General features: G+C 68.6%; 47 protein-coding genes, 1 tRNA gene and 5 pseudogenes. 31 read left to right on the forward strand and 22 right to left on the reverse strand.

What is annotated here, in order from left to right:
• The 3 genes from BMG07_RS16105 to BMG07_RS16115 all read left to right on the forward strand — a co-directional run.
• A partial coding sequence (locus tag BMG07_RS16105; RefSeq protein ID WP_198085421.1) for a DNA polymerase Y family protein occupies positions 1 to 1,000 on the forward strand: 1,000 nt, incomplete at its 5' end.
• Complete coding sequence (locus BMG07_RS16110) at positions 993 to 4,346, forward strand: error-prone DNA polymerase (protein ID WP_269759041.1); 3,354 nt, start codon at positions 993 to 995, stop codon at positions 4,344 to 4,346. The genes BMG07_RS16105 and BMG07_RS16110, both read left to right, overlap by 8 nt.
• A 71-nt stretch (positions 4,347 to 4,417) precedes the next feature.
• Positions 4,418 to 5,335, forward strand: a complete 918-nt coding sequence (locus tag BMG07_RS16115; protein ID WP_198085422.1) for a hypothetical protein — start codon at positions 4,418 to 4,420, stop codon at positions 5,333 to 5,335.
• A 21-nt stretch (positions 5,336 to 5,356) separates the two neighbouring features.
• Here BMG07_RS16115 and BMG07_RS16120 read toward each other — a convergent pair whose 3' ends face one another.
• The 5 genes from BMG07_RS16120 to BMG07_RS42265 all read right to left on the reverse strand — a co-directional run bounded on the left by BMG07_RS16120 (position 5,357) and on the right by BMG07_RS42265 (position 8,384).
• On the reverse strand, positions 5,357 to 6,370 hold the full coding sequence (locus BMG07_RS16120; protein ID WP_198085423.1) for a phosphotransferase enzyme family protein: 1,014 nt from the start codon (positions 6,368 to 6,370) through the stop codon (positions 5,357 to 5,359).
• Between the two features lie 33 nt (positions 6,371 to 6,403).
• Positions 6,404 to 6,919, reverse strand: coding sequence for an RNA 2',3'-cyclic phosphodiesterase (gene thpR, locus BMG07_RS16125; protein ID WP_198085424.1), 516 nt, complete (start codon positions 6,917 to 6,919; stop codon positions 6,404 to 6,406).
• Between the two features lie 11 nt (positions 6,920 to 6,930).
• Positions 6,931 to 7,152 (reverse strand): hypothetical protein, encoded by a 222-nt coding sequence (locus BMG07_RS16130; protein ID WP_198085425.1) that lies wholly within the window; start codon positions 7,150 to 7,152, stop codon positions 6,931 to 6,933.
• 79 nt (positions 7,153 to 7,231) lie between these two features.
• Positions 7,232 to 7,876 carry an SGNH/GDSL hydrolase family protein gene (locus tag BMG07_RS42260; RefSeq protein WP_307866984.1) on the reverse strand — a complete coding sequence of 215 codons (645 nt, stop codon included), beginning with the start codon at positions 7,874 to 7,876 and terminating at the stop codon, positions 7,232 to 7,234.
• Positions 7,877 to 7,970: 94 nt separating this feature from the next.
• Positions 7,971 to 8,384 carry a hypothetical protein gene (locus BMG07_RS42265; RefSeq protein ID WP_269759043.1) on the reverse strand — a complete coding sequence of 138 codons (414 nt, stop codon included), beginning with the start codon at positions 8,382 to 8,384 and terminating at the stop codon, positions 7,971 to 7,973.
• A gap of 229 nt (positions 8,385 to 8,613) precedes the next feature.
• On the opposite strand from BMG07_RS42265, the gene BMG07_RS16140 reads away from it, so the two are divergent.
• The gene (locus BMG07_RS16140; RefSeq protein ID WP_198085426.1) at positions 8,614 to 9,522 is read left to right on the forward strand and encodes a LysR family transcriptional regulator; all 909 of its coding nucleotides are present in this window, start codon (positions 8,614 to 8,616) and stop codon (positions 9,520 to 9,522) included.
• Here BMG07_RS16140 and BMG07_RS16145 read toward each other — a convergent pair.
• The 4 genes from BMG07_RS16145 to BMG07_RS16160 form a co-directional block, all read right to left on the reverse strand.
• Positions 9,417 to 9,827 carry a hypothetical protein gene (locus BMG07_RS16145; RefSeq protein WP_269759044.1) on the reverse strand — a complete coding sequence of 137 codons (411 nt, stop codon included), beginning with the start codon at positions 9,825 to 9,827 and terminating at the stop codon, positions 9,417 to 9,419. The genes BMG07_RS16140 and BMG07_RS16145 overlap by 106 nt on opposite strands.
• A 47-nt stretch (positions 9,828 to 9,874) precedes the next feature.
• On the reverse strand, positions 9,875 to 10,282 hold the full coding sequence (locus BMG07_RS16150; RefSeq protein ID WP_198085427.1) for a hypothetical protein: 408 nt from the start codon (positions 10,280 to 10,282) through the stop codon (positions 9,875 to 9,877).
• A 358-nt stretch (positions 10,283 to 10,640) separates the two neighbouring features.
• Positions 10,641 to 10,714 (reverse strand) — tRNA-Gly (locus BMG07_RS16155).
• A gap of 256 nt (positions 10,715 to 10,970) precedes the next feature.
• The gene (locus tag BMG07_RS16160) at positions 10,971 to 11,648 is read right to left on the reverse strand and encodes a hypothetical protein (protein WP_198085428.1); all 678 of its coding nucleotides are present in this window, start codon (positions 11,646 to 11,648) and stop codon (positions 10,971 to 10,973) included.
• A 203-nt stretch (positions 11,649 to 11,851) separates the two neighbouring features.
• Here BMG07_RS16160 and chrA point away from each other — a divergent pair, with 203 nt between their 5' ends.
• Entirely contained in the window at positions 11,852 to 13,216 is a 1,365-nt protein-coding gene (gene chrA, locus BMG07_RS16165; RefSeq protein WP_307866985.1) for a chromate efflux transporter, read from the forward strand.
• A gap of 31 nt (positions 13,217 to 13,247) precedes the next feature.
• Here the strand turns inward: chrA and BMG07_RS16170 are convergent, their stop codons facing one another.
• From BMG07_RS16170 to BMG07_RS16190, 5 genes and pseudogenes are all read right to left on the reverse strand, one after another.
• Positions 13,248 to 13,514 carry a hypothetical protein gene (locus tag BMG07_RS16170; RefSeq protein ID WP_198085430.1) on the reverse strand — a complete coding sequence of 89 codons (267 nt, stop codon included), beginning with the start codon at positions 13,512 to 13,514 and terminating at the stop codon, positions 13,248 to 13,250.
• Between the two features lie 287 nt (positions 13,515 to 13,801).
• Complete coding sequence (locus BMG07_RS16175; protein WP_198085431.1) at positions 13,802 to 14,029, reverse strand: polysaccharide deacetylase; 228 nt, start codon at positions 14,027 to 14,029, stop codon at positions 13,802 to 13,804.
• Between the two features lie 84 nt (positions 14,030 to 14,113).
• Positions 14,114 to 15,208, reverse strand: coding sequence for an alpha/beta fold hydrolase (locus BMG07_RS16180; RefSeq protein WP_198085432.1), 1,095 nt, complete (start codon positions 15,206 to 15,208; stop codon positions 14,114 to 14,116).
• Positions 15,209 to 15,704: 496 nt separating this feature from the next.
• On the reverse strand, positions 15,705 to 16,019 hold the full coding sequence (locus BMG07_RS16185; RefSeq protein ID WP_198085433.1) for a hypothetical protein: 315 nt from the start codon (positions 16,017 to 16,019) through the stop codon (positions 15,705 to 15,707).
• Between the two features lie 118 nt (positions 16,020 to 16,137).
• Positions 16,138 to 16,958 (reverse strand): annotated as a pseudogene (locus BMG07_RS16190) (ferritin-like domain-containing protein).
• 248 nt (positions 16,959 to 17,206) lie between these two features.
• On the opposite strand from BMG07_RS16190, the pseudogene alaS reads away from it, so the two are divergent.
• The 22 genes and pseudogenes from alaS to BMG07_RS16300 all read left to right on the forward strand — a co-directional run bounded on the left by alaS (position 17,207) and on the right by BMG07_RS16300 (position 42,829).
• Positions 17,207 to 19,830 (forward strand): annotated as a pseudogene (gene alaS / locus BMG07_RS16195) (alanine--tRNA ligase).
• A gap of 40 nt (positions 19,831 to 19,870) precedes the next feature.
• Entirely contained in the window at positions 19,871 to 20,887 is a 1,017-nt protein-coding gene (locus BMG07_RS16200; protein ID WP_198085434.1) for a 2-dehydropantoate 2-reductase, read from the forward strand.
• 57 nt (positions 20,888 to 20,944) lie between these two features.
• Positions 20,945 to 22,203, forward strand: a pseudogene (locus BMG07_RS16205) (D-amino acid dehydrogenase).
• Between the two features lie 179 nt (positions 22,204 to 22,382).
• Positions 22,383 to 23,369, forward strand: coding sequence for a tripartite tricarboxylate transporter substrate binding protein (locus tag BMG07_RS16210; RefSeq protein WP_198085435.1), 987 nt, complete (start codon positions 22,383 to 22,385; stop codon positions 23,367 to 23,369).
• A 24-nt stretch (positions 23,370 to 23,393) separates the two neighbouring features.
• A pseudogene (locus BMG07_RS16215) lies at positions 23,394 to 24,208 on the forward strand (SDR family oxidoreductase).
• Positions 24,209 to 24,246: 38 nt separating this feature from the next.
• Positions 24,247 to 24,795: a cupin domain-containing protein gene (locus tag BMG07_RS16220; protein WP_198085436.1), complete on the forward strand. Its 549-nt coding sequence runs from the start codon at positions 24,247 to 24,249 to the stop codon at positions 24,793 to 24,795.
• Between the two features lie 10 nt (positions 24,796 to 24,805).
• Positions 24,806 to 25,429: pseudogene (locus tag BMG07_RS16225) on the forward strand (alpha/beta fold hydrolase); the annotation flags it as partial.
• A 276-nt stretch (positions 25,430 to 25,705) separates the two neighbouring features.
• Positions 25,706 to 26,542, forward strand: a complete 837-nt coding sequence (locus BMG07_RS16230; protein WP_198085437.1) for an IclR family transcriptional regulator — start codon at positions 25,706 to 25,708, stop codon at positions 26,540 to 26,542.
• Positions 26,543 to 26,572: 30 nt separating this feature from the next.
• On the forward strand, positions 26,573 to 27,409 hold the full coding sequence (locus BMG07_RS16235) for an SDR family oxidoreductase (protein WP_198085438.1): 837 nt from the start codon (positions 26,573 to 26,575) through the stop codon (positions 27,407 to 27,409).
• Positions 27,402 to 29,120: a thiamine pyrophosphate-binding protein gene (locus BMG07_RS16240; protein ID WP_198085439.1), complete on the forward strand. Its 1,719-nt coding sequence runs from the start codon at positions 27,402 to 27,404 to the stop codon at positions 29,118 to 29,120. The genes BMG07_RS16235 and BMG07_RS16240 overlap by 8 nt, the downstream gene beginning before the upstream one ends.
• A 5-nt stretch (positions 29,121 to 29,125) precedes the next feature.
• Positions 29,126 to 29,920, forward strand: coding sequence for an aspartate dehydrogenase (locus tag BMG07_RS16245; protein ID WP_198085440.1), 795 nt, complete (start codon positions 29,126 to 29,128; stop codon positions 29,918 to 29,920).
• 14 nt (positions 29,921 to 29,934) lie between these two features.
• On the forward strand, positions 29,935 to 31,410 hold the full coding sequence (locus tag BMG07_RS16250) for an aldehyde dehydrogenase (RefSeq protein WP_198085441.1): 1,476 nt from the start codon (positions 29,935 to 29,937) through the stop codon (positions 31,408 to 31,410).
• Positions 31,411 to 31,423: 13 nt separating this feature from the next.
• A complete protein-coding gene (locus BMG07_RS16255; protein WP_198085442.1) occupies positions 31,424 to 32,395 on the forward strand; it encodes a VOC family protein in 972 nt (323 codons plus the stop codon).
• Between the two features lie 14 nt (positions 32,396 to 32,409).
• The gene (locus BMG07_RS16260; RefSeq protein ID WP_198085443.1) at positions 32,410 to 33,405 is read left to right on the forward strand and encodes a tripartite tricarboxylate transporter substrate binding protein; all 996 of its coding nucleotides are present in this window, start codon (positions 32,410 to 32,412) and stop codon (positions 33,403 to 33,405) included.
• A gap of 40 nt (positions 33,406 to 33,445) precedes the next feature.
• The gene (locus BMG07_RS16265) at positions 33,446 to 34,612 is read left to right on the forward strand and encodes an FAD-dependent monooxygenase (RefSeq protein ID WP_198085444.1); all 1,167 of its coding nucleotides are present in this window, start codon (positions 33,446 to 33,448) and stop codon (positions 34,610 to 34,612) included.
• Positions 34,613 to 34,643: 31 nt separating this feature from the next.
• Positions 34,644 to 34,868, forward strand: a complete 225-nt coding sequence (locus tag BMG07_RS16270) for a recombinase-like helix-turn-helix domain-containing protein (protein WP_198085445.1) — start codon at positions 34,644 to 34,646, stop codon at positions 34,866 to 34,868.
• Positions 34,869 to 34,885: 17 nt separating this feature from the next.
• Positions 34,886 to 35,941 carry an aromatic ring-hydroxylating dioxygenase subunit alpha gene (locus BMG07_RS16275; protein WP_198085446.1) on the forward strand — a complete coding sequence of 352 codons (1,056 nt, stop codon included), beginning with the start codon at positions 34,886 to 34,888 and terminating at the stop codon, positions 35,939 to 35,941.
• A gap of 17 nt (positions 35,942 to 35,958) precedes the next feature.
• Positions 35,959 to 36,930, forward strand: coding sequence for a PDR/VanB family oxidoreductase (locus BMG07_RS16280; RefSeq protein ID WP_198085447.1), 972 nt, complete (start codon positions 35,959 to 35,961; stop codon positions 36,928 to 36,930).
• Positions 36,931 to 36,974: 44 nt separating this feature from the next.
• Positions 36,975 to 38,081 (forward strand): porin, encoded by a 1,107-nt coding sequence (locus BMG07_RS16285; RefSeq protein ID WP_198085448.1) that lies wholly within the window; start codon positions 36,975 to 36,977, stop codon positions 38,079 to 38,081.
• Positions 38,082 to 38,127: 46 nt separating this feature from the next.
• Positions 38,128 to 39,450 carry an MFS transporter gene (locus tag BMG07_RS16290; RefSeq protein ID WP_198085449.1) on the forward strand — a complete coding sequence of 441 codons (1,323 nt, stop codon included), beginning with the start codon at positions 38,128 to 38,130 and terminating at the stop codon, positions 39,448 to 39,450.
• A gap of 644 nt (positions 39,451 to 40,094) precedes the next feature.
• On the forward strand, positions 40,095 to 42,350 hold the full coding sequence (locus BMG07_RS16295; protein ID WP_198085450.1) for a M1 family metallopeptidase: 2,256 nt from the start codon (positions 40,095 to 40,097) through the stop codon (positions 42,348 to 42,350).
• A gap of 65 nt (positions 42,351 to 42,415) precedes the next feature.
• Complete coding sequence (locus tag BMG07_RS16300) at positions 42,416 to 42,829, forward strand: hypothetical protein (protein ID WP_198085451.1); 414 nt, start codon at positions 42,416 to 42,418, stop codon at positions 42,827 to 42,829.
• Between the two features lie 18 nt (positions 42,830 to 42,847).
• Here the strand turns inward: BMG07_RS16300 and BMG07_RS16305 are convergent, their stop codons facing one another.
• Complete coding sequence (locus BMG07_RS16305; RefSeq protein WP_198085452.1) at positions 42,848 to 43,600, reverse strand: transporter substrate-binding domain-containing protein; 753 nt, start codon at positions 43,598 to 43,600, stop codon at positions 42,848 to 42,850.
• A 172-nt stretch (positions 43,601 to 43,772) separates the two neighbouring features.
• Here BMG07_RS16305 and BMG07_RS16310 point away from each other — a divergent pair, with 172 nt between their 5' ends.
• Positions 43,773 to 44,189 carry a response regulator gene (locus BMG07_RS16310; RefSeq protein ID WP_198085453.1) on the forward strand — a complete coding sequence of 139 codons (417 nt, stop codon included), beginning with the start codon at positions 43,773 to 43,775 and terminating at the stop codon, positions 44,187 to 44,189.
• A 14-nt stretch (positions 44,190 to 44,203) separates the two neighbouring features.
• On the opposite strand, the gene BMG07_RS16315 is transcribed toward BMG07_RS16310, so the two are convergent.
• Both BMG07_RS16315 and BMG07_RS16320 read right to left on the reverse strand, forming a co-directional pair.
• On the reverse strand, positions 44,204 to 45,694 hold the full coding sequence (locus BMG07_RS16315; RefSeq protein WP_269759045.1) for a HAMP domain-containing sensor histidine kinase: 1,491 nt from the start codon (positions 45,692 to 45,694) through the stop codon (positions 44,204 to 44,206).
• 5 nt (positions 45,695 to 45,699) lie between these two features.
• Positions 45,700 to 46,389, reverse strand: coding sequence for a response regulator transcription factor (locus BMG07_RS16320; RefSeq protein WP_198085454.1), 690 nt, complete (start codon positions 46,387 to 46,389; stop codon positions 45,700 to 45,702).
• 144 nt (positions 46,390 to 46,533) lie between these two features.
• Between BMG07_RS16320 and BMG07_RS16325 the strand changes: the two genes are divergently transcribed.
• Together BMG07_RS16325 and BMG07_RS16330 are read left to right on the forward strand one after the other, a co-directional pair.
• Complete coding sequence (locus tag BMG07_RS16325; protein WP_198085455.1) at positions 46,534 to 46,881, forward strand: hypothetical protein; 348 nt, start codon at positions 46,534 to 46,536, stop codon at positions 46,879 to 46,881.
• 19 nt (positions 46,882 to 46,900) lie between these two features.
• On the forward strand, positions 46,901 to 47,797 hold the full coding sequence (locus tag BMG07_RS16330; RefSeq protein WP_198085456.1) for an alpha/beta fold hydrolase: 897 nt from the start codon (positions 46,901 to 46,903) through the stop codon (positions 47,795 to 47,797).
• Between the two features lie 20 nt (positions 47,798 to 47,817).
• On the opposite strand, the gene BMG07_RS16335 is transcribed toward BMG07_RS16330, so the two are convergent.
• The 3 genes from BMG07_RS16335 to BMG07_RS16345 form a co-directional block, all read right to left on the reverse strand.
• The gene (locus tag BMG07_RS16335) at positions 47,818 to 48,657 is read right to left on the reverse strand and encodes a substrate-binding domain-containing protein (protein WP_198085457.1); all 840 of its coding nucleotides are present in this window, start codon (positions 48,655 to 48,657) and stop codon (positions 47,818 to 47,820) included.
• A 99-nt stretch (positions 48,658 to 48,756) separates the two neighbouring features.
• Complete coding sequence (locus BMG07_RS16340) at positions 48,757 to 48,954, reverse strand: hypothetical protein (RefSeq protein ID WP_198085458.1); 198 nt, start codon at positions 48,952 to 48,954, stop codon at positions 48,757 to 48,759.
• 16 nt (positions 48,955 to 48,970) lie between these two features.
• Entirely contained in the window at positions 48,971 to 49,867 is an 897-nt protein-coding gene (locus tag BMG07_RS16345; RefSeq protein WP_198085459.1) for an SPFH domain-containing protein, read from the reverse strand.
• Positions 49,868 to 50,066: 199 nt separating this feature from the next.
• On the opposite strand from BMG07_RS16345, the gene BMG07_RS16350 reads away from it, so the two are divergent.
• Complete coding sequence (locus BMG07_RS16350; RefSeq protein WP_198085460.1) at positions 50,067 to 50,561, forward strand: Spy/CpxP family protein refolding chaperone; 495 nt, start codon at positions 50,067 to 50,069, stop codon at positions 50,559 to 50,561.
• A 15-nt stretch (positions 50,562 to 50,576) separates the two neighbouring features.
• On the opposite strand, the gene BMG07_RS16355 is transcribed toward BMG07_RS16350, so the two are convergent.
• On the reverse strand, positions 50,577 to 51,347 hold the full coding sequence (locus tag BMG07_RS16355) for a TIGR04325 family methyltransferase (RefSeq protein ID WP_198085461.1): 771 nt from the start codon (positions 51,345 to 51,347) through the stop codon (positions 50,577 to 50,579).
• A 116-nt stretch (positions 51,348 to 51,463) separates the two neighbouring features.
• Positions 51,464 to 51,790 (reverse strand): helix-turn-helix transcriptional regulator (locus BMG07_RS16360; protein ID WP_198085462.1); only part of this gene is annotated, 327 nt, incomplete at its 5' end.

Raw genomic sequence — 51,790 nt, forward strand, 5'->3', positions numbered from 1 at the left:
CGCGCACCTCGATCTGCTCGCGCGGCTCGGCTGCCGCACCTGGGGCGACGTGGCGGCGCTGCCGCGCGGCGGGCTCACGCGGCGCTTCGGCGCCGAGCTGCGCGAGGCGCTCGACGCCGCCTGGGGCCTGCGCCCCGAAAGCCATGCCTGGCTCACGCTGCCCGACGTGTTCGAGCAGAAGCTGGAGCTGCCCGCGCTGGCCGAGACCGCGCCCGAACTCATGTGGTCGGCCAACCGGCTGCTCACTTCGCTGCAGCTCTGGCTGCGCGCCCGCCAGCGCGGCGCGCGCGCGTTCGAGCTGCAGTGGACGCTCGACCTCAAGCGCTTCAACGGCGTCAACCTGCCGCCGCACCAGCAGGTCACCGTGCGCACCGCCGAGCCCACGCAGGACATGGCGCACCTGCGCCGCCTGCTGTCCGAAAAACTCGCGCTCACCACGCTCTCGGCGCCCGCGAGCTGGCTGCGGCTGCGCACGCTCGAAACCGATCCGTGGGCCGGCGCCAGCACCAGCTTTCTGCCCGAAGACAACCGCAAGGGCGACAAGCTGCACGAGATGGTCGAGCGGCTCAGCGTGCGGCTGGGGGCGCAACAGGTGCTGGTGCCGTCGGCGCAGGCCGACCACAGGCCGGAGCGCAAGCAGGCGTGGCGGCCCGCGCTGCAGAAAGAAAAGACGCAGCCCGACAAGGCCCGCAAGCAAGCGCAGGCCGCCGCCTCGCAGCCCGACGCGATCTACCCGCCGTGGCTGCTGCCCGAGCCCTTGCTGCTCGAGATGGACGGCGAGCGCCCGTGCTATCGCGGCACGCTCGGCAAGCTCATCGGGCCGCAGCGTGTCGAGGCGGGCTGGTGGGGCGACAAGGAAGAGGGCGGCCAGCCCGCGATGCGCGACTACTACGTCGCCGAAAGCCCCGAGGCCGGCCTGGTGTGGATCTTTCGCGAGCGGCCCTCGGCGCGCTTTTCTTCGGGCGAGGTGCGCTGGTACCTGCAGGGGTTCTATGCCTGACCTCAGCGACAGGCAACTGCGCGGGCGCAACTCGGCGAAGGTGCATGCGCTGTCGTTGCCGCTGCGCAAGCCGCCCGCGTTCACGCTGCCCGATTACGCCGAGCTGCACTGCCTGACCAACTTCAGCTTCCAGCGCGGCGCATCCACGCCCGAGGACATGGTCGAGCGGGCCTACCAGCTCGGCTACACGGCGCTGGCGATCACCGACGAGTGCTCGGTGGCGGGCATCGTGCGCGCGCATGTGGCCTTGCGCGACCTGCCCGCGAAGCTCGACGAATACGAGCGCGAGCATCCGGACGAGCCGCCGATTCCGCGCAACCCCGGTTTCCGGCTGCTGTTCGGCAGCGAGTTCCAGTTCGAGCGCTTCAGGCTCGTGGTGATCGCGAACGACACCGAAGGCTGGGGCAACCTGTGCGAGTTCATCACCGCCGCGCGCAACACCGAGCTGCCCAAGGGCGAGTACCGCGTGGGCTGGGACGAGAGCGACGTGGCCTCGCTGCGGGACTGCCAGATTCTTTTCGTGCCGCAACGCAGCCCCGGCGGTGCCGTGGACACGGCCACGCTGCATGAAGACCTGATGGCCGCCAAGGCGCTCTACGAAGACAACCTCTGGCTGGCCGTGGAGCTGTTCAACGAACTCGACGACGACCTCTGGTTCGTCACGCTGATGCAGGCGGGCGAGGAGGCCGGCGTGCCGCTGGTGGCGGCCGGCGACGTGCGCATGCATGTGCGCGGCAGCAAGCCGCTGCACGACGTGCTGACGGCGGTGCGCGAAGGCAAGACGGTGGCCGAATGCGGCTTTGCGCTGCAGTCGAATGCCGAGCGGCATCTGCGTTTGCGGGTTCGGCTGGCCGGGCTTTATTTGCCGCAGATGCTGGTGAACACGCAGAGGGTGGCGCAGCGGTGCAGGTTCGACCCGAACGTGATCCGCGACAACTACAAGTACCCGCTCGAAACCGTGGGCAGCCACGAGACGCCGGGGCAGACGCTGGCGCGCAAGACGTGGGAGGGGGCGCGAAATCGTTATCCCGGCGGCATTCCCGAAACGGTGCGCGCACAGGTTCAGAAAGAGCTCGATCTGATCATCGAGCTCAAGTACGAGATGTTCTTCCTCACGGTGGAAAACGTCGTGAGCTTCGCTCGTTCGCAGCAGATTCTTTGCCAGGGACGCGGGTCATCGGCCAATTCCGCGGTCTGCTTTTGCCTCGGCATCACGGCGATTGATCCGACGAAAGGGCATTTGCTGTTTGAGCGTTTCCTGAGCCGGGAGCGTCGCGAGCCGCCTGACATCGACGTCGACTTCGAGCATCAGCGGCGAGAAGACGTCATTCAGTACATCTACAAAAAATACGGCCGCGAGCGCGCCGCCATTGCAGCGGTCGTCATCTGCTACCGCGCGCGCAGCGCATTGCGCGACGTGGGCAAGGCCCTGGGCATCGACGAGCGGCTGATCGACGAGTTCGCCAAGGACCACTACTGGTTCGACGACACCGTGCTCGGCGAGCAGCTGTTCCAGGCGGCCGCGCGCGTCGGCGTGGCGGAAGACGAGCTCAAGCTGGTCCAGTGGATCGAGTTCACGCAAAAGCTCAAGGGCTTCCCGCGCCACCTGAGCCAGCACGTGGGCGGCTTCGTGCTGACGCACACCAAGCTCACGCGGCTGGTGCCGGTCGAGAAGGCGTCGATGAAAGACCGCTCCGTCATCCAATGGGAAAAAGACGACCTCGAGGCCATGGGCATGCTCAAGGTCGATGTGCTCGCGCTCGGCATGCTCAGCGCCATCCAGCGCGGGCTCGACCACATGAACCGCTGGCGCAACTCGATGGTGGAGATGCACCACATTCCGAACGACGACCCGAAGGTGTTCGACATGATCTGCGACGCCGACACCATCGGCGTGTTCCAGATCGAGAGCCGCGCACAGATGTCGATGCTGCCGCGTCTGAAGCCGCGCACCTACGAAGACCTGGTGATCGAAGTGGCCATCGTGCGGCCGGGGCCGATACAGGGGGGCATGGTGCATCCGTATCTCAAGCAACGGGAGCGGGTTCGAAAAGATCTGCCCATTCACTACGAGAAAGAAGAATTGCGCGAGGCGCTCGAACGCACGCTGGGCATTCCGATCTTCCAGGAGCAGGTGATGCAGATCGCCATGATCGCGGCCAAGTTCACGGCTGACGAGGCCGATCAGTTGCGCCGCGCCATGGCCGCATGGAAGCGCAAGGGCGGCCTCGGCAAGTTCCATGACAAGCTCGTGGATGGCATGGTCGACAACGGCTACAAGAAAGCCTTTGCCGAAGCCATCTTCAAGCAGGTCATGGGCTTCGGCGACTACGGCTTTCCCGAGAGCCACGCCGCCAGCTTCGCGTTGCTGGTCACGGTCAGCAGCTGGCTCAAGAACTACGAGCCCGCCTGTTTTCTTGCCGCGCTGCTCGACTCGCAGCCGATGGGCTTCTACAGCCCGTCGCAGCTCGTGCAGGACGCGCGCCGCCATGGCGTCGAGGTGCGCCCGGTCGATGTCACGAGAAGCGAAGTCGACACCACGCTCGAAGCCCGCGACCCCAATGCCCCGCGCCCGGCCGGCATCGACCCGCGCTATGCCGAGCGCCTGGGCAACGAGAACCAGCCCGCGGTGCGGCTGGGCCTGAACCGCATCGCGAGCCTCAGCAAGGGCGGCGCCGAGCGCTTGCTGGCAGCGCGTGCCGAGGCCGCCTTCAGCAGCACCGAAGACCTCGCCCTGCGCGCCGAACTCGACGGCAAGGACATGGCCGCGCTGGCCGCGGCCGATGCGCTGATGTCGCTGTCGGGCCATCGGCGCCAGCAGGTGTGGGACGCCACGGCGCAGCGCCGCGCGCCGGCGCTGCTCAAGGGCGTGCCGATCCACGAGCAGGCGTTGCTGCTGCCGGCCGCGCCCGAGGGCGAGGAGATCGTCGGCGACTACGCGTCGCTCGGCCTCACGCTGCGCCGCCATCCGCTCGCGCTGCTGCGCCCGCGCCTGGCGCGCATGAAGCTCATGACGGCGGCCGAGCTGCGCTCGGTGGCCAACGGACAGACCGCGCGCGCCTGCGGCATCGTCAAGGGCCGGCAGCGGCCGCAGACCGCCAACGGCACCATCTTCGTCACGCTGGAGGACGAGACCGGCAACGTCAACGTGATCGTCTGGAGCCATGTCATCGAGGCCTGGCGCGAGCCGCTGCTCAAGTCGCACCTGCTCGCGGTGCAGGGCACGTGGCAGCGCGACGACGACAGCGGCGGCAAGGTGCAGCACCTGGTCGCCACCGGCTTCAAGGACCTGACGCCGCTCATGGGCCGGCTGGCGCGGAGCAACACCAGCCGGGACTTCCATTGAAGGAGCGATGGATGCAACCGATCGTTCCATGCCTCGCGCCTTGCGCGACTTTTCGCTAACCTGTTCCTTCCATGTCCGAACTCGTTCTTGACCCCGTCGTCGCGACGCCGATCGGCCCGCCGCCCCCCGCGCCCGATGTGCCGGTGCCCATGCCGCCGCCTCAGCCCCTGCCGCCGCCTGAAGGCGATCCGCCGCCCGTCGTGCCGCCCGTGACCGACCCGGGGTTTCCGCCGCCGGTGGTCGACCCGCCGCCGATGCAGACGGCCGCGCCGGCGGTGCCCTTCGGCAAGCTGCATGCGCGGCGCTTGCGCGAGATCTACCGCTCGGCCGGCTGGCCGTGCTGCGACAGCATCGAGGTCGAGTTGCTGGCCGGCGGGTTCCTCGAACGCGTGCGCACGCCGCACGGCCACGAGACGCTGCGCGTGACCGACGCCGGCATTGCGCGCATCGCGACCACGCTCACCGTCAACCGAGCGGCGTTGTCGCCGCACGAGGCCCTGGTGGAACGCGTGGCGCGCGAGATGACGCGCGGCGGCCGCATCGCGTGGCGCGGCCTCGGCCTGCGCGCGCGCCTGCCGCCGCTCGAAGAGGGCGGCAAGCCGCGCTGGTGCGTGGCGCGGCCCGATGTGTTCTCGATCCGCAATACCAGCGTCGAGGCCTATGCCCATCCCATCGTGCACGAGGTGAAGGTCAGCCGCGCCGACCTGCTGGGCGACCTGCGCAAGCCCGACAAGCGCGCGGCCTACCTCGACCTGGGCGGCGAGTGCTGGTACGTGCTGGGCAACGACGCCAAGGGCCGCTGCATCGCCAAGCCCGAAGAGGTGCCCGCCGAGTGCGGGGTGATGGTGCTCGAAGGCGAACGGCTCGTGGTGGCGCGCGCGGCGGTGCATCGCACGGTCGAGCGCATTCCGTTCGCGGTGTGGCTGGCGCTGGCCAAGGCGCAACCCATTGCGGGCTTCGAGGACGAAGCGCAAGACCTGCTGATCTGACTGCGCGCGCGTCGGCCCGGATCAGGTGATGGCGTCGTAGCTCTGGTGCGCGATGGCGACGACGCCATTCGGCAGGAACTGGCTCTTCATCTGGCGCAGGCCTTCCTCGCGGTCTTCGGTGCTGGCCTTGGCGTCGAACATCTGGTCGCAGAACTCGAGCAGGTCTTTCGTGATGCGCTCGTAGCGATAGTGCGTCAGCGCCACCGCATCGATGTCCGCCGGCCCGTAGCCTTCGTAGAACCACGCTTCTTCCCGCGGCTGGTTCCACACGTTGCCGACACCGCCGCCGATGAACATCAGGTCGCGCTCCTTGGGCGCGAGAACCAGCGTGTCCCAATCGACGATGGACAGGCGGTCGTTGTCGCCCGCGAGCACGTTGCCCGCGTGGATGTCGGCGTGGCACGGCACCAGCCGCGGCGGTCGCTCGAGCAGGATCGACGCCAGCTGCTCGCTGCGGTAGACCACGGTGTCGATCTCTTCCGCATGCGCTTCCCAGAATGTGAAGAAGCGCTTGACGATGTCGTCGCCGGTGACGCCGTTGATGAAGCGGCGCTGGTAGCGGCGCACGCCTTCGCGCGATTTGTGCCCGTAGGTTTCCTTGGCAAGGCTGGCCTGCAGGGCTTCGGGGAGTTCGGTGCGGTGGATGGCGGCCAGTGTTGCGCCGAGTGTTTTCCACTGCGGCTGCGTCAAGGCGCGCTCGAAACCGTTGCTGCCGTCGAAGAAGGGGTAGAGCGCCCAGTCGAAGCCGTGGCTGTGCGTGCTCAGTTGGCCGTCGGTCGTGGGCAGCGGGGCCATCACGGGCGCGATGCGTTTCTCGTGGTGAAGGAAGGCGGGAACAGCGACAACGGATCTGTCGAAATCGCCGCGGCGCAGCTTCAGGAAATAGGGCGTTGCATCGTTCGCCTGCACGCGGAAGACCGCTGAATCGACGTCCGCGCCCAAGGGCAGAAATTCAGACCGCGCGATGTGCAGTTTGTAGGTGTCGGCGAGGCATCGAGCGATGGCGTCGTGCGAGAGGGCGGGTGGCGTCAGCATGCGATGACTGTAGCGCCGTATGAATGCCTCGCCTCAATGCAGAGGATAGGAGCCCAGCGGCTCGTGGCGAAACGGGTAGCTGAAGTGCGAGCGGATCAGGCGAAATTCCGTTGCCGTCCAGCGAATGGGCGCGAGGGACATGGGGCGCGCGGCATGCTCGGAGTCACGTGCGATCGTCACGTGTGGTTTCCATCCCCGATCCCGAAGGCGAAAGCCAGCCCGCCGCAGCTCGCGGGTGATGTCCTGCTGCAGGCGCCGCAAGCCTTCGTGTTCCAGGGGCTGCACCACCGACACGTCGTTGGGCCAGGTGCAGGAGCGGTCGAGCGTGAGATCCAGCGGTTGCATAGACACTTCGGCGAGCGCGGCGCGCAGGCGTTGCTCGGCATCTCCTTGCTGATCGTGAAGATACTGAAGCGTCAGGTGAAGGCGCGCCTTGGGCGGAAAGCGGCAATCTCTCGGCCACCACCAGTCCTGGCGGTGCGCTTCGATTTCAGCTTGCACTTCCTTGCCGGGGAAGAGCCCGATGAGAAGTTGTCTGCGGGTGCTCATGGTGCATTCCTTCAGGCCTCGGACGGCCACCAGCTCTCGGCCGTCGTCCGGATGACGCGCGCCGCCTGAACGCGAACGTCGTCCTTGTCATGGTTGTCGCCGTGGCTCTTGTCGCGGGCCACCTTGAAGGGCCAGGTCGAGATGCGGCCCTTGCGGGAGCGGGGCTGCAGCGGATGCAGCCTCTGGAAGAAAAGGGCCTGCGCAGCGGGCGCGGGCGGGTTGGCGGTGGTCATCGGCGTCGCCTCGATGTTTGTTCTTGGAGACGACGAATTTTAGAGAAATACTGTATTTATGTACAGTATATTTGCGAGCTCAGGGCGAGGTGCCGAGCAGGGCCTCCAGGTCGATGGCGGCGGCCATGGCCTTGTAGCCGGCATCGCCCGGATGCAGGTGGTCCCCCGAGTCCATGGCCGCCTTCAGGCGCGACGGGCGGGCCGGGTCGCGCAGCAGCGCGTCGAAGTCGACCACCGCGTCGAAGGCGCCGCTTTCGCGGATCCAGCGGTTCACGGCCTGGCGCACCTTGTCCTTGTCGGGCGAGTAGTGGCCCTCCAGCGGCGTGCCTTCGAGCGCGCGTTCGGTGGGGGCGATGGTGCCGGCCATGATGCGCACGTGGTGGGCGCGGGCCATCTCGATCAGCTGGCGAAAGCCCTGGATCATTTCTTCCGCGCGCACCGCGGGCTCGCTCGGCGCGAAGGGGCCGCCGGGCCAGCCGATGTCGTTGGTGCCCAGCAGCACGACCATGGCCCGCACGCCCGGTTGGGCGAACACGTCGCGGCCCGCGCGCTCCAGGCCGGCGCGGCCCATGCCGTCCTTCAACAGCCGGCCGCCGGAGATGCCGGCGTTCAGCACCGCCACATCGCGGCCCGCCAGCCGTTCGGCGAGCGCATCGGGCCAGCGGGTGTTGGCGCCGGGCGTGGCGCCGTTGCCGTCGGTGAGCGAGTCGCCGAACGCCACCACGGTGACGGGCGCCCGGGGCGTTCCACGATCAGGCCGCTCACGTAGACGCGGGTGCTCCATTGGCTGGCTGCGGCGGGCAGGCGAGGGGCGCCGGTCAAATCGCCGTCCGACACGTAGGCGGTCTGGCGGGCGTCGAAGTGAAGCCCGCCGGCTGGCTGGGCTGCGGCAGGTAGAGCGACACGGTGACCTCGCCGAGCGCGGGCAGGGCGATGTCCACCGGGTCGCTGACCAGCCGCGCGCCGGCGGGCACGGTCACTTCGGCCTGCCCGCCGAAGCGCAGCGGCCGGTCGCTGCCCTCGACGATCGCCGAGCCGTCGGCATGCCGCGCCACGCGGGCCGATGCGATGCGCAGCGGCGCGGTGCCGCCTTCGTTGCTGATCACCACGCGCAGCCGCGTGCCGCCGATGCTCAGGCGCGCCACCTGGCGAATCGTTTGCCGGTTGAACTGGAAGGGCAGGCCCGAGGGCAGCACGAAGTCGCCGCTCCAGACGGGTTGCGTGCTGGCCATCCAGCTGGGGCTCCAATGCGTGGCCAAGGGTTCGGCGGCCGACGCGGCAACCGTGCCGGCGAGCGACAGCGCAGTGCGCCCTGGCGGATGAGCGATGCGAATGAAGAGGGGGTCATGGGGATGTCCTTGGATGAAAAGCGAATCGAGGGCGCGACTTTCATTCATGCGCATCCGGATGGGTAGAAGGCAAAATGGCATTCAGACCATTCCATATTCGAATACATCCGCCATGGACACCTTGCGCGCCCTCGAAGCCTTCGTGCACAGCGTCGAGCTGGGCAGCCTGTCGGGCGCCGCGCGCGCGCTCGACACCACGCAGCCCACTGTCAGCAAGCTGGTCGCGGGGCTGGAGCGTTCGCTCGGCGTGCGGTTGCTGCGCCGCACCGCCGCGGGCTTGAGCCTGACCGAGGAGGGGCAGCGCTTTCATGAGCGCACGCGCCGCGTGCTGGAGGACTACGGCGACGCGGTGGCCGATGCGCGCGAAGGCATCCAGCAGCCGCGCGGCCTCTTGCGCATGAGCGCGCCGGTGACCATGGGCCAGCGCCATCTCAATGCCATGGCGGTGGAGTTCCTGGCGCTCTACCCCGACATCGCGCTGGAGCTGGTGCTCGACGACCGCTTCGTCGATCCGGTGGAAGAGCGCATCGATGTGTCGCTGCGCGTCGGCGGCGCGCTGCCGCCCGACCTCGTTGCGCGCCACCTGGGCACGTGGCCGCGCGTGCTGGTGGCGTCGCCTGGCTACATCGCGGCGCGCGGCAAGCCGCGCAAGCCGCAAGACCTGCTGGCGCACGACTACCTGCGCTATGCGGCGGGAGACGACGGCGTGCTGCTGCAGGGGCCGAACGGGGCGCAGACGGTGCCGGTGCGCAGCCGCTACCGCGTCAACAACGCCGTGGCGCTGCTGGACAGCGTGCTCGGCGGCGCGGGCATTTCATTGCAGCCCACGTGGATGGTGGCGGACCTGCTGGCGCAAGGCCAACTGGTGCGGGTGCTCGGGCGCCACACCGGGCCGGCGCAGGAGGTGCATCTGCTTTATGCGCCGCGCCGCCAGCAGCCGCTGCGGGTGCGCGTGCTGGTGGACTTTCTGGCGCAGCGGGTGGCGCGATTGCCGGGCGCGGTGGCTGGCAAGAAGCGCTGAGGCACCGAGCCCCGGGGCCGATCAGTCGATGCGGATTTCGAAGTACGCCTCGTCGCTTCGCCCAGCGCACGAAAGCCTGCGGTCTTGGCTGCTTCATAGGCTTTGGCCCAACTGGCGGCGAGCGCGAGTTCGTCCTTGCTGAGCTCGTCGGCGCTCGATTCGCTGGCGTTCTCGAAAGCCTTGAATGCGGGCTCGATGCCGTCGCCAAGCAGCTTGTCGAGTTCGCGCCGGAAGCGCGACTCCGCCGTGGCAATGACATCGGCCGGCGCGTCGGGAAAATCAATCAGTTGCACGGTGTAGCTCATGGCCGGATGCTACGTGATCGGGTGCTCTGGATTGAGGCGCTTCGGGCTCAGACCGGCCGCACGTCGAAGAAGGCTTCGTCGGTGTCGCCCAGATCGCGAAAGCCCGCGGTGCGCGCGGCGTCGTAGGCCTTGGCCCAGCGCTTGGCCATGGCGATTTCTGCTTTCGACAGATCGCTTTCGCTCGACTCGCTCGCGTTCTGGAAGGCGCGCAGTGCCGGGACGACATCGCCGCCCAGCTGCCGTTCGATCTCACGGCGAAAACGCTGCTCGGCGACCCTTTCCACATCGGCTGACGCAAGCGGGTAGTCCGCCAGCCGCACGGTGTAGGTGTCCGGCGGCGAGGTCTCGGCCTCGACAAAGTGCACGGGCGTGTCGTCGTCGAATTCATGCAGCGATGCGACCGGCATGGGCACCGGTGCGGCGGCTCGGGGGAAGAAGAGTTCAGCTTGGTTCATCGTCCTGGCGTGCTGGGGGCAAGTGACCGGGATTGGGCGTTCCGAACTTCTCAGAACACTGTGCAAATATACAGTGTATTTCGGGTTTGGAAAAGACGCGCTTTTCGCCAACCCGCAGCGTCTGTGAAACGCCGTGTGTTGATTTTCAGAGGGGATGCAGAGCCGGTGGCGCCACCTTGCGCACTCGCTGCGCAATGCTCGACGACAACACGCGCTATCGGGGCGCGAAGACGGGGACGTGGGTGGGCACTTCGCGTCGTGGGAGCAGCCGGCGCTTTTCAGCTCGCAGCTGCGCGCGGCGTTCAGGTCGCTGCGCTGACCGGCCTGCGGGCCGGTGAATGAATGGGGGGCGGATCGATGGAGCGGGTGAAGGGAATCGAACCCTCGTCAGTTGCTTGGGAAGCAACAGCTCTGCCATTGAGCTACACCCGCGGACCGGGGCGGATTCTACGTCAGCGCCAGAGGCGGTCCGCCGCGCGCGTCGAATCGTATTTTTCGTGCGATATGCTGCACGGCACAACGCAATTTTTAGCTTGGAAACCAGACAAATGGAAGATGTGAAGATTCTGCAGATCATGCCCGCCGACGGATGGGTTGCCGTGTACGACGGCGGCGAAGAAGGCGAGATGGAAGAACCCTTGGCCTGCTTTGCGCTGGTCCAGGTCGACTACAAGAACGGCGACGGTCCTCAGACCGAAGTCCGTGGCATGGCGCCCGACGAAAAGCTCATGGCTTTCGTGGAAGACGCTTCGAATTTCGTGACGGTTCGCCGCGCCGACGACAGCGAAGACGACGACGAAGAAGAGGACGAAGCCGAGAGCGCCGACTGAGCGGTTTCCCGGGCCGGCGGCGCGCCTTGTGGCGCGCAGCCGGCCAGGCGCTCTTCGGATGACGCGCGAGCACGCATCCAGGCGGCCACCGCTTCCAGCTGCTGCGCGGTGAAAGTGCCCAGCATCTTCACGTTCGCGAGCCCGGGCCGCCAGTCGATGTAGTTTCCCGAACTGGAACCATCGGGCCCCTCGGGGTTGACCATCTCCTCGAGCAGTTGCAGCGCCGCCTCTTCGCTCATTTCCCCAATGTGGCCGCCGGCGAGCGCGGTCAGCCTCAGGTCGTCGAAGTCGGATGCGAGCAGCAGCAATGGCTTGTCTTGCGTGAAGCGCTCGCCCGCGCGCAGCCGCACACGCACCTTCTCGTGAATCGCCTCCATGTGGGCGACGTAGATGCCGACCAGGCTCTCGCCAGCGCGCGACCTGAAGCCGCGCTTCAACGCCGTCCTGCTGATCTTCACCGGCGTGCGTGTGCGTCCTTCCTTGTAGAAAAAGTGCAGCCACTCCTGGGCACTGTCTTGCGTGCGTTCTTCTTCCATCCATCCCCTTTGCCGTCGTCGTCGCGACGAATAACGTGGGTCGGACAGTCACAGGGGAATGCAGGCGGCCGTGTGAGGACATCGGCAGCGCCGCCTGTAGGACGCGCTCCGGGGCGCGGAATAAATCACGGCGTTGCGCCCGTATGATCTGCCCCCGCGTCCGCATGGCGAAAAAGCGCCGGCCGCCCACAACGGAGTTCTGCGTGAGCACCTCACCGCCCGACGAAGCGCCCGCGCCGCGCCAGCCCGTTTCCTTCGCCGAGGCATTCCGCTTCTGGCTCAAGCTCGGCTTCATCAGCTTCGGCGGCCCCGCAGGGCAGATCGCGATCATGCACACCGAACTGGTCGAGCGAAGGCGCTGGATCAGCGAGAAGCGGTTTCTCCACGCGCTGAACTACTGCATGCTGTTGCCCGGCCCCGAAGCCCAGCAGCTGGCGACCTACATCGGCTGGCTCATGCACCGCACCTGGGGCGGCATCGTCGCCGGGGCGCTGTTCGTGTTGCCCTCGCTGTTCATTCTCATCGCGCTGTCGTGGGTCTACATGGCCTACGGCCATGTGCCGGCGGTCGCGGGCGTGTTCTACGGCATCAAGCCGGCGGTGACCGCGCTGGTGCTGCACGCGGCGCACCGCATCGGCACGCGCGCGCTGAAGAACCGGTGGATGTGGGGCATCGCGGCGGCCGCCTTCGTCGCGATCTTCGCGTTCGACACGCCGTTCCCGGCGATCGTGATCGGCGCCGGGCTGATCGGGCATTTCGGCGCGCGCTGGGCGCCGGGCGTGTTCGCGCTGGGCGGCGGGCACGGCAAGGCCGCCCAGGGCTACGGCCCGGCCTTGATCGACGACGACACGCCGACGCCCGCGCACGCCCGCTTCATGCGCGCGCGGCTGGCCAAGGTGCTGGCCGTGGGGCTCGCGCTCTGGGCGCTGGCGATGGGCGGGCTGGTCGCCGCGCTGGGCTGGCAGGGCACGCTCTCGCAGATGGGCTGGTTCTTCACCAAGGCCGCATTGCTGACTTTCGGCGGAGCCTATGCGGTGCTGCCCTATGTCTACCAGGGGGCGGTCGAGCAGCATCACTGGCTCGACGGCGCGCAGATGATCGACGGCCTCGCGCTCGGCGAGACCACGCCGGGGCCGCTGATCATGGTGGTGGCCTTCGTCGGCTTCGTCGGCGGCTGGCTGCAGCAGGTGGCGGGGGCGGGCGCGCCCTTTGTGGGCGGTGCCGTGGCGGCGACGGTGGTGACCTTCTTCACCTTCCTGCCGTCGTTCGTCTTCATCCTGGCGGGCGGGCCGTTGATCGAGGCGACGCACGGCAGGCTCGGCTTCACGGCGCCGCTGTCGGCCGTCACGGCGGCGGTGGTCGGCGTGATCCTGAACCTTGCGCTTTTCTTCGCGTACCACGTGCTGTGGCCGCAAGGCTTCGGCGGTCGTTTCGACGTGCTGTCGGCCGTCATCGCGGTGGCGGCGGCCGTCGCGCTGTTCCGCTTCAAGGTCGGCGTGATGCCGCTGCTGGGTGCGTGCGCGCTCGTCGGGCTTGCTGTGACGCTGGTTCCGGACTTGCTGCGCTGATGATCCGCGAGGCCGGCCGGGGCTGAGCGCGTCAGGCCTCGTTCACGCGCTGCACGACGGCGTCGCGTGGTGGAAGCGGCGGTCTCTCGGCGGCTTCGCCGTTCTCGACGTAGTTGGGATCGACCGGATGCACGATGACCGCTGCCTCCTCGCCATCGAACTTGACGAGCAGGTACTCGCCGCTCGACCCCCTGATGGTGCCGAACCTGCCGTGCAGCTCCACGCGACCGCCGCGTCGCGCGGGGACCTTGAATCGCGTTCGGATATAGGGCAGACCAACCTTGAAGTACTCGACCACGGGAACTCCCTGTCTTTTTCGTTGATGCCACGTCGAAACGTCTGGAGCAGCGCCTCCCTGGCTGGCACGGATCCGGGAGGCATGCATGAAATCTCCCCGGCCCGGGAGGTCTTGTCAGCCGAAACCGGCTGTTGCTGACAGCCGTTTCGCCACGGCCGCGAATTTTTTCGAGGTACTGCCTCTTTTGCAGGCACCGTGTTGCAGGCCGCGCCAGGCAAGGCTTTCGAGCGCTTCGCACAAGGTTTTCCACAACATTGTCCCCATCGGGGAAGGAAAACACATCGCGCCTATGTGGTAGGCGAAAAGGCATGGGTTGCGGCAGTGTTTTCGGTGTCCGGCCCCAGCCATTGCAGGTCGTCGGGCGCGTACGGCCGCGACCAGCGCATGCCGTCGAGCCGGACCCGGACCATCGTTCCGCGCGCCGTGGTGACGGTGCCCGGCTTGCCCTGGACCGTGACGCGCGCGCCTTTCCTGGCCGGCACCTGAAAGCGGGAAGCAATGTCGTTGAAGCTCATGCGTGGGTTCTCCGTGTCGTGGGGCAGCGCTCCCTTTGCCGCCTGTACGCAAGGGCGCGGCACACGGATTCAGCCGGCGCGGTGCTACCAGGTCATTGCGTCGACCAGCCGCAGCACCTCGGTTTCGTGCGCCATGAAGAAGTCCGGATGCGTGGCGGGGTCGAAAGTCATCCGCTGGCTGCCGGCGGGCAGCGCCGCGAACAGGCGCTCGGCATCGGTGTGGCGGGCGCGGCGAAGGAGCCGCACCATGTCGGCGGCGTCCTTTTCGGTGGTCGCGTCGAGTGCGGCGGGCAGCCAGGGGAACATGTCGCGCCGGTCGCCGGGGAGGGCCGTGAACACCAGGGCGGGCACCTGCAACGGCCGGTAGTCGGGCGAGAAGCGCCGCGCCGCCGTGTACAGGTCGAGCGCAAGGGCGTCGGGCGTGTTGATCTGAACGCTGCCGTCCGCGCGGACGTCGAGCTTGTCCAGCAGGTCGGCCTCCATCGGCGGATACCAGTTGCGGTTGATGCGCTTGAAGTACGCGATGGCCGTGGCCACGGAGGCGGTGTCGGCCTCGGTGAGCAGGGGCTCCGACAGCGTGGGGTTGTCCGACTCCTTCTGGCCGCCGTCGTCGGGCTGCGAGGTGTAGTCGAAGTTGGTGTCCAGGTACATCAAGCCACGCACCCGCTGCGGGTAGCGCCCGGCAAAGCGCGTGACCTGGTTGCCCGCGATCGAGTGGCCGCCCAGCACGACGCGGCCCGGGGCGAGCGCTTCGAGCACCGTGTGCACGTCGTCGACCAGCGCGTCGGTGTCGTAGCGCCAGGTGGCGTCGGGCAGCGGCTTGTCCGACTGGCCGAAGCCGCGGCAACTGATGGCGATGACCCGCCCGCGCCGGGCCAGGGCCGGCGCCAGGCTGTTGAAATGCAGGGCGGTGGCGCCGAAGCCGGGCAGCAGCACGAAGGTGATGCCGTCGGCGGGGCTCGACTGCCAGTCCCGTACATGCAGCGAGACCCCGGCGGCCAGCGGCACGCGGCGGTCGGTGACCGTGACCGCGCCCGACGGCGGCGGCAGCACGGGCCCGGGGCCGCCTCCGCTACCGCCGCCTCCGCAGGCGCCGAGCACAAGAGCCGGAGGCAGGGTCGCGGCCGCGCACAGCAGGCGGCGGCGTTGCCGCGCGAAAGAGGAACTGGATGAGGGCAAGAGAGACTCCGTCGAGGTGGGGAAAGACCGTTCCGCACCCGGGCCGGGTGCGCGTTTCGACGGTATCCGCGGCCCCTGCCCACGGCCTGAAGGCGAACTGAGCGGGTGCTGAAGCCAGCCTGAAACCGGGCAAAAAATACCCGCCGAAGCGGGTTCGAGGAGCCTGGCGGGCGCTCTAAGAACGAAACAGAGAGCTCTTCTTCTATGCGGCCCTGTTGCGTGACAGCGAATGCATCGTCGGCGCAGATCGGCGAAACGCCTGTCAGCCGCAGGCAGTCAACTGCCGTAGGACACTTTTTAAAACGTGAACTAGTTGGCACTTTTTGCGGGGTCGCCGTGCGCCGATCTGCCGCTAAAAATGAACTGTCGGTGCTGTCCGACAAGCAGTCGCTGCGCGAGGCCCTAGATTTTGTGGGCTCGCTTCGAAGTGCGAGTTCTCTGTGTGTGACAGCACTCAAGAGGTTCAACCCAGCCTCGTGCTGGGTTTTTTTTGCGCTCAGAAAAGCTCGAACCGGAAGGCCGTGGCCTGTGGGTTGCTGAGCAGCGGCACCGCGACGCTGCTCGCATGGTCCCAGGCGTCGCGCCAGACGCGCGCATTGGCGATCTGCGCGTCGGTCATCGTTTCCGTGCCCGATTCGAGTTGGCTGGACCACGCCAGGTAGCACTTCACCACGCGCTGCGGCGAGCCGATGCGCTGCTCGAGCACGCGAAGGAAGGTGAAGCGCACTTCCATCAGATCCCGAATGGAAAGGCTCTGGCCGTCCAGGCGCACTGTGTAGGGCTGTTCGCGGTGGGTGGGGTGATCGAACATCGGACTCGCATGCAAGCGCCGCGAGCAACTTGCAAGGGGGTGAACGCAAATATTAGCGAGGCGTGGGTTGCCGGAAACGGAACCGAGGTTCCGTTTCAGTGCTTTTCCGAAGACGCCCTCAGCGCAAAAACACGTGCTGCATGAACTGCTTGATCGGGTACTGGATCACCGTCTGCACCCGCGCCGGCAGCTCCAGCGGCCGCATCAGCATCTTCAGCGTGGTGCCCGCGCTCAGGTTGGTGCGGATGGTGCTGTTCATGTCCGCGCTGAGTTTCTGCACGTAGGCCGTGTCGCTGGCGCGGCCGGGCGAGCGCGCCTTCACCACATGGCGGATGGCGCAGTCGGCGTCTTCGCTCTTCAGCTCGAGCGTGCGCCGCCCGATGGTGCCCATCACGCGGAAGCGGCTCAGTTTCTCCTGCGCGCGGTAGCGGCGAAAGAAGCGGTAGAAGTGCTTGTAGTGGTTGACCTCGTCGGTCGCGATGCGGGTCGCCAGGTCTTGCAGCACCGGCTCGGTGGTGCTGCGGGCCATGGCCCGGTAATAGGTGGCGGTGCCGGTCTCGACCACGCAGCGCGCGGTCATTTCCAGGGCGCGGGTCGGGGCCAGCAGCTCGACCTTGCAATAGGTCGCGTATTCCTCGAGGAGCCCGCGTAGGCCGAGTCCCACTCGAACTCGGGCCACACGTGGCGCACGTAGGCGCGCAGGGCCTTGCCGTGCTGCAGTTCTTCCTGCTCCCAATGGTTCGACAGCCAGTCGGTGACTTCGTCGTCGCCCCGGAAGAAATCGACCAGGTTCTGGGTGTAAAGATCCGAGCCGCTCTCGATGAAAGAAGCCGAGGCGACCAGGTAGAAGAGGTTCTCGTCCGCACGGACCTCGTCGAGCGCGATGCCCGAGAAGTCCAGGTCCTCGATCTTCCAGTGTTCCGCCTCTTGCCTTGCCATGCGCGCTCCTTGATTCATGTCCGTACAAGTACGGATGACGTCGCCCGTGTTTGGTTCTCTTTTCCGTCTGGCAGCATATTAGCCGCGGTGCCCGGTTCATGCAGTTTGCCCCCGGGCAGCCCAGGGCCCATGGCCAAACCTATAATTGTTTGTTCAAGCAAATCAAGCAGTTAGGCCGGTTCGCCGCAGTGGGTTCGACGAGAGGGTCGCCATCGCCGCGCCGCCCTCGACAGAAGACGAATCCAAAGATGAGCCAGCCCACATTCACGGTCGCGGACATCCGCAAGACCTTTCTCGATTTCTTCGCTTCCAAGGGCCACACGGTGGTGCCCTCCAGCTCGCTGGTGCCGGGCAACGACCCCACGCTCATGTTCACGAACTCGGGCATGGTCCAGTTCAAGGACGTGTTCCTGGGCGAAGACAAGCGTCCCTACGTTCGCGCCGCCTCGGTCCAGGCCTGCCTGCGCGCCGGCGGCAAGCACAACGACCTGGAGAACGTGGGCTACACCGCGCGCCACCACACCTTCTTCGAGATGCTGGGCAACTGGAGCTTCGGCGACTACTTCAAGCGCGAGTCGCTCAAGTGGGCCTTCGAGCTGCTGACCGAGGTCTACAAGCTGCCGGCCGAAAAGCTCTGGGCCACCGTCTACATCGAGGACGACGAGCCTACGACATCTGGACCAAGGAAATCGGCCTGCCGCCCGAGCGCGTCGTGCGCATCGGCGACAACAAGGGCGGGCGCTACATGTCCGACAACTTCTGGATGATGGCCGACACGGGCCCGTGCGGCCCGTGCTCCGAGATCTTCTTCGACCACGGCCCCGAGATCCCCGGCGGCCCGCCCGGCAGCCCCGACGAAGACGGCGACCGCTACATCGAGATCTGGAACAACGTGTTCATGCAGTTCGACATGCAGCCCGACGGCTCGGTCAAGAAACTGCCCGCGCCCTGCGTGGACACCGGCATGGGCCTGGAGCGCCTGGCCGCGATCCTGCAGCACGTGCACAGCAACTACGAGATCGACATCTTCGACGCGCTCATCAAGGCCGCCGGCCGCGAGACCGGCACGCAAAACCTGTCGAACAACTCGCTGCGCGTGATTGCCGACCACATTCGCGCCACCTCGTTCCTGGTGGCCGACGGCGTCATTCCGTCGAACGAAGGCCGGGGCTATGTGCAGCGCCGCATCATCCGCCGCGCCATTCGCCACGGCTACAAGCTGGGCCAGAAGAAGCCGTTCTTCCACAAGCTGGTGCCCGACCTCGTCAAGCTGATGGGCGATGCGTACCCCAAGCTGGTGGCCGATGAAAAGCGCATCACCGACACGCTGAAGGCCGAAGAAGAGCGCTTCTTCGAAACGCTGGCCAACGGCATGGAAATCCTCGACGCGGCCCTGGCCGGCGGCGCGAAGACGCTGCCCGGTGAAGTGGCCTTCAAGCTGCACGACACCTACGGCTTTCCGCTCGACCTGTCGGCCGACGTGTGCCGCGAGCGCGACGTGAGCGTCGACGAAGCCGGCTTCAACGTCGCGATGGAAAAGCAGAAGGCCGCGGGCCGTGCCGGCGGCAAGTTCAAGATGGACCGCAACGTCGAGTACACCGGCGCGGGCAACGTCTTCACCGGCTACGAGCACCTCGAAGAAAACGCCAAGGTCGTGGCCCTGTACTTCGAAGGCGCGGGCGTCAACGAACTGAAGGAAGGCCAGTCCGGCATCGTCGTGCTCGACACCACGCCCTTCTACGCCGAGAGCGGCGGCCAGGTCGGTGACCAGGGCGCGCTCGTGGCCGAAGGCGTGCAGTTCGGCGTCGACGACACGCAGAAGATCAAGGCCGACGTGTTCGGCCACCATGGCACGCAGACGCAAGGCACGCTCAAGGTGGGCGACGCGGTCAAGGCCGCGGTCGACATCGCGCGCCGCAACGCGACCATGCGCAACCACTCGGTCACCCACCTGATGCACAAGGCCTTGCGCGAAGTGCTGGGCGACCACGTGCAGCAGAAGGGCTCGCTGGTCGACGCCGACAAGACGCGCTTCGACTTCGCGCACAACGCCCCCGTCACGCGCGAGCAGATCACCGAGATCGAGAAGCGCGTGAACGCCGAAATCCTGGCCAACGCGCCCACGCAAGCCCGCGTGATGGACATGGAAGCCGCCCAGAAGACGGGCGCCATGATGCTGTTCGGCGAGAAGTACGGCGAGACCGTGCGCGTGCTCGACATCGGCTCCAGCCGCGAACTGTGCGGCGGCACCCACGTGGGCCGCACGGGCGACATCGGCCTGTTCAAGATCGTCAGCGAAGGCGGCGTGGCCGCCGGCGTGCGCCGCATCGAAGCGGTCACGGGCGCCAACGCGCTGTCTTACCTGCAAGACCTCGAATCGACCGTGCACAGCGTGGCCGCCACGCTCAAGTCGCCGGCCGCCGAGCTGCAAGGGCGCCTGTCGCAGGTGCTCGAGCAGGTCAAGGCGCTGGAGCGCGAAGTGGGCTCGCTCAAGGGCAAGCTCGCCTCGTCCAAGGGCGACGAGCTGCTGGCGCAGGCGGTCGACGTCAACGGCATCAAGGTGCTCGCGGCCAAGCTCGACGGCGCCGACGCCAAGACGCTGCGCGACACCATGGACAAGCTGAAGGACAAGCTCAAGACCGCCGCCATCGTGCTGGCCGCCGTCGACGGCGACAAGGTGCAGATCGCGGCCGGCGTCACGGCCGACAGCACGGGCAAGGTCAAGGCCGGCGAGCTGGTCAACTTCGTGGCCCAGCAGGTCGGCGGCAAGGGCGGCGGCAAGGCCGACATGGCCATGGCCGGCGGCACCAACCCTGCCGGCCTGGCGGCCGCGCTGCAGTCGGTGCAGGCCTGGGTCGCCGAACGCGCCTGACGACGCATCGGTCCCCGTCACACAAACACACAAGCACTTCATGCCAGACGCGATCCCCGGTGAAGTGCTTGTAATGGGGGCCGGCACCATCGGGTGCTTCATCGGCGGCAGCCTGGCGGCGGCGGGCGTGCCCGTCACTTTCGTCGGCCGTGCGCGCGTGCTCGAGAAGCTCGCCACGCACGGCCTCACGCTCACCGACATGGACGGCGGCAAGCACAAGCTGCCGGCCGCCGGACTGCGGCTGAGCGAGCAGGTGCCCTCGGGTGCCCGGCCCGCGCTGGTGCTGCTGTGCGTGAAGAGCGGCGCCACCGCCGAAGCCGCGGGCGAGCTGGCCTTTGCATTGCCCGCGGGCACCACGGTCGTCTCGCTGCAGAACGGCATTTCCAACGGGGCGGCCGCCTCGCAGACCGGGCCGTCGCTCAACGTGCTGTCGGGCATGGTGCCGTACAACGTGGCCGAGATCGGCCCCGGCGCCTTCCATCGCGGCACGCCCGGCCGGCTGGCCGCCGAAGACGACGCGGCCCTGCGCCCGTGGCTGCCCGTGTTCGAACGCGCCGGCGTGCCGCTCGACCTGCATGCCGACCTGCTGCCCGTGCAGTGGGGCAAGCTGCTGCTCAATCTCAACAACCCCGTCAACGCGCTCTCGGGCCTGCCGCTGCGCGAAGAGCTGATGCAGCGCGGCTACCGCCGATGCTTCGCGTCGCTGATCGACGAGGCGCTGAGCGTCCTCACCGTCGCGGGCATTGCGCCGGCGCAGGTGGCGGCCGTGCCGGCGCCGCGCCTGTCGAGCCTGCTGCGGCTGCCCGACTGGGTGTTTCGCATCGTCGCGGCGCGCATGCTGCGCATCGACGCCAAGGCCCGCTCCAGCATGGCCGACGACCTGGCGCTGGGCCGCCGCACCGAGATCGACGCGCTCAGCGGCGAGGTGGTGCGCCTGGCGCAGGAGCACGGCCTGAGCGCGCCGCGCAACGCGCGCATGGTGGCCTTGCTCGGTGCTTGGCCGGAGCAGCCCAAGCGCTGGACGGCACGGCAATTGCAGGACGCATTGGGCTTGTAGCCCCGAGCCTGTACCCTCGGGCCGTTGCAGCGTTCGGCTTTCAAAGAGGGAGCTTCCATGCAGGTCCTGATTCTCGGCAGCGGTGTCATCGGCACGTCGGTGGCGTACTACCTGGCGCGCGCCGGCCACGAGGTGACGGTGCTCGAGCGCCAGCCCGCGCCCGCGCTCGAAACCAGCTTCGGCAACGCGGGCGAGGTCTCGCCCGGCTACTCGGCGCCATGGGCCGGGCCCGGCGTGCCGGTCAAGGCCGTCAAGTGGCTGCTCATGCGGCACAGCCCGCTGGTCATCAAGCCCATGCTCGATCCGGCCATGTGGCGCTGGGGCTTGTCGATGCTGCGCAACTGCACGCAGGCGCGCTACGAGATCAACAAGGGCCGCATGGTGCGGCTCGCCGAATACAGCCGCGACTGTTTGAAGACCCTGCGCGCCGACACCGGCATCGCCTACGACGAGCGCATGCAGGGCACGCTGCAGCTGTTCCGCACGCAGCAGCAGCTCGACGGCACCTCCAAAGACGTCGAAGTGCTCAAGGCCTCGGGCGTGCCCTACCAGGTGCTCGACCGCGAAGGTTGCGTGCAGTACGAGCCTGCGCTCGCGGGCGTGAAAGACAAGTTCGTCGGCGGCCTGCGACTGCCGGGCGACGAGACCGGCGACTGCTTCAAGTTCACGCAGGCACTGGCCAGGCTGGCCGAAGCCGAGGGCGTGAAGTTCCGCTTCGGCGTCGACATCCAGGCCATCGAGCACGCGGCGGGCAAGGGCGTCACCGCAGTGCGCACCAATGCCGGCAGCTTCACCGCAGAGCGCTACGTGGTCGCGCTGGGCAGCTATTCGCCCGCGCTGGTCAAGCCGCTGGGCATCGGCCTGCCGGTGTACCCGGTCAAGGGCTTCTCGATCACCGTGCCCATCACCGACGCCAGCGGCGCGCCCGAATCGACCGTGATGGACGAGACCTTCAAGGTCGCGGTCACGCGACTGGGCGACCGCATCCGCGTGGGCGGCACCGCGCAGCTCTCGGGCTTCGACCTGCGGCTGGACGCGGGCCGGCGCGACACGCTCGAACACGTCGTGACCGACCTGTTCCCCCAGGGCGGCAGCGTGCGCGAGGCTTCCTTCTGGACCGGCCTGCGCCCCATGACGCCCGACGGCACGCCCGTGATCGGCGCCACCCGCATTCCCAACCTGATGCTGAGCACCGGCCACGGCACGCTCGGCTGGACCATGGCGGCCGGCACCGGCCGCGTGATGGCCGACCTGATCGCGGGCAGGCGCCCGAGATCGACATGGAAGGCCTGACCGTGGCGCGCTACGGCGGCTGACGCCCCCGCCACGCTCCCCACCCGCAGGGCGGCCCGAAACGGCCGCCCTGTTTTCTTTGGGTAACAACGATCAGGGTTTTTACCTAGTCATGAAGTTGTCTTCCTCGGTATTCTTCGTGGCGTTCCATTAATAAATCGTTGTTTCTTTAGTGAAACAAACCAACGATCCCACGGACCCGATGAAACACACTCGCCGCCATGCCATCGCCGCCGCCATTTCCCTGGCGGCCGCTTGCGCCACCGGACTTGCCTGGGCAGCCGACGGCTACCCCGCCAAGCCGATCACGCTGGTCGTCGCCTATCCGGCCGGCGGCGACACCGACGCCCTGGCGCGGCTCTTCGCCGAGAAGCTGGCCACGCGCGTCGGCCAGCCCGTGGTGGTCGACAACCGCCCCGGCGCCAGCGGCATCATCGGCAGCGCCTACGTGTCGAAGGCCGCGCCCGACGGCTACACGCTGCTGCTGGCGCCCAGCACCTTCTCGATCGCGCAGCTGGTGCTCAAGACCAACGGCTCGTCGGGCTACGACGTGCTCGGCGGCTTCACGCCCATCGTGCAGACCGGCAGCCAGCCGCTGTTCCTGGTGGCCAGCGGCGGCAGCGGCTTCGCCAGCCTGAAGGACGCGGTGGCCGCGGCCAAGGGCGGCAAGTCGCTGAGCTACGCGAGCCCGGGCAGCGGCTCGCCGATGCACATCCTCGGCGAGATGTTCGCGCGCGCCTCGGGCGCCAGCCTCGCGCACGTGCCCTACAAGGGCGTGGCCCCGGCGGTGAACGACGTGCTGGGCGGCCATGTGCCGGTGACCTTCATCACGCTGGGCCCGGTGTCGCCGTACTTCGCCAACGGCAAGCTGCGCCCGCTGGCCGTGGCCTCGGCCCAGCGCTCGCCGCTCGCGCCCAACGTGCCGACGCTGGCCGAGCAGGGCTACAAGGACGTCGAGGTGACCGCCTGGAACGGCCTCTGGGGCCCGCGCAACCTGTCGCCCGAGATCGTGAAGACGCTCAACGGCCATTTCAACGAGATCCTGAAGATGCCCGAGATCGTCGCGCGCATGGCCGTGCTCGGCACCACGCCCGTGGGCGGCGACGCCGACGTGCTCGGCAAGACCAACGCCGCTGACTACGCGCGCTTCGGCAAGGTCATCAAGGAGCTCGGCATCCAGGCCGACTGATCGAACCCCGCTCACCTCATTCCCATGACCGACCTCCAAGCCATTCCCGACCCGTCGAGCCTGCAGGCGCTGCTGGCCGAACTGCCCGCCAACCTGCTGGCCGGCCGCCGCGTGCTCGTGACCGGCGGCGCGCGTGGGCTGGGCCTTGCGTTCGCGCAGTGCATTGCCGCGGCGGGCGCCCACGTGGTGCTGGCCGACATCCTTGGCGAGCTGGCCCAGGCCGAGGCGAGGGCGCTGCGCGACGCGGGCCACGCGGCGCATGCGCTGGCGGTCGACCTGTCGGACCCCGCCGCCATCGACGCTGCGCGGGCGAAGCCATCCGCCTGCTCGGCGGGCTCGACGGCCTCGTCAACAACGCCGCCATCACCAACTCGGGCGGCCGCGACGCGCACCAGCTCGACGTCGACACCTGGGACCGCGTGATGAACGTCAACGTGCGCGGCAGCTGGCTCATGGGCCGCGCCTGCCGCGCCGCGCTGGCCGAAAGCGGGCGGGGCGCCATCGTCAACCTCGCGTCCGACACGGCGCTGTGGGGCGCGCCCAACCTGCTGGCCTATGCGTCGAGCAAGGGCGCCGTCATTTCCATGACGCGCTCGCTGGCGCGCGAATGGGGCGGCGACGGCATTACCGTCAACGCCGTGGCGCCCGGCCTCACGCTGGTCGAGGCCACCGAATACGTGCCCATGGCGCGCCACCAGAAGTACTTCGAAGGCCGCGCCATCCCGCGCGAGCAGCAGGCCGCCGACGTGTGCGGCGCGACCCTGTTCCTGCTGTCGGGCCTCGCGCGCTTCGTGACGGGCCAGCTGCTGGCCGTCAACGGCGGCTTCGCGATGCATTGACGCAGCCAACCCAACTTTTCCGACCAAGGAGTTTTCCGATGAGCGATCTGTCCGAACAGCAAAAGATCACCGATGCGCCCGCCACCACCCTGGCGCAGCCCGAAGGCACGAACCTCGCCGAGTGGATGAACAGCCGCATCGCGCGCTACGACACCCGCAAGTACGACTGGGACGCGCTGAAGTTCCAGGCCGACTTCGACCCCAAGTACCGCCGCGCGCAGATGCGCTACGTGGGCACGGGCGGCACCGGCGTGGCGAAGGACGTCAACACCGTGGCCGCCGAGCACTTCACCTTCTCGACCATGGTGATCCCGGCCGGCCACGAAGGCCCGCCGCACCTGCACACCGACGTGGAAGAAGTGTTCTTCCTGATCCGCGGCAAGCTCAAGGTGGTGATCGAGAAAGACGGCGAGCGCTTCGAGACCATCATGACCGACCGCGACCTGATCTCGGTGCCGCCCGGCGTGTACCGCGAAGAGATCAACATCGGCGACGAAGACGCGCTGATGTGCGTGATGCTCGGCGCAAAGAAGCCCGTGACGCCGACGTACCCGGCCGATCACCCGCTCGCAAAGATCAAGCGCTGAGCGGCCGGCCATGAACGACACCATCGCCCCCGACGCGCTCGCGTTGTCCGCCGCCGAGCTGGCACGGCTTGACGCACGCTTTGCGGCCCGCAATGTCGCGGTCGGCGGCGGCGCCGTGGTGTCGGTGCGCGAATGCGGCAATGGGCCGGTGGTCGTGTGCCTGCACGGCATCGGCTCGGGCGCGGCCTCGTGGATCGACACGGCTGCGCTGCTCGCATCGCAAGCCCGCGTGATCGCGTGGGACGCACCGGGCTATGGCGAATCGACACCGCTCGAAGCCGCCGCACCCACGGCCGCCGAATACGCCGCGCGCCTGGGCGCCTTGCTCGACGCGCTCGGCATCGACTCGTGCGTGCTCGTCGGCCATTCACTCGGGGCCATCACCGCCGCGTCGGCCGCGCGCACCGACCAGCGCATCCGCCGCCTCGTGCTCGTGAGCCCGGCCATCGGCTACGGCGCCGCATCCCGCGAGGCAGCACGCGCCAAGGTCCGCGCCGAACGCCTGGCCACGCTCGACGAGCTCGGCATCGCCGGCATGGCGGCCAAACGCGCCGGCCGCCTCGTGTCCGACAAGGCCGGCGAGCACGCCCGCCAGTGGGTGCGCTGGAACATGGCGCGCCTGAACGACCACGCTATCGCCAGGCCGTCGAGCTGCTGTGCAACGCCGACCTGCTGGCCGACCTGCCGCCGCCCATGCCCGTGCGCGTGGCCTGCGGCGCGCTCGACGTGGTCACGCCGCCGGCGGCCTGCGAAGAGGTGGCGCGCCGGTGCGGCGTACCGCTCGAATTGGTGGACGATGCGGGGCACGCCGGCTATGTGGAACAACCGCAGGCCGTCGCCACGCTGCTGCGCGAATCGCTCGCCGGCTGACCGCAACACAGACAAGAAGACATCCAAGGAAAGAACAGGCATGGCCACCAACGACAACGAAGTGATGGAAGAGGGCGCCGACCGCTACAACGTGCCCGCGCTGGAGCGCGGCCTGCGCGTGCTGTGCGAGTTCAGCCGCGAGAACCGCACGCTCTCCGCGCCCGAGCTGGCGCGCCGCTTCGACCTGCCGCGCTCGACCGTGTTCCGCCTGCTCACCACGCTGGAGAACATGGGCTTTCTCGAACGCGCCGAGGGCGGGCGCGACTACCGCCTGGGCCTGGCCGTGCTGCGCCTGGGCTTCGAATACCTCGCGTCGCTGGAGCTCACGCAGCTGGGCACGCCGCTGCTCAACCGCCTGTGCGACGAGCTGCGCACGCCCTGCAACCTGGTGGTGCGCGACGGCCGCTCCATCGTCTACGTGGCCAAGGTGGCGCCGCCCACGCCGTTCGCCAGCTCGGTCACCGTGGGCACGCGCCTGCCGGCCCACGCCACGGTGCTCGGCCGCATCCTGCTCGAAGACCTGACCCTGCCGCAACTGCGCGCGCTCTACCCCGAGGACAAGCTCGAGACCTTCTCGCCGAGCACGCCGCGCACCGTGACCGAGCTGTTCGACATGGTGCAGGCCGACCGCCAGCGCGGCTATGTGCTGGGCGAGGGCTTCTTCGAATCGAACATCTCCAGCATCGCGGCGCCCGTGCGCGACCACAGCGGCCACATCGTGGCGGCACTGGGCGCCACCGTCACCGCGAGCCACATCGAGGAAAGCCGGATCGACGAGATGGTGCAGCGCGTGCGCGGCACCGCCGACGAAATCTCCGGCCTGCTGAACTACTCGCCCGCGCGCACCGCCAAGGTCGTGCCGCTGCGCAGCGCCTGAAACCCGCCACCGCCAAGTCACCGCCACGCCATGACCACGCCGTCTTCTTCCTTCTTCTTCGCCGCCGACGCACTGGCCGGTCGCGTGGCCGTGGTCACGGGCGGCTCGTCGGGCATCGGCCTTGCCACCGTCGAGCTGCTGCTCGGCTGCGGCGCGGCGGTCGCGCTGTGCGGCCGCAACGCGCAGCGCCTTGAAAGCGCCGTGGCCGGCCTGCGCGAACGGCACCCGGGCGCGAAGCTTTTCGCGCAGCCGTGCGACGTGCTCGACGCCGCCTCGGTGCGGGCCTTTGCCGCCGCCAGCGAGGCCGCGCTCGGCCCGGCCTCGATGCTCGTGAACAACGCGGGGCAGGGCCGTGTTTCCACCTTCGCCGACACCGACGACGCGGCCTGGACCGAGGAGCTCAACCTGAAGTTCTTCTCGGTGATCAACCCCACGCGCGCCTTCCTGCCGCAGCTCGCGGCGCGGCGCTCGGCGCTGGGCGACGCGGCCATCGTCTGCGCCAACTCGCTGCTCGCGCGCCAGCCCGAGCCGCACATGGTCGCCACCTCGGCCGCGCGCGCCGGGCTGCTGAACCTCGTGCGCTCCATGGCCACCGAATTCGCGCCGCAGGGCGTGCGCGTCAACGGCATCCTGATCGGCCTGGTCGAGTCGGGCCAGTGGCGCCGCCGCTTCGAGGCGCGCGAAGACAAGTCGCAAGACTGGTCCGCCTGGAGCGGCCAGCTCGCCCGGAACAAACACATCCCGCTGGGTCGCCTGGGGCTTCCGACCGAAGCCGCGCGCGCGATTCTTTTTCTTGCTTCACCGCTCGCGTCGTACACGACCGGCAGCCACATCGACATTTCCGGAGGCCTTTCGCGCCATGCATAACCCCACGAACAACACCACAGTCACCGTCGGCGCAGTCGTCGCCGCCTTCCTCGAACAGTGCGGCGTCAAGGCGGCCTTCGGTGTGATCTCGATCCACAACATGCCCATCCTCGATGCCTTCGCGCAGCGCGGCGCGATCCGCTTCGTGCCGGCGCGCGGCGAGGCCGGCGCGGGCAACATGGCCGACGCCTATGCGCGCTCCACCGCCAGCCTGGGCGTGTGCCTCACCAGCACCGGCCCGGCGGCGGGCAACATCGCGGGCAGCATGGTCGAGGCGCTCACCGCCGGCGCGCCGCTGCTGCACATCACGGGGCAGATCGAGACGCCGTACCTGGACAAGGGCATGTCGTACATCCACGAAGCGCCCGACCAGCTCACCATGCTCAAGGCGGTGTCCAAAGCCGCGCTGCGCGTGCGCAGCGTGGAAACGGTGCTCGGCACGCTCAAGCGCGCGGTGCAGCTCGCACTCACGGCGCCGACCGGCCCCGTGAGCGTGGAGATCCCGATCGACATCCAGTCGGCGCTCACGACCATGCCCGCCGACCTGTCGCCGTTGCCCATCGAGCGGCCCGTGCCCTCGGCCGCCGCGCTCGACGCGCTGGCCTCGCGCCTCGCGGCCGCCAAGCGCCCGATGTTGTGGGTCGGTGGCGGCGCGCGCCATGCCCGCGCGGCCATCCAGCGCCTGCAGAAGCTGGGCTTCGGCGTGGTCACGACCACGCAAGGGCGCGGCACGGTGCCCGAGGACGACGCCGGCTCGCTCGGCTCCTACAACATCCACAAGCCCGTCGAGGCGCTCTACCAGCGCTGCGACGCGATGCTGGTCGTGGGCTCGCGGCTGCGCGGCAACGAAACGCTCAAGTACGAGCTCAAGCTGCCGCGCCCGCTGCTGCGCATCGACGCCGACGCAGCCGCCGAAGGCCGTGGCTACACGAGCGACCTGTTCGTGTGCGGCGATTCCGCGCTGGCCCTCGAAGGCCTGGCCGACCGCCTCGAAGCCGCGAAGTACAAGGCCGACCCCGCGTTGCTCACCGAGCTGCGCGCCGCGCATGCGCAGGCCGTGGCCACGCTCACCGACGGCCTCGGCCCGTATGCCGAGCTCGTGAAGGAACTGCAGTCCGCCGCGGGCCGCAACTTCAACTGGGTGCGCGACGTCACCGTGTCGAACAGCACCTGGGGCAACCGCGAGCTGCGCATCTTCGAGCCCAGCGCCGGCGTGCACGCCACGGGCGGCGGCATCGGGCAGGGCATGCCCATGGCCATCGGCGCGGCCATCGGCGCGGCCGAAACGGCTTCGGGCCGCAAGACCTTCTGCCTGGCCGGCGACGGCGGCTTCATCCTGAACCTGGGCGAGCTCGCCACGGCGGTGCAGGAAGAGGCCGACATGGTCATCGTGCTCATGAACGACAAGGGCTACGGCGTCATCAAGAACATCCAGGACGCGCAGTACGGCGGCCGCCGCTGCTATGCCGACCTGCACACGCCCGACTACGCGCTGCTGTGCAAGGCGCTGTCGCTGCCGCATGCGCGCGTGCAGCGCATGGACGAGCTGAAGGCCAGGCTGGGCGATGCGCTGGCCAAGAAGGGCCCGTTCCTGCTGGAGATCGACATGCTCTCCATCGGCGATTTCAAGAGCGCCTTCGCGGGCCCGCCGACCAACACCGTGACGCAGATCCCGGCGCTCGGCAAGACCGCTGCGGCTTCGGTGGAGTGACGGACGTGCGCGAGTTGCGTGTCGCATTGATCGGCTGCGGTGCCATCGGCACCTCGGTGCTCGAACTGCTGAAGGGCGATGCCGCCCTGCAGGTGGCCGCCATCGTCGTGCCCGCCGAGGGCGTGGCCGCGGCGCGGCAAGTTGCACCGGGCGTGCGGGTCGCGAGCAGCGTACCCGCCGAAGGCATCGACCTCGTGGTCGAGACCGCCGGCCATGCCGCCATCGAGCAGCACGTGCTGCCCGCGCTGGCACGCGGCACGCCCTGCGTGGTCGCGTCGGTCGGCGCGCTGTCGGCCAAGGGCCTCGCGGAAAAGCTCGAGGCCGCCGCCATTGCCGGCCGGACGCAGGTGCAGCTGATTCCCGGCGCCGTCGGCGCCATCGACGCGCTGGCCGCCGCCCGCATCGGCGGGCTCGACAGCGTGCGCTACACCGGCCGCAAGCCGCCGCAGGCGTGGAAGGGCACGCCGGCCGAGCAGGGCCGCGACCTGGGCGCGCTGTCCGCCGAAACCGTGATCTTCGAGGGCAGCGCGCGCGAAGCGGCCTTGCTCTACCCGAAGAACGCCAACGTCGCGGCCACCGTGTCGCTCGCGGGCCTGGGGCTCGACAAGACCCTGGTGCGGCTGATTGCCGACCCTGCCACCACCGAGAACGTGCACACGGTCGAAGCCGAGGGCGCCTTCGGCAGCTTCGCGCTGACCATGCGCAACAAGCCGCTCGCGGCCAACCCCAAGACCTCGGCGCTCACCGTGTACAGCGCCGTGCGCGCGCTGCGCAACCGCGTGGCCGCGCTTGCCATCTGAGTCTGAGTCCTTCCATGATCTCTTCCGAACTTCTCCCGATCTGCATCGCCGGCGAATGGCGCCTGGGCGGCGGCGACGTCTACGAAAGCCTGTACCCCGCCACCGGCGAGCCCATCGCGCGCCTGAAGGCCGCAAGCCTGGCCGATGTCGAAGAGGCCATCACCCGCGCCGACCACGCGTTCCGCACCAGCGGCTGGGCGCAGCGCCTGCCGCACGAGCGCGCCGCCGTGCTGCACCGCGTGGCGCAGCTGATTCGCGAAGAGGGCGAGTCGCTCGCGCAGAAGCAGCGCCTGGACAACGGCAAGCCGATCACCGAAACCCGCAACCTCGTGGCCAGCGCCGCCGGCACCTTCCAGTTCTTCGCCGCCGCGCTGGAGACGCTCGAAGAAACCATCACGCCGTCGCGCGGCGCCTTCGTCACGATGAGCGTGCACGAGCCCATGGGCGTGGTCGCGGCCATCACGCCGTGGAACTCGCCCATCGCCAGCGAGGCGCAAAAGCTGGCGCCCGCGCTGGCGGCCGGCAACGCGGTGGTGGTGAAGCCCGCCGAAGTCACGCCGCTGATGGCGCTGGAGCTGGCCCGCATCTGCGAGCTGGCCGGCGTGCCCAAGGGCATCGTCAGCGTGCTGCCGGGCAAGGGCTCGGTCATCGGCGACGCGATCACCAAGCACCCGCTGGTCAAGCGCGTGTCGTTCACGGGCGGCACCACCACGGGCAAGCACATTGCCCACATCGCGGCCGACAAGATGATGCCGGTGTCGCTGGAGCTGGGCGGCAAGTCGCCGACCATGGTGCTGGACGACGCCGACCTCGACCATGCGGTGAACGGCGTGCTCTACGGCATCTTCAGTTCGTCGGGCGAGTCGTGCATCGCGGGCTCGCGCCTGTTCGTGGCGCGCGGCATCTACGACGAGTTCCTCACGCGGCTGGCCGAAGGCGCCAACGCACTGCGCGTGGGCGACCCGGCGTCGGAGCGCACGCAGATGGGCCCGCTCATCACGGCGAAGCACCGCGAGGGCATCGAGCGCTATGTGGACCTGGGCGTGTCAGAGGGCGGCAAGATTCGCACGGGCGGCGTACGCCCGCATGGCGACGGCTATGACCACGGCTACTTCTACAAGCCGACCATCATCGAAGGCCTGACCAACAGCGCGCGCATCAGCCAGGAAGAGATCTTCGGCCCGGTGCTGGTCGCGATGCCCTTCGACAGCGAAGAGGAGCTGATCGCACAGGCCAACGACAGCGTCTACGCGCTGGCGGCCGGCGTGTGGAGCCGCGACTTCAAGCGCGCCTGGAAGCTGGGCCGCGCGGTGCAGGCCGGCACGGTCTGGGTCAATACCTACAAGCAGTTCTCGGTGTCCACGCCCTTCGGCGGCTGGCGCGACAGCGGCCTGGGCCGCGAGAAGGGCCGCGAAGGCATCTTCCAGTACATGGAGCAAAAGAGCATGTACTGGGGCACGAACGAACAACCCCTGCCGTGGGCCAACTGAGAGCGAAAAGATCATGAGCGTACTTGGCATCGACCAGATCACCTACGGCGCGGACGACCTGCCCGCCTGCCGCCAGTTCTTCCTGGACTGGGGCCTCGCGCTGAAGTCGGAAGCGTCCGACGAACTCGTCTTCGAGTGCCTCAACGGCTGCAAGGTGGTCGTTGCGGCGTGGGACAAGCCGGGCCTGCCGCCCGCGATGGAAGAGGGCCCGACCCTGCGCGAAGTGGTGTGGGGCGTGGAAAGCGACGCGGACCTCGACCGCTACGCCGACGCCATCGCGCAAGACCCGGACTTCTTCGACACCCCCGTCTGCGGCGCGCGCCGCATCGGCTGCACCGACCCCAACGGCCTGGCCGTGCGGCTGCAGGTCAGCCGCAAGCACGCGGTGCAGGTCGACTGCGGCGCCATGAACACCTGGAACGCCAAGCCGCGCATCAACCAGGCCGCGCCCGTGTACGAACGCGCCACGCCCATCGAGGTGGGCCATGTGGTGTTCTTCGTGAGCGACGTGAAGGCCACCAGCGCGTTCTACGCGCAGCGCTTCGGCTTCGTCGCGTCCGACAGCTACCCCAACCGCGGCGCGTTCATGCGCTGTGCGGCCGAAGGCGGCCATCACGACCTGTTCCTGCTGCAGATTCCCTCGGGCAAGCGCGGCATCAACCACGTGGCCTTCACCGTGCGCGACATCCACGAGGTGTTCGGCGGCGGCCTGCATTTCTCGCGCTGCGGCTGGGAAACGCAACTGGGCCCGGGCCGCCACCCGGTGTCGTCCGCGTACTTCTGGTACTTCAAGAACCCGGCCGGCGGCCTGATCGAGTACTACGCCGACGAAGACCAGCTCACCGCCGACTGGCAGCCGCGCGAGTTCGAGCCCGGCCCCACGGTGTTCGCCGAGTGGGCGGTCGACGGCGGCCTGGACGGCCACACGCGCCGCCAGAAGAACGCGGAAGGCCCCAAGGGCGCCTTCCTCACCGAAAAGAAATGAACCCCTCGACTCCCATGCAACGACGTTTTTCTTTCTCCGTTTTGTTCGCCGCGCTCGCGGCCTTCACGCTCGCCGCGCCCGTGCATGCGCAGCAAAGCGATGCGCAGAAGCAGCTTGCCAGCGAGCGCTTCACCATCATCTCGCCGTTCCCGCCCGGCGGGCCGGTCGACACGCTGGCCCGCGTGCTGTCCGAAGGCTTGACCAAGCGCTACGGCCAGGCGGCCGTGGTCGACAACCAGGTGGGCGCGGCCGGCAACATCGGCATGGAGAAGGTCAAGCGCGCCAAGGGCGACGGCCACACGCTGCTGGTGATTCCGGCGGGCAACGTCACCATCAACCCGACGCTGATGCCCAACTTCCCGTTCGACATGGCGAAGGACTTCGTGCCGATCACCATGCTGGCCAAGGCGCCCAACGTGCTGGTGGCGTCGCCGTCATCGGGCATCAAGAACGCGAAGGAACTGGTGGCGCAGGCCAAGGCCAAGCCCGGCACGCTGTCGTATGCCTCGCCCGGCGTGGGCAGCGGCCTGCACCTGGCGGGCGAGCTGTTCAAGCAGCAGGCGGGCATCGACATGCTGCACGTGCCGTACAAGGGCACGGCGCCCGCGCTGAACGACGTGCTCGGCGGCTCGGTGCCGCTGATGTTCAGCAACCTGCCCGCGACGCTGCCGTTCCTCAAGCAAGGCAAGCTGGTGGCCATCGGCATCACCGAGGCCAGGCGCAGCGCCGCCGCGCCCGACATTCCGACGCTGGCGGAGCAGGGCATCCAGGGCGTGTCCGTGACCTCGTGGTACGGGCTGATGGCGCCCAAGGGCACGCCGCCCGCCGTGGTCGAGCAACTCGCCAAGGACGCGGCCGAAATGCTGTCGCGGCCCGAGGTGCGCGAGCGCCTGAAGCTGCAGGGCATGACCGACACGGCCATGAAGCCGGCCGAGTTCGCCAGCTACATCCGCGATGAAACGGCCGTGTGGGCCAAGATCATCAAGGCCCGCAACATCGTGGCCGAATAGGCCGGCCGCACGCGACAGAACCCCGAGGAAAGAGCCTTTCATGAAGACAAGCGAATCCACCATCGGCATCGTGGGTGCCGGCATCGGCGGCCTCGTGGCGGCCATCGCGCTGCGGCGCGCGGGCCACGACGTGGTCGTGTTCGAGCAGGCGAAGCAGTTCGCCCGCGTCGGCGCCGACATCAACCTCACGCCCAATGCCGTGCGCGCGCTCGACGGCCTGGGCGTGGGCGATGCGGCCCGCGTGACGGCGGCGCGCCCGTCGCACCGCATCAGCCGCACCTACGACACCGGCGAAGAAACCTCGCGGCTGGAAATGGCCGACTCGGCCGAGCAGCGCTACGGCGCGCCGCAGCTGACCATTCACCGCGCTGACCTGCTGGCCGCGCTGGCCGACATGTTCCCGGCCGAACGCGTGGCGCTGGGCAAGCGCGCCGAGACCATCGCGCCGGACGACACCGGCGTGCGCATCGCCTTCACCGACGGCAGCAGCGCCCGCGTGGGCGCGCTGATCGGCGCGGACGGCATCCACTCGTGCGTGCGCACCGCGATGTTCGGCGCCGAGAGCCCGCGCTTCACCGGCATCGTGGCGTATCGCGCTGTGGTGCCCGCCGAGCGCGTGGCCGGCGTGCCCAACCTCGGTGCCTTCACCAAGTGGTGGGGGCCCAACCCGCAGAGCCAGATCGTCACGTTCCCGCTGAACCGGGGCAAGGACATCTTCATCTTCGCGACCACGCCGCAGGACACCTGGCACCTGGAGTCGTGGACCGCGCCGGGCAGCGTCGACGAGTTGCGCGCCGAGTACGTGGCCTACCACCCCGACGCGCGTGCCCTGCTCGACGCCTGCGACACGGTGCTCAAGACCGCGCTGTACGAGCGCGACCCCACGCCCGCCTGGGCGCAGGGCCGCATGGCGCTGCTGGGCGACGCCGCGCACCCGATGCTGCCGTTCATGGCGCAGGGCGCGGGCATGGCCATCGAAGACGCGGTGGTGCTGTCGCGCCATCTCGACGGCGTGGCCATGGCGGGCGTGCCCGCCGCGCTGAAAGCCTTCGAGACCGCGCGCATCGAGCGCGCGAGCCAGGTGCAACTGGGCTCGCGCGGCAACAACTGGCTGCGCGAAGGCGGCAACGCCGACTGGGTGTACGGCTACGACGCATGGGCCGCGCCGCTCGGCACGCCCGCGATGGCCGCCGCCAGCGCCGCCTGATTCATTCCACCTCACCCCACGGAGGCACACGATGCAAACACAAGACCGCTACCTGCAACCGCACCAGGCGCGCCAGCGCCCCGCGACCACCTACGAAGACCTGCTGGGCGACGTGATCGAGCGCGCCTTCGCCGACGGCGTGCACGACCTCGCGGGGCTGGTGCAGCGCCTGAACGACAGCGGGCTTGCCACGCCCGGCGGCAAGCCCTGGACCGAGGCGCTGTACGCCAAGGAAATGGCCGCGCTGGCCGGCTGAGAGAAGAGGAATCCATCATGACCATCGCCATCCAACCTGCGGCAACCGCTCATGCGGACCCGGTCGACCACCTGCTCGAGATCGGCCTGAAGGACCTCTGGTACCCCATCTGCCCCTCGCACTTCATCAAGGAGAACCCCGTCTCCCTGCGCCGCCTCGGCCGCAAGCTCGCGCTGTGGCGCGACGGCGAAGGCGTGCTGCACGCGCTGGAAGACCGCTGCCCGCACCGCGGCGCGCCGCTGTCGCAGGGCGTGGTGCTGGGCGACAGGCTCTCGTGCCCTTACCACGGCGTGGAAGTGCGGCATGACGGCATCGTCACGCGCGTGCCCGGCAGCCCCGGCTGCAAGCTCGAAGGCTCGCAGGCCACGCGGCACTTCCATGTGCAGGAGCGCGCGGGCGCGGTGTTCATCTACAACTCGAAGGAGCCGGTCGACGTGGCGCCCCCGCTGGTGCTGCCCGAGCAACTGACCGACGACGCCGAGTACTCGAGCTTTCTTTGCTACACCGAATGGAAGGGCGACTACCGCTACGTGCTCGACAACGTGATGGACCCGATGCACGGCACGTACCTGCACAAGCAGTCGCACTCGATGGCCGAGGGCGACTCGAGCGCCAAGTTCGGCATTCGCCCGACCGACATCGGCTTCGTGTTCGAAAAAGAAGGCCAGCGCAACGTCAACTTCGACTGGACCGAGTGGGCCGACACCGGCATCCACTGGATGCGCCTTGAAATTCCGTACCCCAAGACCGGCGGCCCCGGCGGTAACTTCATCATCATCGGCGCGTTCTCGCCGATCGTGAAGGGCATGACGGCCACCTTCTTCTGGCGCGTGCGCAAGCTGGCGCCGGGCTGGCAGCGCGACACCTGGCGCTTCCTGTACAGGAACCGCCTGGAGGCCCGCCACTGGCACGTGCTGGAGCAGGACCGCGTGATGCTCGAGGAGATGGAGGCCGACGCCAACCAGCACGAGAACCTCTACCAGCACGACCTGGGCATCGTGCGGCTGCGCCGCCACATGCGCAACCTGGCGATGGCACAACTGGCGCCGGCGCAAGAAGCCGCCACGGCCTGAGACGGAGCACAGCCGCCATGTCTTCTCCCACGCTCAACGCCCTGGTGCACACGATGCGCTACGAGGCCGACGGCATCGTGAGCGTCGAGTTCCGCCCGGCCACGCCGGCGGTGGATTTCCCCGCCTTCGAGGCCGGCTCCCACATCGACCTGCACCTGCCCAACGGGCTGGTGCGCAGCTACTCGCTGTGCAACCCCGCCAGCGACCGCCAGCGCTACGTGGTGGGCGTGCTCAACGACCGCAAGAGCCGCGGCGGCTCGCGCTACGTGCACCAGCAACTGCGCGTGGGCATGACGCTGCCCATCTCGGCGCCGCGCAACAACTTCAAGCTGGTGGAAGAGGGCGCCGCGCGCTCGGTGCTGGTGTCTGGCGGCATCGGCGTGACGCCCATCTGGAGCATGCTGCAGCGGCTGGTGGCCATCGGCAAACCGGTCGAGCTGCTGTACTGCGCGCGCACCCGCAAGGAGGCCGCCTTCTGCGACGCCATCGAGGCGCTGGCCAGGGAAAAGTCGGTGCAGCTGACCTGGCACTTCGACGACGAGCAGGGCGCGCCGCCCCGGCTCGCCGCGCTGCTCGAAGGCAAGGGCGCCGACAGCCACTACTACTGCTGCGGCCCCACGCCGATGCTCGACGCCTTCGAGAAGAGCTGCGAGCAACTGGGCTACGCCAACGCGCACATCGAGCGCTTCGCCGCCGTGCACGTGGAAGCGCCCGCCGCCACGCAAAGCTGCGTGGTCGAGTGCGCCAAGAGCGGAAAGAACGTGGAGGTGCCGGCGGGCAAGTCGATTCTCGACAGCCTGATCGATGCCGGCCTCAACCCCGACCACAGCTGCAAGGAAGGCGTGTGCGGCGCCTGCGAAACGGCTGTGCTCGAGGGCGAGATCGAGCATCACGACGGCATCCTCACCAAGATCGAACGTGCGTCCAACAAGACCATGATGATCTGCGTCTCGCGCTGCAAGGGCGCGCGGCTGGTGCTCGATATCTGAACCCCAAGGCCCCTGGCCAGAAGAAAAACCACCCGAGACATTCCATGAAAAAGTACTTGCTCACGCTGGTTTCGATCAGCGCGGCTGGCGGAGCGCTGGCCCAATCTTCCCTCACCCTGTTCGGCGTGGTCGACGCCGCCGTCACCTACACCAAGGGCAGTGGCGACGGTTCCGCCCACAAGATGCAGCTGACCAACAGCGGCAACATGTTCAGCCGCCTGGGCTTTCGCGGCACCGAAGACCTGGGCGGCGGCTACTCGGCCAACTTCTGGCTCGAGATGGGGCTGCAGAACGACAGCGCGCTGGGCTTTCCGTCGAACTCGAACAACCAGGCCAGCGGCACCGGCACCGCGGGCGTGCTGAGCTTCAACCGCCGCTCCACCGTGAGCCTCGCGGGCCCGTTCGGCGAACTGCGGCTGGGGCGCGACTACGTGCCCGCGTTCTGGAACACGGCCATCTTCGATCCCTTCGGCACGGGCAGCGGCATCGGCGCCAACCAGATCTATTTCTCGGGCCTGGGCGGGCTGGTCGCGCCCACGGGCACGCGCGCCTCCAACAGCGTGGGCTACCTGCTGCCGTCCAACCTCGGCGGCTTCTACGGCCAGGTGATGTACGCCATGGGCGAGAACGACTCCAACTCGGTGCTGCCGAACACGCAGATCCCGAACCGCCACGACGGCGACCACACGGGCGCGCGCTTCGGCTACCAGAGCGGCGGGCTCAACATCGCGCTGGCCACGGGCCGCACGCGCTATGCGAGCGGCGACCTGCGCGTGACCAACCTCGGCGCGGCCTACACCTTCGGCCCCTCGCTGATGAACCTCAAGCTCACGAGCGAGCTGTACAAGGAGTCCAAGGGCAGCACCGACGCCAAGGGCGCGCTCATCGGCTTCCAGTTGCCTATCGGGCCGGGCGAGATCAAGAGCTCGTATGCGCGCTACCGGCTGGAGCCGCTGGGCGCGGCGCTGAAGCCCACCTCGTCGAAGCTGGCCATCGGCTACGTGCACAACCTGTCGAAGCGCACGGCGGTGTACGCCACCATCGCGCGCATCAGCAACAGCAACGGTGCCTCGGCCGCTCTTTCGGGCGCGATCACCGCGCCGAACCGCGCCTCCAGCGGCGCGGAGTTCGGCATGCGCCACATGTTCTAGGCGCGCGGGCGCCTCGTCACTCACTCCCTCACCGGCAGCACAGGTCATGAAGAGCAGCAGCAACAACAAGCACTATCGTTGGTACGGCGTTCTCACGCTCTTCGTGATCGTCGCGATCTCCTATGTGGACCGCATCAACATCGCGGTGCTCATCACCGACAAGGCCTTTCTCGACCACGTGGGCATCGCGGCGGGCGACCGCGTGAGCCAGGGCTTCCTGGCGACGGCGTTCATGCTGGGCTACGGCGTGTCGGCCTTCGTGCTCACGCCGTTCTGCTCGGCGCTGTTCGGCGTGCGGCGCAGCCTGGTGTACGGGCTGATTCTCTGGGGCGTGGTGACGTGGGCCTCGCCGATGTTCCACAGCTACGGGCTGCTGCTGGCCTCGCGCGTGCTGCTGGGCGTGTCGGAAGGGCCGCTGTTCTCGCTGGCCTCGTCGTACATCAAGGCGCACTTTCGCAGCGACGAGAACGGCAAGCCCAACGCCTTCGTCAACATGGGCACGGGGCTGGGGCTGGCCATCGGCTATCCGCTGGTGGGCTACCTGCTCACGCAGTTCGCGTGGGACACCTCGTTCCATGTGCTGGGCGTGCTGAACATCGCGCTGGGCATTCCGTTGGTGCTGGCCTTCGTGCGCATGCCGGCAGGGCATGCCGACGGCGTCAAGCCTTCGTCGTTCGGCGAGGCGATGGCGCGCGTGGGCGACATCGCGCGTGGCGCGCTGCACACGCGGCACCTGTTCCTCATCACGCTGCTGACCTCGGCCGCGCTGGCCTACCTCTGGGGCAGCAGCAACTGGTTGCCGACCTACCTGCGCGAGGCGCGCGGCTTCTCGATGCGCGAGATGGGCTGGCTGGCCTCGCTGCCGCAATACGCCACCGTGCTCGCGGTGTTCGTGGGCGGCTTGCTGATCGACAAGGTCGGGCGTGACCGCGTGCCCTTCATCTTCATGGGCGCGAGCGTGGGCGTGGCGCTGTCGGTGCTGACGGCCATCAACGCGCACGACCCGTATGCGGCCGCGTGCTGCCTCGTGGCCGCCAACTTCTTCTGGGGCCTGCAGAGCCCAGCCATTCCGAGCACGGTGCAGTACTGCTCGCGGCCCGAGCACACGGCCAGCGCGTTCGGCGTGACCAACGGCGCGGGCAGCCTGGTGGCGGGCTTCATGCCCGCGCTGATGGGCGGCGTGATCAGCGCGGTGTCGCACGGTTCGCAAGGCGCGGCGGTGACGTCGGCGTCTTCCGCTTCGGGCTTCTTCGCGGGCTTCGCGCTGCTCATCGGCACGCAGGTGGTGGTGTTCGGATGCGGCCTGGCGCTGTGGCTGCGCGACCGTTCGCAGCCCCCGGTTGCAGCCGCGGGTTCACAGCTTTCCTAGCTTTTCGGGCGACGCGAACCTTCGTACTGTGGCTGCGCGAGCACAGTCGTAGCCCTCGCAATCCGTCATCTGCGTGAGCATGTGTTTCGGCGGCGGAACCATCTTCGTATCGCGCATTGCATGCCGTGGTCCATGACTCCATTCGGCCTATGGCGCGCGAACATTTTGAGAGAGAAAAGTTCCGCGAGTCGTTGAGCCGTCGCATTCGATCAGCTAAAACTGGCGCACTTCAATGGACGAGGGAATGCGCGTGAAACCAACGAGAAGAGCCGCAGAGATTCTTGCCATCGCCGACACGCGACGTGTCGTTTCCGGCCTGCGCGAACGCGCCGTGCCGATGCCCTGGCGCTGACAGCACCCTAGCGCCGCCGGTCCCCCCGCTTCGCATCCCATCAACCCGCGTTCGCACGGGCATGGACGAACTCATCCCACGCATTCTGGGACCACCGCTTCACACGCGGTGTCGCTCCTGCATGCCCGTGCTGTCCTGACGAACGACCCGTTCGCCGGGAGGGCGGCGTGCTGCCCGTTTTTTTACCGGTAGTCCATCTCTTCATCACCGCGCGCGCCACGCGCATCGCCGGCTATCCGCTGGTGCTTGCGAGGGCCGCGCATCTTCTTACCAAGAGTACCCAGAGGCGATCATGAAAAAATTCAACACATCCGTTGCCCATCATCTTGCCATCACGGCCGTGACCCTTGCCGTGCTGACGGCATGCGGCGGCGGTGGAGACAGCGGCGGCGGCGCATCGCTCGGAAGCGGCGGCGTCGGCCTCGGCGCGCCGGCGTCGAACCAGGCGGCGTCGGGGGCGTCTTCGCCCGACACCGCCAAGAAGGCCCCCGACGACGGCGTGCCGGTGGCGGTGGCCGACGCGGCCGCCGGCCCGGCGGTCGACCGGTCCGCCAGGCCGCAGGAGCTACCCGACACGGTCTGGCCCAGCAACTACAAGCTGTGGTTCCGGCCCGATGCGGCGCTCAAGACTTTCGTGGGCCGCGGCGACGTGGAGATCGAAGTGCTCAAGCCCGTGGACGCCATCGTGGTGGCCGCGCACAACCTCAACTTCGCCAAGGGCCGCACCACCTTGCGCAAGGTGTCGAGCCCGGGCGAGGCGATACCGCTGATTCCCACGCCGCAGACGCTGGGCGACTTCGTGCAGCTGCGGCTGAACGACGGCCAGATCGCCAAGGGCAAGTACCTGCTGCACATGGAGTGGGACGGCAAGATCCAGTTTTCCGACGCGGAGTACTGCCCGCCCGCCGAGATGCAGCGCAACCCGTTCTGCTCGGCGGCCACCGGCATCTTCAAGGTCGGCCTGTCGACCCCCGAGGGCGTGAGCAGCGACGCCATCGTGACGCAGGGCGAAACCAACTACGCGCGCCAGTGGTTCCCGGGCTGGGACGAGCCGGCTTTCCGCCATACCTTCGAGATTTCGGCCGAGGTGCCGGGCGACTGGAAGACGGTGTCGAACGGCGCGCAGAAGTCGGCCGTGAAACTGCCCGACGGCTACCAGCAGGTGTCGTTCGAGAAGACACCGTCGATGCCCATGTACCTGACCTTCTTCGGCGGCGGCAAGTTCGACATCCTGCCCGACACCTTCAGGAACCCGCTGGACGGCAGCGACATTCCGCTGCGCTGGTTCACGCCGCCGGGCCGCTCCACGTGGGCCACGTTCCCGATGGAGTGGACCAAGGTGGCCATGGACTACTACTACAAGTACACGGGCATTCCCCTGCCGATCAAGAAGTTCGACACCATCGCGGCCAACGACAGCTACAACAACAAGCCCAACACCGGCTTCGGCGGCATGGAGAACTGGGGCGCCATCTTCGAGTTCGCCGACGCGGTGCTCACCAAGCCGGGCGACAAGCCCACGCTGTATTCGGTGACGGTGGTCACGCATGAAATCGCGCACCAGTGGTTCGGCGACCTGGTCACGCTCGACTGGTGGGACAACGTGTGGCTCAACGAGTCGTTCGCGCGCTGGTTCGAAAGGCGCACCACCATCAAGTTCCACCCCGAGTACTACAGCTTCTCCGACTACGTGCTCGACAAGCACAACGTGATCGTGGCCGACCTGAAGAGCACGGCCGTGCCGGTGCAGCGCAACCTGACCGACGCGGGCTCGTTCGGCTTCATCAGCCCGTCGATCTTCGTCTACAACAAGGGCAGCCACGTGCTGGAGACGGTGCAGAACTACATCGGCGAAGAAGCGATGCAGAAGGGCCTGCAGATCTACCTGAAGGACTACGGCTTCGGCAACGTCACGCCGTCGCGGCTGTGGACTTCGCTGGAGAAAGTGAGCGGCGGCAAGAAGGTGGCCGACATCGGCGACAGCTTCATCCGCCAGACCGGCGTGCCGCTGCTCACGGTCGATGCGCAGTGCGCGGCCGACCGCACCTACGTCAACATCACGCAGGAGTCGTTCCCCAACCAGAACCAGTTCCCGGCGTCGACCTGGAACATTCCGGTCACGCTGGCGTATGGCGACGCGATGGAGCAGCGCAAGACCTTCGTCATGTCCAGCGGCGCGGTGCAGCTGGAGCTGCCGGGCTGCACGGCGGTGCTGGCCGGGCCCACGGGGCAGGACTACTACGTGAGCAACTACAGCGCGCAGTCGTGGAGCGCGTTGCTGGCCAAGGCGCAGAGCTTTGCCGACAACAAGCCGCTGCTGCTGAACATCGAGCGCGACGCGTTCCGGCTGCTGCAGGTGGGGCGCATCACGCAGGTGCAGTACGACCAGGTCAAGGGCATCGTGAACCTGCCGGCGGCCATGCTGGCCAAGACGGCCGTGAGCCAGCAGCGCATGGCGGCGGTGGACGCGGGGGCCGAGAAGGAGGAGTACCCGCACGCGCTGCGCTTCCAGGGCAACCTGAAGCTGCGCGAGAACGAGAAGCGCTGAGCACCTGAAACCCGCGCGCCGCCGGGCATGCCGGGTGGCGCGCGCTCCATACCGAAAGGACTCCCATGAACACAGCATTGAAATGGCTGGCGGCGGGCGCGTCGGCGCTGTTGCTGCTGGCCGCGTGCGGCGCGAGCAACGGCGGCCCCGAGGCCGAACTGGTCGGCACCTACGCCGTCAAGCAGAACGGCGCGCTCAAGGAACTCATCAAGATCGAGCTGCAGGGCGACCACTACGTGATGCGCGACAAGGTGCGCACGCCCGAGTGGAGCGAACCCAAGATGCAGATGCGGCCCGTGACGCGCGAACGCTGGCAGCGCATCACCACCGACAGCGAGAACACCGCCTTCGTCGGCGTGGCGAGCGAGCAGCTCGGCATCTTCAAGGTACCGGCGGGGTGGAAGAAGAACAGCTTCCAGACGTCGACCGGCTACTTCCTGTTCTATTCGCAGGGGCCGGTCGAGGCGTTCAAGCTCTGAGGTTGCGGGTCGTCGCGCTCAGGCCGAGGGCGCGACGATCGCGCCCTCGATGCGGTGGCGCTCCAGCGCATCGGCCACGAAGCCGCTGGCCTTCATCTCCTCGACGAAGGCCGCGAGCAGCGCCTGCGCTTCGGCGCCGCGGCTGGCCGGCGTGCCCATGGCCTGCTGGATCACCATGAAGCGCCCCGGCAGCACGCGCACGCCGGGCGCGCGTTGCGCTTCGCCTTCGAGCAACTGGCGGATGCCGGCCGCCACCTCGACCTCGCCCGAACGCAGCGCAGCCAGCGCGGGGCCCGCGCCCTGCAGGCGGACGATGTCGGCGTGCCGGATCTCGCGCGTCAGGAACAGGTCGTAAGCGCTGCCCGAGCCGACCGAGATGCGGTGGCCCTGCGCATCGACCTGCGCGTTGTCGGTCAGCGCGGAGGCTTCGGACACGAGGTAGCTGCCCTCGATCAACACATAGGGCGCGGTGAACAGCAGGCCTTCGCTGCGCGCGGGGTCGATGGCGAAGAAGCCGATGTCGGCCTTCTCGTTCTTCACCGCGTCGACCGAGGCGGCGGCCTTCTCGAACACCACCAGTTCGATGCCCACGCCGAGCCGCCGCGCGAACTCGCGCGCGAGGTCGATCGACACGCCCACGGGCTCGCCGCCATCGGGGTTCCTGTTGGCCAGGATGGGGTTGCCGAGGTTGATGGACGCGCGCAGCGTGCCGCCGGGCGCGAAGGCGGAAACGAGGGCGGGGGAGATCGTCGTCGGCTGAGGCTGTGTCATGGCGTTCATTCGTCGGCTGGGCCGCGCGGGAAGTGAGTCGGAAGCGCGCCAGTTTACGGGGGGGCTCGTGGTGGCCGGATTTCCTACCGCATGTAGGGCGGCGCGCTCACCGCCGGGGCTTCGCGCTTTCGCTTAGGCTAGGCACCATTCGAAAATCGATCCCGCCTTCGCCGTGCCGCTCTCCACCTTTCTTGTCGAAGACAACCCCCATATCCGCCACGCCCTGATCGCCGCCATGGAGGACGCGGTCGACGTCCACCTGATCGGCACGGCCACCACCGAGGCCGAGGCCGTCGCGTGGCTGGACGGGAACCCCGGCGCGTGGGACCTGCTGGTGGTCGACCTGTTCCTGAACGAAGGCTCGGGCCTGGGCATCGTCAAGCGCTGCGGCCGCTGCCGGCCCGGCCAGCGCGTGGTGGTGCTGACCAACTACGCGACCGGCGAGATCGCCGACTGGGCGCGAGAACTCGGGGCCGACGCGGTGTTCGACAAGGCGGGCGAGCTCGACGGGTTCTTCGCGCTGTGCGCGAACCTCGAGGCCGAAGGGCGCGCGCGCGGCGACGAACCGCGCGAAACGCTCGCGCCCTGAGCAGGCCCGGCGGGCTACGAAGCCGCCGGCGCCACCGTCCCGAGCGCACCCAGCGGGCCGGGCTCCCCGGTGGCGGCCAGCGGCAGCCGCACCGTCACCCGCAGCCCCGGGCCCATGCCCGTGTCGTCCAGCGCGATGGAGCCGCCGTGCACGTCGATCACCGAGCGCACGATGGCCAGCCCCAGGCCGCTGCCGGTCTGCGTCTGGTCGGGGTCGCGAAAGAAGCGGTCGAACACGCGCTCGCGCAGCGCCGGCATGATGCCCGGCCCCTGGTCGGCCACCGTCAGCACGGCCTCGTCGCCCACGCGCTGGATGCCCACGCTCACGGTCGCTCCCACGGGGCTGTACTTGGTGGCGTTGTCGATCAGGTTGTCGATCATCGAGACCAGGCTGTCGCGGTCGCCCGCGATCTCCACGGGCTCGTCGGCCACCAGCTCGATCTCGACCTCGCGCACGTGCGCCAGCGCCGACAGCGCGGCCAGCCGCTCCTGCAGCAGGTCGTCCAGCCGCAGCGGGCCGGGCGCCGATGTCTGCGCGTGGCTGCGCATCAGCCGCAGCAGCTGGCCCACCAGCCGCTCGGCGCGCACGTTGCTGCTGAGCACCCGCGCGAACAGCTCGTGCTGGCGCTCGGTGGGAATGTGCTGCGTGAGCAGCGACTGCAGCGCCTCGACGTTCACGCGCATGGCGGCGATGGGCGTGCGCAGCTCGTGCGCCGCGTCGGCAATGAAGCTCTGCTCGCGCGCGATGCTCGCGCGCAGCCGGTCCATCAGGGCGTTGAAGTTGTGCACCAGCGGCAGCAGCTCGTCGTGGCGCGGCAGCTGGGTGACGGGCGCCAGGTCGTGCGGGCCGCGCGAGGCGATTTCGCGCGCCACCTTGCGCCACGGCCGCAGCGCCAGCCGGATCGACAGCCACGCGGGAAACAGCAGAAAGGGCACGCTGACGATCAGCGGCAGGATGTAGTAGCCGCGCGACTGGAAGGTGAGCCAGATCTGCACGCCGCCGGGCGTGATCAGCGTCACGCGCGTCTTGCCCGTGGGCGATTCGATGGTGCGGGCGCGCCAGCTCTTGCCGTCGGCTTCGACCGTCTCGCCGATGTCGGGGCGCGAGTTCACGATGCCCGAGGGCACGCCGTCGGAGCGATAGATTTCGCGGCCGTTCTGCCACACGATGACGCTGGGCGACAGCGAGGCGTCGTTGCCGTTGCCCAAGGCATTGCGCAGCCCCAGGTCCAGGGCGCGCAGGCTTTCGTACTGCTTGGCGGGCTGGTCGGTCATGTTGCGCGCCACGGTGAGCATGGCGCGGTGCGAGGCGTCCAGCGTGGACAGGTCGTCGAACATCGCGGAGCCCAGCAGCAGGGCCACCGCCACGCTCCACAGCAGCGTCATCATCGCGATCTGCGCGAACATGAGGCGGCGCACCAGCGACGGCCGCCGCAGGCGCCCCCACAGGTTGCGCATCAGCCGGCCCGGCGCTTGCGCAAGCGATGCGCCGAACCCGCGCGGCATGGGGGTCACGCCTGCTCCAGCGGTTGCTGCGCGGTCAGGTAGATCACGTAGCCGATGCCGCGCACGGTGCGGATGTAGCCGTCGCCGATCTTGCGGCGCAGGTTGGAGATGTGCACGTCGAGCACGTTGCTGCCCGGGCTCTGGCCGGGCAAGCCCGCCAGCGCCAGCTGCTCGAGCATGCGGCGCGCGACCACGCGGTCGGCGCGCTTGACCAGCAGCGTGAGCAGCTTGAACTCGCTGCGCGAGAGCGCCACCGATTCGCCGTTCACGCGCACGCGCTGGGTCGGCTCGTGCAGCCACAGGCCGCGCACCTCGAAGGTGGCGCCGTCGCCGCCGTAGCTGCGCCGCGTGAGGGCGCGCACGCGCGAAATCAGCTCGGCCAGCACGAAGGGCTTGACCAGGTAGTCGTCGGCGCCGTTGTCCAGGCCCAGCAACCGGTCGTGCAGGCCGTCGCGCGCGCTCAGGATGAGCACGGGCAGGCGCGCGCCCGCGCGGCGCAGGTGCTCGAGCACGGCCAGGCCGTCGCCGTCGGGCAGGCCGAGGTCGAGCAGCAGCAGGTCGCACCCGTCTTCGTCGAGGATGCGCAGCGCCTCTGCGATGCGGCGCACCCACACCACGTCCATGCCCTGGGTCTGCAGGGCGACGCGAATGCCGGTGGCCAGATCGAAGTCGTCTTCGGCCAGGAGGATCTTCATGGTCGGCAATCTAACCGGCGAAGCTGAAGAAATCCCAAAGAAAGCGAGGCCGGCGCTGCCCGCGGGCTGCCGAATTTTCAGCAGACCTTCATTCAGGCGTATCAGGATGCGGGGTGTTCGTCCATCAGACTGAAGAAAGACACCATGCATTCCAGGTTCGCCGTCGCCGCCGCGATGCTCCTTCTGCCCCTGGCGGCGCTGGAGGCGAGCGCCCATCGCCCCGATCCGCTTCCCGAGGAGTTCAGGCCCTCGCGGCCGGTGTACAGCGTCGAGCGCCTGGAGCGCATCGACCTGCACAGGGACGGCCCGGGCACCGGATGGCGCCCCGGAACGGGGTGGGGCACCGGCTGGGGCATCGACCCGCGCGGCGGCCGCCGCTACAGCCACGAGCGCTACAGCGAGCCCGCCCGCTACCGCCGCAACGCGGACAGCGACGGCGACGGCGTGCCCGACCGCCGCGACCGGCGCCCCCACAACCCCTACCGCCAATGAGCGCCGGCCCGCACACGCCATGAGCCTCTTCGAAGCACGCCTGCATGCCGGCCACTTCCGCTCGCTGGAAGCCCGGTCCACGTTGCTGGATTCGTACGCCCGCGTGCTCGCGCGCTGGCCGGTGCCGTATGAAAGCCGGTATGTCGAAACGCGCTACGGCCGCGCGCACGTGCTGGCGTCGGGCCCGGCCTACGCGCCGCCGGTGCTGCTGCTGCACGGCGGCGGGGGCAACGCCACCACCTGGATCCACAACATCGAGCGGCTCGCGGGTTCGCTGCAGGTCTACGCGGTCGACATCATCGGCGACGCGGGCCGCACCGAAGGGCGCCGGCCCGCGTCGGAGGATGCGTACTGCAACTGGCTCGAGGACGTGCTGATCGGCATCGGCCGGCCGAAGCTGGGGCTGTGCGGCAGCTCCTTTGGCGCGTGGCTCGCGGCGGCGTACCTGCGCCAGACCTCGCGCCGCGTGTCGCGGCTCGCGCTGCTGGCGCCGCCCAACCTCGAGTCGATGCGCGTGAGCTTCATGGCGCGCGCCGGGCTGGCCGTGACCTTTCCGAGCGAGCGGATGGTGCGCGCGTTCCAGGCGATGGTGTCGTCGCCGCTGGCGCCCGAGCCGCCGCCCTGGGCCATGGACGACCTGCTGGTGCGCTGGCGCTGCCAGCGCGGCCATCCCCGTCCGCCGGGCCGCATGAGCGACGCCGACCTGCGCGTGCTGCCCAAGCAGACGCTGCTGATGCTGGGCGAGGACGAGGCGCTGTACGACCCCTTGCGCGCCTTCGCCCGCGTGCAGGCCCTGGCGCCGCATGTGCGCGTCGAGCTGCTGCCCGGCGCGGGCCACGCGATTGCCTACGACCAGGCCGCGAAAGTGGACGACGCGCTGGTCGAATTCTTCCGGCGCGACGGCTGGACGCTGTAGCGCGCCGTGCGGCGGCAGGGTCAGCGCGCCGTCAGCGGCTCCAGCCCGGTCTTCGCGATGGCGGGCGCGGCGGCCGGCGAGTTCAGGTAGCGAATCAGCTGCCGCGCGGCATCGGGTTGCTTCGACGCGGTGGCGATGCCGGCCGAGAACACCGTCACGCGCTGCACCTCGGCGGGCAGCGGGCCGATGTAGTCGATGCCCGCGATCGGCAGCAGCTCGCTCACCTGCTGCAGGCCCAGCGCCGCGTCGCCGCGGGCCACGACGGTGCCCACGCGCTCGCTGAGGATGCGCTTGCTCCTGGGCTTGACCTGGTCCTCGATGCCCAGCTTCTTGAGCAGCTCGGTCTCGTAGTAGGTGCCGCTCGCGCTGGCCGAGTAGGCGATCGACGGCGCGGCCAGCAGCGTGCGCTTGAGCGCATCGACCGTGGAAATGTCGGGCTTGGGCGCGCCCTTGCGCACCGCGAAGCCGATGGCCGAGCGCACCAGGTCGACCTGGCTGCCCGGCACCACCTTGCCCTGCGCCACCAGCGCGTCGAGCGCCGGGCGCGCCAGGATCACCACGTCGGCCGGCTCGTTGCGCGCCAGGCGGCTAGGGATCGAATCGTCGGCGTTGCCCATCGAGGCGCCGTAGGCCGTCTTCACGCTGCGGCCACTGCTGCGCTCGAATGCGGGGCGCAGGTCGTTGTAGGCGGCGGTGAAGCCGCCCGAGGTCATGACGTGGATGTCGCCGGTGGCCGCGGGCGGCTGCGTGCCGCCGAGGCCGCCGCAGCCGGCCAGCGCAAGGGCCGCGAGCAGGGGGAGCGCGGCGCGCCGGGTGAGTCCGCTGAGTCGGGTGGAGGAAAAAAGAAGGGGCTTCGTCACGATGTCTCCAGAGGGAAGGGCGCGGCGAACCGGGTGTCGCCTGCCGTTGCCATCGTAGAAGCCGGGGCTGTCATTCCGCTCTCAGCGCAGCAGGGGTATTCACCGAGGCGGGGTCGGCTTGCCATCGGAAGCGGGGGGCGAGGGGGGCAGGCGCCCGCGCTTGGCCAGCCCTTCGCGCAGCAGGAACTCGACCTGCGCGTTCGCGCTTCGCAGCTCCTGCGCCGCCAGGCGTTCGATCTCGGCCCACAGGGCCGGGTCGATGCGCAGGGGGTAGGATTTTTTTCCGGGACTGGCCATCGAGGGGAGAGGGGAATCAGGTGTACAGCGTACCCGTGTTGACGACCGGTTGCGTCTCGCGGTCGGAGCACAGCACCACCAGCAGGTTCGACACCATCGAGGCCTTGCGCTCGTCGTCGAGCACAACGAGGTTGCGCTCCGACAGGCCGCGCAATGCCGCCTCGACCATGCCGACCGCGCCCGCCACGATCTGGTGCCGCGCGCTCACGATGGCCACCGCCTGCTGGCGGCGCAGCATCACCTGCGCGATCTCGGGGGCATAGGCCAGGTGCGTGAGCTTGGCGTCGAGCACTTCGACGCCGGCGCTGGCAAAGCGCTGGTTGAGCTCGGCCTTGAGCGCGTCGGCCACCGTGTCGAGCCCGGCGCGCAGCGTGGTCTCTTCGGTCGGCAGGTCGTCGCCGCTGTCGTAGGCGTAGAGCGTGGCCAGGTGGCGGATGGCGGCCTCGGCCTGGATGGCGACGAACTTGTTGTAGTCGTCGATCTCGAACACGGCCTGCGCCGTGTCGTGCACCCTCCACACCACGGCCGCGCCGATTTCCACCGGATTGCCGCGCTTGTCGTTCACCTTCAGCGCGGGCGTGTTGAGGTTGCGCGCGCGCAGCGAGATCTTCTGGCCGCTTTGCAGCGGGTTGGTCCAGCGCAGGCCCTCGCTGCGGTCGGTGCCCTGGTACTCGCCGAACAGCGTGAGGATGATGCCCTCGTTGGGCTGCAGCATGTACAGGCCCGGCACCAGCACCAGCGCCACCACGATGAGCAGCACGCTCACCGGCAGCGGCGTCCAGCGCTGCACGATGGCGGCCGTGCCGAACGCGATCAGCAGCAGCACCGCGGCCACGATGCCGTAGCCGTTGAAGGAGCGGTACGAGCGCTCCTTGCGGACCGAGCGGGGTGGAGTGAGGGTCTTCTCGTTCATGGATGCCTCCGGTAAAAGTGATATCACTTTAATATCTTTTCTGAAGGCGCTCAAGTAGGCGCTCAAGTTTTTTTGAAAGCGCGATGCCGGTAAAGCCCGCCTGCTTTACCCCCGGTTAACCGGCGCGCAACGCGCTGGACAGCCGAGGCTCCTGAAATGCAGCCTGGCCCTTCTCGGGCCGGCTCCAAAGGATTTCAGGATGACGATCAAACAACCCCTGCGGAAGTTCGCGCTCGCCGCCACGCTGATTGCCGTGAGCGGCTACAGCTTCGCGCAGTTCGGCGGCGGCGGTGGTGGCGGCATGGGCGGTGGCGGCCGGCGCGGCGCGCGCGCCGACAGCTCGGCGAGCCCGCGCACGGGCGACAGCCTCTCTACCCCGGCCACGGCGGCGGGCAAGATCCGCGACAAGCTCTACGACCTGCGCCTGCAACTCATGATCACGCCCGAGCAGTCGCCGCAGTGGGACCGCTTCTCCGATGCGGTGTGGGACATGGCGGGCCGCGCCGGCATGACCGCCGCCGCACCGGGCGACGACCAGACGGCCGTGCAGTTCGCGCAGTCGCGCGCCACGCAGGCACAAGACCGGGCACGGCGCGCGCAGGCCGTGAGCGACGCGCTGTCGACGCTCTACGACGCGCTGTCGCCCGAGCAGCGGCACGTGGCCGACCAGAACCTGCCCGCCGTCATTCCCTGACGCGGGGCGCAGGCGTCACGCGCCCAGGTCGAAGCAGCAGCCCGCGTAGTAGGGCTTGTCGCCGCCATCGACAAAGGGCACCTCGATCGGCTTGCCCTCGTTGCGCCAGGTGTCGCGCTTCTTGTAGCCTGAGCGCGCCAACTCGGCCATCAGCTCGTCGTGGTGCTCGATGCGGTAGGGGCACACGGCCACGCCGATGCTGTTGAGCGTGTAGATCGTGCGCTCCGGGTGCACGGCCGTGGTGTTCAGGATGATGCGCCTGGGCTTCACTGCAAGCGACGAAAGAATCGCGTCGATGCGCACCGGCAGGTACTGCAGGCTGCCCGAGGCATACAGCAGGTCGCAGCCGCTCGCGTCGCGGTAGTCGGTGCTGAAGTCGAGCTGCGCGGTGGCCTCGCGTTGCACCGCCAGCGCGCGCCCGCTTTCGACCACGCCGGGTACGTCGCACACGGTCCAGTGCAGGCTGCCCGGGTAGCTCAGCACGCGGCGAAACGCGTAGTACTTGATGCCGATGTGCCCGCCCAGGTCGAACACCCGCGTGAGGCCCGCATCGATCGAGCGCCCGAGCCAGAACAGCGCCGGGTAATCGTAGAAATAGATCTGCGGGCTGTAGAGCTTGGCCGCTTCCGCGTTGTCGTAGCCCACGGCCTTGCTGGGCGGCGCGCCGGCCTCGGCCGCGGCAAAGCTCTCGAACGAACCCATGAAGAGGTTCTCGTCCTGGTTGCTCAGGAACTTGCGCTTGTAGGCGCTTTCGCGGGGCGGGAACTGCAGAAGGCTTGACAGCATTTTTGGCTCCGGTGGCCACTTGATTCTGATTGCTACCAAAGCATTCAAGACCTAAAACCCTGTGCGGTGGGGGCGGTTACCCCCCGTGGGTTACCTACCGTGCGCGCCCGAAGTGTTCACACCAGCTGCCCGCTCGCCAGCGCCGCGGCCGCCGCCCGCGTCTCCACCCCCAGCTTCTCGAAGATGTGCTCCAGGTGCTTGTTCACCGTGCGCGGGCTGGTGCCCAGGATCTCGCCGATGTCGCGGTTGGTCTTGCCCTTGGCGAGCCACGACAGCACCTCGGTCTCGCGCGGCGTGAGCGCGGCTTCGGCCAGCCGCGCGGCCGGGCCCTCGCGCTGCATCGCGAACAGCAGCATGGTCTCGCCGAGCGCCGCCGCGCCCAGGTTGCGCACCGACAGCCGCATGCCCGTGGCCGTGCCGATGGCCACGGCCGCGCCCGCCGC

Source organism: Variovorax sp. E3 (genome assembly GCF_016082275.1).
In the GTDB taxonomy this organism is placed as follows: Bacteria; Pseudomonadota; Gammaproteobacteria; order Burkholderiales; family Burkholderiaceae_C; genus Variovorax.

Bases quoted from the DNA above. Each gene is read 5' to 3' on its own strand.
- BMG07_RS16220 (WP_198085436.1), top strand. From the start codon at position 24,247: ATGAGCGATCTGTCCGAACAGCAAAAGATCACCGATGCGCCCGCCACC.
- BMG07_RS16315 (WP_269759045.1), bottom strand. From the start codon at position 45,694: ATGCCGCGCGGGTTCGGCGCATCGCTTGCGCAAGCGCCGGGCCGGCTG.
- BMG07_RS16115 (WP_198085422.1), top strand. From the start codon at position 4,418: ATGTCCGAACTCGTTCTTGACCCCGTCGTCGCGACGCCGATCGGCCCG.
- BMG07_RS16255 (WP_198085442.1), top strand. From the start codon at position 31,424: ATGAGCGTACTTGGCATCGACCAGATCACCTACGGCGCGGACGACCTG.
- BMG07_RS16285 (WP_198085448.1), top strand. From the start codon at position 36,975: ATGAAAAAGTACTTGCTCACGCTGGTTTCGATCAGCGCGGCTGGCGGA.
- BMG07_RS16345 (WP_198085459.1), bottom strand. From the start codon at position 49,867: ATGAACGAGAAGACCCTCACTCCACCCCGCTCGGTCCGCAAGGAGCGC.
- BMG07_RS16240 (WP_198085439.1), top strand. From the start codon at position 27,402: ATGCATAACCCCACGAACAACACCACAGTCACCGTCGGCGCAGTCGTC.
- BMG07_RS16340 (WP_198085458.1), bottom strand. From the start codon at position 48,954: ATGGCCAGTCCCGGAAAAAAATCCTACCCCCTGCGCATCGACCCGGCC.
- BMG07_RS16330 (WP_198085456.1), top strand. From the start codon at position 46,901: ATGAGCCTCTTCGAAGCACGCCTGCATGCCGGCCACTTCCGCTCGCTG.
- BMG07_RS16160 (WP_198085428.1), bottom strand. From the start codon at position 11,648: ATGGAAGAAGAACGCACGCAAGACAGTGCCCAGGAGTGGCTGCACTTT.
- BMG07_RS16235 (WP_198085438.1), top strand. From the start codon at position 26,573: ATGACCACGCCGTCTTCTTCCTTCTTCTTCGCCGCCGACGCACTGGCC.
- BMG07_RS16200 (WP_198085434.1), top strand. From the start codon at position 19,871: ATGCCAGACGCGATCCCCGGTGAAGTGCTTGTAATGGGGGCCGGCACC.
- BMG07_RS16140 (WP_198085426.1), top strand. From the start codon at position 8,614: ATGGACACCTTGCGCGCCCTCGAAGCCTTCGTGCACAGCGTCGAGCTG.
- BMG07_RS16130 (WP_198085425.1), bottom strand. From the start codon at position 7,152: ATGACCACCGCCAACCCGCCCGCGCCCGCTGCGCAGGCCCTTTTCTTC.
- BMG07_RS16290 (WP_198085449.1), top strand. From the start codon at position 38,128: ATGAAGAGCAGCAGCAACAACAAGCACTATCGTTGGTACGGCGTTCTC.
- BMG07_RS16275 (WP_198085446.1), top strand. From the start codon at position 34,886: ATGACCATCGCCATCCAACCTGCGGCAACCGCTCATGCGGACCCGGTC.
- BMG07_RS16265 (WP_198085444.1), top strand. From the start codon at position 33,446: ATGAAGACAAGCGAATCCACCATCGGCATCGTGGGTGCCGGCATCGGC.
- BMG07_RS16320 (WP_198085454.1), bottom strand. From the start codon at position 46,389: ATGAAGATCCTCCTGGCCGAAGACGACTTCGATCTGGCCACCGGCATT.
- BMG07_RS16280 (WP_198085447.1), top strand. From the start codon at position 35,959: ATGTCTTCTCCCACGCTCAACGCCCTGGTGCACACGATGCGCTACGAG.
- BMG07_RS16110 (WP_269759041.1), top strand. From the start codon at position 993: ATGCCTGACCTCAGCGACAGGCAACTGCGCGGGCGCAACTCGGCGAAG.
- BMG07_RS16260 (WP_198085443.1), top strand. From the start codon at position 32,410: ATGCAACGACGTTTTTCTTTCTCCGTTTTGTTCGCCGCGCTCGCGGCC.
- BMG07_RS16210 (WP_198085435.1), top strand. From the start codon at position 22,383: ATGAAACACACTCGCCGCCATGCCATCGCCGCCGCCATTTCCCTGGCG.
- BMG07_RS16305 (WP_198085452.1), bottom strand. From the start codon at position 43,600: ATGACACAGCCTCAGCCGACGACGATCTCCCCCGCCCTCGTTTCCGCC.
- BMG07_RS16120 (WP_198085423.1), bottom strand. From the start codon at position 6,370: ATGCTGACGCCACCCGCCCTCTCGCACGACGCCATCGCTCGATGCCTC.
- BMG07_RS16300 (WP_198085451.1), top strand. From the start codon at position 42,416: ATGAACACAGCATTGAAATGGCTGGCGGCGGGCGCGTCGGCGCTGTTG.
- BMG07_RS16350 (WP_198085460.1), top strand. From the start codon at position 50,067: ATGACGATCAAACAACCCCTGCGGAAGTTCGCGCTCGCCGCCACGCTG.
- BMG07_RS16230 (WP_198085437.1), top strand. From the start codon at position 25,706: ATGGCCACCAACGACAACGAAGTGATGGAAGAGGGCGCCGACCGCTAC.
- BMG07_RS16295 (WP_198085450.1), top strand. From the start codon at position 40,095: ATGAAAAAATTCAACACATCCGTTGCCCATCATCTTGCCATCACGGCC.
- BMG07_RS16270 (WP_198085445.1), top strand. From the start codon at position 34,644: ATGCAAACACAAGACCGCTACCTGCAACCGCACCAGGCGCGCCAGCGC.
- BMG07_RS16185 (WP_198085433.1), bottom strand. From the start codon at position 16,019: ATGTTCGATCACCCCACCCACCGCGAACAGCCCTACACAGTGCGCCTG.
- thpR (WP_198085424.1), bottom strand. From the start codon at position 6,919: ATGAGCACCCGCAGACAACTTCTCATCGGGCTCTTCCCCGGCAAGGAA.
- BMG07_RS16145 (WP_269759044.1), bottom strand. From the start codon at position 9,827: ATGAGCTACACCGTGCAACTGATTGATTTTCCCGACGCGCCGGCCGAT.
- BMG07_RS16325 (WP_198085455.1), top strand. From the start codon at position 46,534: ATGCATTCCAGGTTCGCCGTCGCCGCCGCGATGCTCCTTCTGCCCCTG.
- BMG07_RS42265 (WP_269759043.1), bottom strand. From the start codon at position 8,384: ATGGCCAGCACGCAACCCGTCTGGAGCGGCGACTTCGTGCTGCCCTCG.
- BMG07_RS16355 (WP_198085461.1), bottom strand. From the start codon at position 51,347: ATGCTGTCAAGCCTTCTGCAGTTCCCGCCCCGCGAAAGCGCCTACAAG.
- BMG07_RS16175 (WP_198085431.1), bottom strand. From the start codon at position 14,029: ATGAGCTTCAACGACATTGCTTCCCGCTTTCAGGTGCCGGCCAGGAAA.
- BMG07_RS16250 (WP_198085441.1), top strand. From the start codon at position 29,935: ATGATCTCTTCCGAACTTCTCCCGATCTGCATCGCCGGCGAATGGCGC.
- BMG07_RS16150 (WP_198085427.1), bottom strand. From the start codon at position 10,282: ATGAACCAAGCTGAACTCTTCTTCCCCCGAGCCGCCGCACCGGTGCCC.